At 34.0% G+C, this 44,378-nt stretch carries 33 protein-coding genes and 1 pseudogene; 6 read left to right on the top strand and 28 right to left on the bottom strand.

All coding sequences use genetic code 11. The annotated features are described in order from the left end of the window. Positions 1-339: 339 nt before the first annotated feature. Together FD31_RS14590 and FD31_RS10260 are read right to left on the bottom strand one after the other, a co-directional pair. Positions 340-2,272 (bottom strand): annotated as a pseudogene (locus tag FD31_RS14590) (BspA family leucine-rich repeat surface protein); the annotation flags it as partial. A 334-nt stretch (positions 2,273-2,606) separates the two neighbouring features. Beyond that, positions 2,607-3,335 carry an SDR family oxidoreductase gene (locus tag FD31_RS10260; RefSeq protein ID WP_057892689.1) on the bottom strand — a complete coding sequence of 243 codons (729 nt, stop codon included), beginning with the start codon at positions 3,333-3,335 and terminating at the stop codon, positions 2,607-2,609. A gap of 157 nt (positions 3,336-3,492) precedes the next feature. Here FD31_RS10260 and FD31_RS10265 point away from each other — a divergent pair, with 157 nt between their 5' ends. Beyond that, a complete protein-coding gene (locus FD31_RS10265) occupies positions 3,493-3,801 on the top strand; it encodes a winged helix-turn-helix transcriptional regulator (RefSeq protein WP_057892718.1) in 309 nt (102 codons plus the stop codon). A 26-nt stretch (positions 3,802-3,827) separates the two neighbouring features. On the opposite strand, the gene FD31_RS10270 is transcribed toward FD31_RS10265, so the two are convergent. From FD31_RS10270 to FD31_RS10280, 3 genes are all read right to left on the bottom strand, one after another. Next, the gene (locus FD31_RS10270; protein WP_186811249.1) at positions 3,828-4,025 is read right to left on the bottom strand and encodes a type II toxin-antitoxin system CcdA family antitoxin; all 198 of its coding nucleotides are present in this window, start codon (positions 4,023-4,025) and stop codon (positions 3,828-3,830) included. Between the two features lie 74 nt (positions 4,026-4,099). After that, positions 4,100-4,297 carry a type II toxin-antitoxin system HicA family toxin gene (locus FD31_RS10275; RefSeq protein WP_057892690.1) on the bottom strand — a complete coding sequence of 66 codons (198 nt, stop codon included), beginning with the start codon at positions 4,295-4,297 and terminating at the stop codon, positions 4,100-4,102. A gap of 331 nt (positions 4,298-4,628) precedes the next feature. Further along, positions 4,629-6,572, bottom strand: coding sequence for a hypothetical protein (locus tag FD31_RS10280; RefSeq protein ID WP_057892691.1), 1,944 nt, complete (start codon positions 6,570-6,572; stop codon positions 4,629-4,631). Between the two features lie 235 nt (positions 6,573-6,807). On the opposite strand from FD31_RS10280, the gene FD31_RS10285 reads away from it, so the two are divergent. The 3 genes from FD31_RS10285 to FD31_RS10295 are packed head-to-tail and all read left to right on the top strand — an operon-like array spanning position 6,808 to position 10,289. Continuing rightward, a complete protein-coding gene (locus FD31_RS10285; RefSeq protein WP_057892692.1) occupies positions 6,808-7,230 on the top strand; it encodes a MerR family transcriptional regulator in 423 nt (140 codons plus the stop codon). 10 nt (positions 7,231-7,240) lie between these two features. Beyond that, positions 7,241-8,908, top strand: a complete 1,668-nt coding sequence (locus FD31_RS10290; protein WP_057892693.1) for a CocE/NonD family hydrolase — start codon at positions 7,241-7,243, stop codon at positions 8,906-8,908. Next, positions 8,901-10,289 carry an MFS transporter gene (locus tag FD31_RS10295; RefSeq protein ID WP_057892694.1) on the top strand — a complete coding sequence of 463 codons (1,389 nt, stop codon included), beginning with the start codon at positions 8,901-8,903 and terminating at the stop codon, positions 10,287-10,289. Before FD31_RS10290 ends, FD31_RS10295 begins: the two co-directional genes overlap by 8 nt. A 264-nt stretch (positions 10,290-10,553) precedes the next feature. On the opposite strand, the gene FD31_RS10300 is transcribed toward FD31_RS10295, so the two are convergent. The 4 genes from FD31_RS10300 to FD31_RS10315 form a co-directional block, all read right to left on the bottom strand. Continuing rightward, positions 10,554-11,969, bottom strand: a complete 1,416-nt coding sequence (locus tag FD31_RS10300; protein WP_057892695.1) for an oligosaccharide flippase family protein — start codon at positions 11,967-11,969, stop codon at positions 10,554-10,556. Between the two features lie 17 nt (positions 11,970-11,986). Continuing rightward, positions 11,987-13,105: a glycosyltransferase gene (locus tag FD31_RS10305; protein WP_057892696.1), complete on the bottom strand. Its 1,119-nt coding sequence runs from the start codon at positions 13,103-13,105 to the stop codon at positions 11,987-11,989. Further along, a complete protein-coding gene (locus FD31_RS10310) occupies positions 13,098-14,012 on the bottom strand; it encodes a hypothetical protein (RefSeq protein ID WP_147007329.1) in 915 nt (304 codons plus the stop codon). Before FD31_RS10310 ends, FD31_RS10305 begins: the two co-directional genes overlap by 8 nt. A gap of 124 nt (positions 14,013-14,136) precedes the next feature. Then, positions 14,137-15,189, bottom strand: coding sequence for a glycosyltransferase (locus FD31_RS10315; RefSeq protein WP_057892698.1), 1,053 nt, complete (start codon positions 15,187-15,189; stop codon positions 14,137-14,139). A gap of 760 nt (positions 15,190-15,949) precedes the next feature. On the opposite strand from FD31_RS10315, the gene FD31_RS10320 reads away from it, so the two are divergent. Beyond that, positions 15,950-19,396, top strand: coding sequence for a beta strand repeat-containing protein (locus FD31_RS10320; protein ID WP_057892699.1), 3,447 nt, complete (start codon positions 15,950-15,952; stop codon positions 19,394-19,396). Positions 19,397-19,516: 120 nt separating this feature from the next. Here the strand turns inward: FD31_RS10320 and FD31_RS10325 are convergent, their stop codons facing one another. The 18 genes from FD31_RS10325 to FD31_RS10410 all read right to left on the bottom strand — a co-directional run bounded on the left by FD31_RS10325 (position 19,517) and on the right by FD31_RS10410 (position 42,232). Beyond that, on the bottom strand, positions 19,517-19,774 hold the full coding sequence (locus tag FD31_RS10325) for a type II toxin-antitoxin system HicB family antitoxin (protein WP_057892700.1): 258 nt from the start codon (positions 19,772-19,774) through the stop codon (positions 19,517-19,519). Between the two features lie 151 nt (positions 19,775-19,925). Next, positions 19,926-20,732 (bottom strand): beta-1,6-N-acetylglucosaminyltransferase, encoded by an 807-nt coding sequence (locus FD31_RS10330; protein ID WP_057892701.1) that lies wholly within the window; start codon positions 20,730-20,732, stop codon positions 19,926-19,928. Positions 20,733-20,797: 65 nt separating this feature from the next. Then, a complete protein-coding gene (locus tag FD31_RS10335) occupies positions 20,798-21,805 on the bottom strand; it encodes an LCP family glycopolymer transferase (protein ID WP_057892702.1) in 1,008 nt (335 codons plus the stop codon). Positions 21,806-21,942: 137 nt separating this feature from the next. Then, positions 21,943-23,055 carry a Rossmann-fold NAD(P)-binding domain-containing protein gene (locus tag FD31_RS10340; protein ID WP_147007328.1) on the bottom strand — a complete coding sequence of 371 codons (1,113 nt, stop codon included), beginning with the start codon at positions 23,053-23,055 and terminating at the stop codon, positions 21,943-21,945. Between the two features lie 13 nt (positions 23,056-23,068). Next, positions 23,069-24,811: a thiamine pyrophosphate-binding protein gene (locus FD31_RS10345; RefSeq protein WP_057892704.1), complete on the bottom strand. Its 1,743-nt coding sequence runs from the start codon at positions 24,809-24,811 to the stop codon at positions 23,069-23,071. 18 nt (positions 24,812-24,829) lie between these two features. Further along, on the bottom strand, positions 24,830-26,326 hold the full coding sequence (locus tag FD31_RS10350; RefSeq protein ID WP_083483646.1) for a lipopolysaccharide biosynthesis protein: 1,497 nt from the start codon (positions 26,324-26,326) through the stop codon (positions 24,830-24,832). A gap of 39 nt (positions 26,327-26,365) precedes the next feature. Beyond that, positions 26,366-27,475, bottom strand: a complete 1,110-nt coding sequence (locus FD31_RS10355) for a polysaccharide pyruvyl transferase family protein (protein WP_057892706.1) — start codon at positions 27,473-27,475, stop codon at positions 26,366-26,368. Between the two features lie 19 nt (positions 27,476-27,494). Then, a complete protein-coding gene (locus FD31_RS10360; protein WP_057892707.1) occupies positions 27,495-28,565 on the bottom strand; it encodes an EpsG family protein in 1,071 nt (356 codons plus the stop codon). 43 nt (positions 28,566-28,608) lie between these two features. Further along, complete coding sequence (locus FD31_RS10365; RefSeq protein WP_057892708.1) at positions 28,609-29,568, bottom strand: glycosyltransferase family 2 protein; 960 nt, start codon at positions 29,566-29,568, stop codon at positions 28,609-28,611. A 40-nt stretch (positions 29,569-29,608) separates the two neighbouring features. Further along, complete coding sequence (locus FD31_RS10370) at positions 29,609-30,700, bottom strand: glycosyltransferase (protein WP_057892709.1); 1,092 nt, start codon at positions 30,698-30,700, stop codon at positions 29,609-29,611. Between the two features lie 9 nt (positions 30,701-30,709). Beyond that, entirely contained in the window at positions 30,710-31,381 is a 672-nt protein-coding gene (locus tag FD31_RS10375; RefSeq protein WP_083483651.1) for a sugar transferase, read from the bottom strand. 108 nt (positions 31,382-31,489) lie between these two features. Further along, complete coding sequence (locus tag FD31_RS10380) at positions 31,490-32,272, bottom strand: tyrosine-protein phosphatase (protein ID WP_057892710.1); 783 nt, start codon at positions 32,270-32,272, stop codon at positions 31,490-31,492. Next, positions 32,269-33,036, bottom strand: a complete 768-nt coding sequence (locus FD31_RS10385; RefSeq protein WP_057892711.1) for a CpsD/CapB family tyrosine-protein kinase — start codon at positions 33,034-33,036, stop codon at positions 32,269-32,271. Before FD31_RS10385 ends, FD31_RS10380 begins: the two co-directional genes overlap by 4 nt. Before the next feature lie 3 nt (positions 33,037-33,039). Continuing rightward, positions 33,040-33,822: a YveK family protein gene (locus FD31_RS10390; protein WP_057892712.1), complete on the bottom strand. Its 783-nt coding sequence runs from the start codon at positions 33,820-33,822 to the stop codon at positions 33,040-33,042. Positions 33,823-34,174: 352 nt separating this feature from the next. Beyond that, positions 34,175-35,977, bottom strand: a complete 1,803-nt coding sequence (locus FD31_RS10395) for an N-6 DNA methylase (RefSeq protein ID WP_057892713.1) — start codon at positions 35,975-35,977, stop codon at positions 34,175-34,177. Positions 35,978-36,253: 276 nt separating this feature from the next. Further along, entirely contained in the window at positions 36,254-37,612 is a 1,359-nt protein-coding gene (locus FD31_RS10400; RefSeq protein WP_057892714.1) for an ATP-binding protein, read from the bottom strand. Between the two features lie 183 nt (positions 37,613-37,795). Further along, entirely contained in the window at positions 37,796-40,195 is a 2,400-nt protein-coding gene (gene ppsA / locus FD31_RS10405) for a phosphoenolpyruvate synthase (protein ID WP_057892715.1), read from the bottom strand. 414 nt (positions 40,196-40,609) lie between these two features. Continuing rightward, complete coding sequence (locus FD31_RS10410; protein WP_057892716.1) at positions 40,610-42,232, bottom strand: SWIM zinc finger family protein; 1,623 nt, start codon at positions 42,230-42,232, stop codon at positions 40,610-40,612. 129 nt (positions 42,233-42,361) lie between these two features. Here FD31_RS10410 and FD31_RS10415 point away from each other — a divergent pair, with 129 nt between their 5' ends. Then, positions 42,362-42,616 carry an AbrB/MazE/SpoVT family DNA-binding domain-containing protein gene (locus FD31_RS10415; RefSeq protein WP_057892717.1) on the top strand — a complete coding sequence of 85 codons (255 nt, stop codon included), beginning with the start codon at positions 42,362-42,364 and terminating at the stop codon, positions 42,614-42,616. 153 nt (positions 42,617-42,769) lie between these two features. Here the strand turns inward: FD31_RS10415 and FD31_RS10420 are convergent, their stop codons facing one another. Then, positions 42,770-44,248, bottom strand: coding sequence for an RNA-binding domain-containing protein (locus FD31_RS10420; RefSeq protein WP_162258551.1), 1,479 nt, complete (start codon positions 44,246-44,248; stop codon positions 42,770-42,772). Positions 44,249-44,378 lie beyond the last annotated feature (130 nt).

A 44,378-nucleotide genomic window follows, 5' to 3' on the forward strand; every position in this document is an offset into this window, starting at 1 on the left:
TGGTTGACCCGTGATACTTGGTTTTTCCGGGGTTTCTGATGAATCTGGGATATTTGGTTCTACTGACGGGCCTGAGACATTTGGTTGTTCTGGTGTTTCTGCTTGGCCTGTAACATTTGGCCTTTTTGATGTTCCTGGCTGACCCGTGATACCTGGTTGTTCTGAAGTTTCTGATGAACCAGGGATATTTGGTTTTTCTGATGTTTCTGCTTGGCCTGTAACATTTGGCCCTTCTGATGTTCCTAGTTGACCCGTGATATTTGGTTGTTTTGGTGTTTCTGATTGATCTGGGATATTTGGTTGTTCTGGGATTTCTGGTTGACCCGTGATACTTGGTTNCTTCTGATGTTCCTAGTTGACCCGTGATATTTGGTTGTTTTGGTGTTTCTGATTGATCTGGGATATTTGGTTGTTCTGGGATTTCTGGTTGACCCGTGATACTTGGTTCTTCTGGTATCACTGGCTTGTCTATTTCAGAATTCTTCTTAACAAAATGAATCACTTCATTTACTTTTGCAGTAGTCTGATTCAATTCAGTTGTAACAACTGACGGGGCTGACGTCTCTTTCTTATAATTTACGCCATTAAAAGTCCACTCATCAGGAACACCTACTTCGGTTTGCTGCCCCACTGTACCCTCAACATTAATAATAATATTTCCTTGATCTGTTGGAATTGTTACTAAATTATTATTTAGTTCACCCACGTTAATCTTATTTGATGCAGTATATTCTAATATATCAAGACTAGAATATTTTCCATTGTACAGTTCCCCTAAACTATTAACTTTCTTCTCACCAACATAATTGGGAATACCCGAAAATATATACGCTCCTTCAGTTGGGTTCCCATTTTCATCCTTTTTATTTGTCCATAAAGCACCTCGTTTAGATGTTAAAGCTGTATTCTTTCCAAACTTGAGCCACCCTATTAAAGTAATGCTTTTCAAATTAGTTCCGTCAAACATTCCTTCACCTTTGTATGAATCACCAGTGTCAGCATTACTAAATTGCCAATTAACGATATCCAGCTCGTTAAGGTTATCATCATTTTTAAACATTGCTCTCAAATCAGTTGCACTCCTAGCTTTCCATGATTGAGTGGCTGATATTTCCTTATCCTTTTTAGAATTTGAAACAGGTAAACTTAATTTTTGTAATGACGTATTATTAGCAAATGCGTAACTTCCATCAACAATTCGGATAAAATGGCTTAGATGAAATGTTATTTGCTTAAGTTTAGTATCGTTTTCAAACATATGGCTTATATTATGGGCGGATTGCATTGTATGTGCTGATAAATCTAAATTTTTTAGACTTTTATCATTCTTAAACATACCTTCAGCATTAGTAATATTCTCAGTCTTCAGATTACTAATATTATCAATCTGAGTTAGATTAGTCATATTTGCAAATAAATATGACGAATTCTCGGGAACTTCAATTGGCACAGCAACATTAATTTTTGTAATTGTTTGAGTATGCCCTCCCCAACGTTCGTGATAAACTTCGGTTCCTTTATCTATAGAACCGGTAAGTTTCAGAGTTTTACCATCATCAACTACTACCCATCCATTTCCAGAATTAGCTTTCTTAACAATCCCTTTATCACTTGAGGAGGAATTAATAACCACAGCATCCCCCGTTTCATGCTCTGATCCACTGATATTTTTATCATCTGAATCAACAGTTCCAGGGGTCACTTTATCTTTTCCTACTTTAGTTTCCAAATTACTTTCAGTTCTTAATTGAGGATTTTGTATTTCTGACTTAGATTGGCTTGACGTCGATCCAGTTTTAACATTTGAAATTTTTGTATCACTAATAGATTGAACATCCTTTGAAGTAGTCAATACCGTGCCATTCTCTTCATTTACTGGTTTAGTAACACCATTTTCTTTACTAATAGTATTATCTGATTCGGATTTTGTGTTTTTTGCTGGTATATTTTCACTACTATTTTGGGGAGTAGCATCGGTTGAACTAGTTTCGACCCTCCCATTATCCGTCGTTAAACTTGAGGTTGGAGAAATACTTGCATTGTTTGATGAAGCAGTTACATTGTGTGGTTCGGCAGCGCTAGAAACAGTGGTAGATGTTGCTGAGGTCGTAGTTGAAATTGTGTCAGCCTTAATGACATATTCAGGAACGGCCAGCATTAATAAACCTCCAGCAAAAGAAATTCCTGTGGCAACGACCCAGTTCTTTTTGGATTTAACCAACCTTTTTCTCACAACAGTATTTGGGTTATGTTTCGATTGTCGAAATCTCATATGTATTCTCCCTCTCAAGATATCCTTTTAATATTTACAAATTATAGTATTTGAGGGATTTTATATGTTCCATATGTTGTAAATTTCATTTATCGTTTTTGACATTTATTATAAAATAATTATATATTAAATCGATTTTTATCAAAAAAGTGAACTAATATTTAACTTTTAAAAAAATATTTTGACATTAAAGATTGTTATATAAATGATTCATTTAATATAATTAATAAATCTATATTTAAAAGCAATTTATAGTAAAAAAGAAGACTATAATTAGTCTTCTTTTCATTGTTTAATTTTGTTATCCGATTTTATAAATTAAACAGTTATTAATCTATGAATCTTGACGGGTAGCAGCAATATCAACTTCACGGATATTAACTTCTTGTGGCATGTCATACATGAACTTCACTGTTTCAGCAACGTGTTTTGGATCAAGCACAACGCCACCCATACTTTCTTCCCATGCAGCGTAATCTTTCAAAGCTGACTTGCTTGTAACATGTGTCAAAAGTTCCGTTTCAGCCGCACCAGGGGCAACCATCATGATACGAACATTCTTAGCAGAATTTTCTTCACGGATTGTTTCTGACAAACCATGAACACCAAATTTTGAAGCAACATAAGCAGCATGGTTAACAAAAGTTTTACGACCGGCGATTGATGACATGTTCAAAATTGTACCATGTTCACGTTCACGCATATCATTCAAAACAATTTGTGTACCATTCAAGACACCCATGACATTTGTATCAAGCATTGTTTGCCATTCTTGTGGATTTTGATTTTGGACATTACCAAGTAACATCACACCGGCATTGTTAACTAACAAATCAGTTTTGCCATACTTAGCTTCAGCTTTACGGATAGCTTTTTCAAATTGATCATAGTCAGTCACATCGACAGAATCAATCATCACGTTATCCATACCCTTGGCAACTTCAGTCAATTTTTCAGTCCGACGGCCCAATAGCAATAGCGGAAAACCGTCAGCATTAAAGATTTTGGCAATTTCAGCACCAAAACCTGAACTTGCACCTGTAATTACAACTAATTTTTTCATATTATATATTCCTCGTACTTATAAAGATTTTTTCAACGTTTTACAGTATAATGGCATATATTATTGACAACAAGTACGCACCTTCAGGTTACTACTGCCTGTGGAAAACTAAGGAGCAAGGATTTTGGCTAAATATTTAAATGAATTTGATGCAACGATGCACATGATTCAAGGCAAATGGAAAATCATGATTATGTATGAACTAGCAGAAACTGGTGAACGTCGCTTTGGAGAATTGCAACGACATATCAAAGATGTCTCTCACAAAACTTTAACGAATCAATTGCGTGAATTAGAAGATGATGGTTTAGTTACTCGTCATGACTTTCAAACCGCTGAACCACACGTAGAATATCAGTTAACCGACAATGGTAAATCATTAATTCCGATATTGGATGCCATTTGTACTTGGGGTGATACTCATATTAATCATGATTTGATTGAACGGTCACTTTGCGACGAATAAGGCTGAACTTAATTGTGTAGTCTTTTTTATATGTCCAATTTATTTTTCAATGCCTCAGTTAAAACAGCTGAGAAATTAATATTTTGTTGTTTACCTAGAACTACCAAATACTCAGGAACAGTCACATTTTTGCGGACAGTTTTGGGATTATTACGACGATATTCTTCCATATCAATGTAAACAACTGTTTTAAGATCATCAGCATGTACTTTAATATCTTCCAAATCTGTTGGACTAGGGTATTCTATGAGTAAAAAAATAAGACCACAATATTTGCAGTCTTAATCGAAAAATAAGTTTAGTTTATTTTTATGCCAGCTTGTTTTAATATCTTACTTTCAATCCCATGTTCAAGTTCCTTATCGTGGTGAATGGGGACTGGAAGCGTCACATTGGTTTCCGGATTATACATTTTAAGATGTGATCCGTTTTGTGACTTTTTGACAAAACCATTTTGGCGCAATATCTTAACAATCTTTTGCGGTTTCATTGCCATTTTTCCTTCCCCCTCTCGTATATTCTATTGTACCTGTTCTTGATTCAAAGGGGAATTTTGCAGTTTAAATCTATAAACGCAAAATCACAACCTGGCATCATATTTTAATTAAGCTGTACTCAACATGTATCGGCACTGTATTAAATTCCGTTAGTTAAACAGTATTGAAACGAACCTTATTACCTTAAACTAGTTTCCAAATGATTTTCGAGCGCCATTTACCCTAAAGAATTTCTAAAACAAGCTTCACATTTCCCCATACCTTTTATTCAATAAACTGAGTGAAGCTATTGCACAAAAATAATAATTAAAATTATTTTCTAACTTGTTACTAAACCGACTGCACAACTGACCACTCTAACTTAGTCGAATAATTACCCGGAACGATCGGACCCTCATCAATATGCAACAATGGGCCTTCCTTAGGAATCCAGGAAATTGATTTAAGCGATTCGCCGTTGTTAGTTTCTTCAACTAAAGTACCTTTATCATCCAAAATCATATAATTACCATCAGTTTGATAGTATCTTATTTCCGAATTTAAAGTAGTACTACTCGATTTAAGTGGCTCTTTTTGGATTATATATAACTTAGCTGCCTTCTTTTCAACTCGATTATCTGAAACATCCAACGCATTGTCAGTCATTTTTATCCTGCTTAATAATTGTCCCCTTCCATTCGTATTAATCGTTGGATACTGCCAGTCGTGCGCTTTTAAGGTTAGCAATTTATTTGCAAAGTTCAGAGTCATAGTTGTTTGTCCATTCATCTGAAGAATGTAATTATTCTTACTGTCGAGTCCTAGAAATTCGACTGTCGAAGTATGGGACAGTACGTTATCAGACGTACCAACTGTTCCATTAATCATTAATAAATGGCTTTTAACCTTCGAAAAATCCAGTTTATTAATAATTAAAATAGCTCCTTGGTCATTATCAGGATCAGAGATTTCACTAACATTAACAGTACTCTGACCATCAAGTTGAACATCATTTGCAGTTATTTCTACAGTTTTAGGTATTTTTAAACCAACAACACCGCTAACCACTGCTGAATCAGCATTCTCATCACTAATATTTAGCTGATAAGTCAATTTATTATCCTTAGAGACACCGTTTAAAACCGTATTAGTTTCATTATGATCATCGTGGCTGTGATTAAAAACCATATTCGTTATCTTAACATCTGGAGTTGTATTTCTTATCACTGTCAACGTCGCTTGATTAGTTTTAATTTCGGAAGTAGTACCGTTACCATTATCAATTGTCATAACCGCATAGTATTTAGAGCCATTATCAACATACGCTGCTTGGGAAATAGTATAGGACATATTACTGCCAGAGTTATCAATCACCTTTTCTCCCCCGTCAGTAGAAACCTTATACCAAACGACCGATGTTGGTTTTTGATCAAAATGTCCCTGTATTTTAAATTCTGCAGTCTTGCCAGAATCCACTTTCACATCATCCAAACCACCGCCAATCTTAATTCTGACGTCACCACTAATTGCCGTACCATTACTGTTGACCATTGTTCCTGTTATTATAACTTTTCCTGCTTTACCACTATTATTTGCGGACACTACCCCCGTATGACTATTAACCGTTGCCAAACTAGTATCACTACTTTTCCAGATAATATTACCCGTAGCGTTAACCGGATCAGGAATTCCTTTAACAAAAGTTGTATTGACTGTACTTTGATTGCTATATAAATAGTCACTGGCAGCCGATACAGTCAGTGTTTTTGCATCAATTGCCTTAGGAAAAGTTGTAACAAAGGCAACTTTGGAATAAACCGTCGTTCCTCCAATAAGGGGAGAAATTAAATTAGGCCACTTCGTTTTTTGCTGATAATAAACTGTCCCCTCAGAAGATGGCGTAACAGTTAAATTAATATCATCAACTTTCATATCGGTCCAATTCAAACCATCAGTTGATTGATACCACGTGTAATGCGGCTTTCCAGTTACCAGTGTTTCGAGAACGGATCTGCCTGAATCTGTATAAAGTGTTTTGGAATTATTCACAAATGTATATTGATTATCCGGTTGCAAGTTGTAACCTGACGTCAGCCAAAAAAATAGCAAAATAATCGGATCGGACGTTGGCTTAAATTTGGGAATTACCTTTTCCTTTAGCATCGTTTGTTTAGGGACTACCTGGGAAATAACTGTCGTTGAAAATCTATTTTCAATTCCAGGCCAATTAAAAAATAAGGTCATAATAATCAAGGTTAGATTAATCAAAAACAAAATTATTATTTTTCGTTTCAAGTTTTTCTCCTTTAACGTAAGGCTACTTGATTTTGAAATGAAATAATTTAATAACGCTATGCGTTACATACGAAGAAAATATAACACCAACCTACAAATCCTAGCTACAAAAAATAACAAGTAATTGATAAAAAAATATAGTACTCATTTTAATGCTTGTAACCGCTTAATCATTGTCAACGAGATTGACAATGATTTTTTTAGGTATAAACTTTTCTAAATGGAGGACTAAATTATGACAAATATCAATCCTTTTTCAATTCTTAAAAATGTCGCACTCGGAAGTACCCAAGTTGCCCACGCTGCCGGTGTTACAAGCCGTCAATTGCGTTATTGGGAAACTCAAGGCTATATCAAATCTTTGCCTGAGATGGTTAGCAATACGCGTCAATACAATCTTGCAACAGTTATTAAAGTCATGGCCATTAAACAAGGTTTAGATAGTGGTTTAAGCTTATCCGGCGCAGTTGAAGCAGCAAAAAATATTAGAGATCAAAGTAATTATATTGGTCGATTCATTAGCGAAACTTACCAAGGTTATCAGCAAAACAACGACGGCACAGTCACACTCGACTTTGGCTCTGTTAAAGATCATCCCGAAGAAAAAGTCACTGGCGTTATCGGAAACAAGGACAGTTATTTCAAAATTACGAAATGAGGTTATCAACATGGACTTTGAGGATTATGTAGCAACAATTTTAAATAGTATCAATGATAGTGGCATCGAGATTAAGTATCCCGAACCAATTTTTGAAGAAAAAATGTTAGCAACACGTGATGGTGTTAAATTAGCAACCGACATCTTTCTACCAGCTCAAAACGGCAGTTTTCCTACGATTGTTCAACGGGGATGTTATGCAGCACAAGATCCACTGAACAAATTGATTGGTAAAGAATTTGCCAAACGTGGTTTTGCCTACGTCTTTCAATTTTGTCGTGGTATCGGGCGTTCAGAAGGCGAATGGGTACCTAAAGTCCATGAACGTCTTGATGGCAAGGATTTAGTTGATTGGCTCCAAGATCAAACTTGGGTTGAAAGCATGGGATATTATGGTAGTTCATATTTGGCCATGACCGGTTGGGCTATTGCAGATATTGTTCCCGATAAAATGAAAACGATGTTTCTCAGCAACTATGGTGTTCATGATTATTTGGCTAATTATCATGACGGAATTTTGAAGCCTGACATCACTACCTCCTGGGCTATGGATAATGCAGGTTGGAAAGTTGACGCCGACTACTTAACTTCTGCCAAGTATCGACCTGCCTTAACTGCCGATGTCGATCTCTGGGGTGGCAAACTCCCCTGGTATCGTGATGTTTTGCAAAGTACCACTGAAGATTCACATTATTGGTCGAGTGAAAGCCGTCAAACTTTCAAAAAAGTTGCCGCTAAAATTAAGATTCCCATGTTCATTTCTGAAGGTTGGTACGATCACCATTTGGAAAATGCCTTGATGACATATGCGGAATTAAGCGACGATGTTAAATCCCATTCGATTCTCCAAATTGGTGGCTGGAATCACTTTGGACAAGCAGCTGTTTTTGACCGTCCTACTCCCAACATGTTAAAAAATGAATTTCGCACTCTGTTATCATGGTTAACCGATATATTAATTGACCAAAAACTTCCCACTGGTAAAATTCAAAGTTATGAAATTGGAGCCGACAAATGGCATGAAGAAAAAGTCTTGCCAGTAACTTCGTCCCCCAATTTAACTTTCTATCTCAATCATGAATCTGGTCAACCTGGCACTTTAATTTCCGATAAAGACAAAATTGGCAACGATAATCTAGCTTACACTTTTGATCCCGACAATCCGGTTCCATCCATTGGTGGTGAAGTATTGCTGAAGACCGCAGATCAAATCGGTAGTCGTCTTCAACCAAAACCTAATTATCGTAATGATGTTGTTAGTTTTATCAGTGAACCATTAAATGAATCGAAACATCTTTGGGGCAATATCGGTTTTAACATCAATGTTGCCACCGATGTCGACGACACAGCTTTTGTTATTAAAATCTCTGAAATCTTAGCTGATGGCAGAACTTTCAACATTCGCACAACTATCTCCACTTTAAGCGCTAAGAATCCCAACTATCAAGCTGGCGAAACGATGAGACTCCAACTTCAAACGCTGCCAATTGATTGGCAATTAAACAGTGGTAGTCGTATTCGTGTTGATATTACTTCATCAGATTTCCCCCAATACCAAATTCACAGTAATTTTAAAGGCAATCAATCGGAACAGGCAACTGTCCGTGTGGCTCACCAACAAATTATCATTGACCCTAACAATTCCAGTACCGTGACATTACCGATCACCAATGAATAATTCCACCACTAAACCAATGCCTGCACTAACAAGTGTCGCTATTCTAGCATTCATTGGTACCTTAATTGAAACTTCCATGAACGTTACGTTTCCCACTTTGAGCCAAACATTTCATGTTAATTTGGGAACCGTGCAATGGATTACTTCAGGATATTTAATGATTATGGCATTAACCATGATGTGCTCAGCTTTCTTACAACGACGCTACTCCTTGATCAACCTCTTCGACTACGCAACGGCTGCGTTTGTCATTGGAGCCCTCTTATCGTTATGCGCGCAAAAATCGTTTTTCCTACTATTAATAGGACGTCTGATTCAAGCCGGTTGTGCTGGGATTGCTATTCCTTCGATGATTAATCTAACTTTAACCATCATCCCAATCCAACAGGTTGGATTCTACATGAGTACCGCAGGAATGATCGTTAATTTGGCACCAGCACTTGGTCCAACTTTCGGTGGTTTAATGGTTTCAATTGCCAGTTGGAAATTTATTTTTCTGGTCACCTTGCCCATCGTTATTCTCACATGGTTACTTGGACGTAAAACCTTGCTGCCTTTCTCACACAAAGGTCGTAAATTAAAATTTCCAAGCCATCAATTCACTTTATTAGCTATCGCCTTTCTCGTCTTTAATTGGTCATTCAGTCAATTCAATGGCGGGTGGATAATTTTTTTAATTCTAATTGGATTAATTATTGTTAGTTGTTTACTGCTGTGGTTTTACAATAAAATTCGAAATCATACGGAAACCGATCTCTTGAACTTGTCACTTTTTAAACAGAAAAATGTCCGCCGAGCTTTTTTCATCTATGCTTCTATCCAGCTGGTTAATCTTGGAGTTAACTTGGTTATTCCTAATCTTGTCCAAATGGCACAACATTTATCAGCTTTTAAAAGCGGACTGATCCTGCTGCCAGGAAGTTTATTAGTGGCACTTATCAATCCACTTTTTGGAAAACTTTACGACCGTTATGGCGGTGCAAAACCAATTGGTGGCGGACTATTTCTCATGTTGCTTGGCATGATTGGCCTGTTGATAGTTAATCAACTGGGAATCTTTGGTGAATTGATTATCGTCTATATAATTTTCAGCATTGGACGAACGATGGCCTTTAGTAATATTTTAACGGACACACTCAAGCACACTGCCACAACCGCCCAAGCTGATATCAACGCTTTGTTCAGTACGGGGCAACAATTAGCCGGATCAGTCGGTTCCACATTGGGGGCTGTTTTAATGACAATCCCTGTGAACTTACTTGCTAATAATTTCCAACCAGTGCTTGGTCAAGCGGTTTTCCTAACACTTTTAATCATCATTCTGATTGCAATTATCGTTAACCATTTACTTTTCCATCCATTTAAAAATACTTCTGAATGACGAAAATCATCTATCAATATCAAAAAACATCTATGAAAAAGTCGGTTAGTTTTGACTTTTCATAGATGTTTTTTACTATATATAACACGTTGTGCTAGTTGATTTGTATTTGCTAATTTCAATTTTGTTTATGACTGCAAATAGTCTTAAGGTCTCGGTACCATAACATTTTTGAAAAAAAGCAATGAATAAACTATCCGGAAGAAACGAGAAATTAGGTCCCCATAGCGACATAAATTTCTTATTTCTGAAGGCGGCCTATCCTCATTTACGTATCATTTTTTTTGCACGGTCAATAATCTTAGCTTTAAACAATATAAGCAAAATTAAATAAATCAAAATCCCCAGCAATATTTCCAAGACAATACTAATCCAGGAATTATTCAATTTTCTATCTAACGCAAAGACCAACACAAACATAATTAATCCTGCAGCGAAGTATTTATAACTATCCTCAAATAGATATCTAAAACTTATCTGATATCGTACAGCCCATAATTGATAACCAAAAACCAATAACTCAGAAAGTACCGTTGCAACAGCAGCTCCTTCAGCGTTCCAAAAAATGATAAAAGGTATATCAACCAAACAATTAAATAACGTACCTAAAATAACCGATTGGATAAAATATTTTGTTTGATCGGTTGGTAGTAAATATTGCGTACCTAGGACGTTGTTCCAAGCAATCATTAATATAACGAACGATTCAAGCATCATAATTGGTACCACATCAATAAATTTATTCGTAAAAAATAGTGGGACAAATTTATTGGCTACGGCAATCAATCCAAACATCATTGGCACTGACAACGCTGATACAAATGAAAAGCTTTCATATAAATATCTTTTTGTATCGTCATGTTTTCCTTTGGCAAAAGCATTGGCCACATGCGGCATCATTACCGTTCCCGTCGCTGTAACAATGGCTAAAATCATCTTAATAATTTTGTCTGACTGGTCAAAGTATCCCGATACACGCACATTAATCATGAGACCCAGCAAGGTCTTATTTAACAGAACGTAAACTTGCGTTGAAACTTGCGGGACAAATAATAATATTGCTGGCCAAAAGTATTTTCTGATATGTAAATTTTTCCAGTCTGGATAACCAATATATCTCTTTAGACTTGGTAATAAAGTTAAATTACCCAAAACAAGTGAAAAAGAAACGATTAGAATATAGATCATCAAGTCTGATGGTTTTCTCACAAATATGAAAATGAATATTAGCGTAGTTACCTTAACAATAATATTTCTTAAGACAGTAATCGCAAAATTTTCCAACCCCATAAAAAACCAGGCAACATCAAGCAATGCCGCTAAGATTGAAATTGATTGCGCTAAATAAAATATTTTATATTCACCTGAAAATAGTAGAAAAACTCCAAAAAGAAAAAAGATAATCAAAAAACTAATCAGTCTAAAAATAGTTACTTCATAAAATACCTGCGTTAATTCTGACTTTTTATCTCGAGCAAAAGCTACTTGTCTGCTGCCATATAGGTTGGTACCAAGCCCACCTAGCAAAATAAATAGTTGAATAATTGAATTGGTATACGAATTTATCCCGATTCCTGTTGGCCCCAGAACCCTTGAGAGATAGGGAATGGTTACAAAAGGAACCAATAAAATAAATATTTGATAAGTCGCATTATACAAATAATTTTTAATTACTTTCATACTTATCCCCCTCTATTTCAAAAAAGCCGATTATAAGAATCTAGTATCTCCTTTTCGATTTTTTTCCAACTGAATTTAGTCTCATAAAGCATTTGATTATTCTTTTTGAATTTATTAAGACTATTTTTATCCAAAGTATCCAGTAATTTTTCAAATGCACTTATCGAGTAATCTACTGTAAAACCAACTTCATATTCTCTCACTAGGGTATCTACTCCAGTTCCATTCGCCACAATGATTGGTTTTCCTAAAAATAAAGCTTCATAAAACTTATTAGGTGCAGAATATTTATGATTTTCAACTTTAGGATCATACATAGCTATCATAAGATCACTAATATTGGAAATTGCTAAACCATCGTCATATGATACCTTCCCATAAAACTTCATATTTTTAGAATTAGCTTTAATTTTATCCACCAATTCTTCTGACCCATACCCTGCAATATGGAAAAAAATATCATCCCTTTTTTTAGCAATCAAAATCAATTCATCAATGAATCTATCTGGAACAATTGCACCTACAAAGGAAATATTCAATTTACCCGGTACATAATTGGACAAATATTTGTTCAAATCTCTATCGGGGACATAACTAGGCGTGTTATAAACAATCTCCAGTTTTTGGGGATGAGCACCCTTGATTTGTTGCTTTCGATAATCAATCGGGATAATTGTAAAATCACTTTTATTAATAACCATGTTTTCCAATTTTCTGACAATCCACTTTAAACTGCTAGGCACAGGAAATGAATCGACATAGTAATCGTAAATATCATAGACTAATTTTTTATGAAAAATTTTGGTAAAGATCAATGAAGTTAAGCCTGTATCAAAATTCACTGCATGAACAACATCGATTTTTTTATTGTTCTTAATTAATTGAGAAAATAATTTTATATTAAATTTGATAATTGGAAATAAATTTTTTAAGCCGCTACCAAATGAACTTTTGATACCTATTTCCTGGATTTCGATTCTATCCAGCATATTATACGTATAGCTAGCTTTTCTATCCCTATCCCAGCCAATACCATAGACGTTATAGTTTCCCTTCAATAGTGTCAGCATCTGTTTTTCAGCTCTTGGATCCGGATTAAAAGGGTTACTGGCAACGAAAAAAATATTTTTATTCATAAATGAGCCTGTCCTTTTTATCCTCCCGACCGACCGTATTCTCATTTAACATGAGCAGAAGAATTGGAATTAAAATAATTTGGTGCCGTAACATTGACCCGACATCAGGTTCAAAAAACGCTTGAATGGTTATCATTGCTAACACAAAGTACAATTTATAATCCTTATGTCCCTCACTATTTTTAATATATTTAAAGCACAGAATCGCAATGACCCAAATCCAAACATAATAAATAATTTCATTAACGGAATGGATTCCATCAATTGGTATAAAAACATTAATTAATCCATATAAGAAATTCAAAAAATCTGTAACAATAGAATTATTTATCAATGGATTATTAATGATGGTATTTGTATACAGATCCTCGATTCTAAAACTATTAACTGTATATCTTGCATCCGAAAGAAAATTACCAGTCAGCAGATTATAGACTACTTCCATGCCAATAACCGTTCCGAAATATAACAGCGATTTGAATAGTTTGTTTAACTTTGAAGAATTAAAGATATAGAAAAAGACGATTGAACAGACATATATCAACAACCAGTATGTTCTAAAGTAGGTTCCGTACAAGATGACGAAAATTGCAAAAGTCTTATTCAAAAATTTAAGTGGTGAAATTAACAAAACAACATCCAGCATGATGAAAATAACTAATTCCTTAGAACACTGTGCTGAATAAGCTCCGTAAAATAATGTAAACAATACTAAAAGTGATAAATTTCTGATTTTTAAAAAAGCAATTTTAAACTTTAAAATCAGTACTATCATCAGAATTGCAAAAAACACCCAAGCAAAGAAAGCTTCTGTATCATACGGAGTATTGGCATTAAACTTGAACATCAAAAAGAACTTAGCGGTACTGACATAATTCTTATCGCTATTGATACTAATATTATTCATATAATTTCTAATCGTCGCATTATCATTAAAAAAGTAGCTCGGAAATAGGTTCCGACAAAACATGAAATATATTAAAGAAAACGCCAGAAAAAGGACAACGAAGGCAACATCAAATAAGTTTTTTTTAGTCATTGTTATGTCTTTCGTAAGTTTCAATATATTCACCAAGCATCCTTTCTCTAGAGAATTCCTTTTGAATCTTTTTATGAGCAGCTAATCCTAAACCGACATCTCTTGATTCAAAATCTTCTAGAAATTGTTTTGTAGTATCAAAGCAATAGCCATCTACCTTATCAATAATCGTGTCTTTATTTCCGGCAACATTCGTCACAAAACAAATTTTCTTGAAATACATGGCCTCTAGTAAGGAAATAGGCAATCCTTCCCATTTCGAGGTTAAGATAAAGTATTTGTATTTCTGAGTTTTTTGAAGCAATTCTTCTCGTGGTAACCAACCGGTGACTTTTATATTGTTAGCTGTCAGCAATGACCGCTGATTACCATCACCAAACCAAATGAATTTCATGTTCGGCATTAATTCAGCAATCTCGTTAAAAAGCAACGGATTTTTTTGTTCGTCAATTCTGCCGACGGTAAACACTACATCCTGGGTATTACTATCATCGGAAAAGAACGTATCCAATTTATGAGTGTTAATCGAATTATTTATATATTTTGAATGCTTAGTTACCTTCAAACTAGACAAATATTCACTTTTACTACAGGCAATAGTCTCAATGTTTCTAAAACCCAATATTTTTTCGGCATCATAATAAATTAAATGTTTTATTTTGCTATCGGCTTCATTCAAAAAAGCATAACCATGCGGGGTATAGAAAACTTTTTGATGCTTTTTATAGTGGATCAGTCTACCCAAAACACCAGCCTTCGAGGAGTGCAAATGAATGATATCTGGATCAATTTTTCTCAATAGACCACGTATTTCTAACGTTGCCCTAATATCTTTAACTGGATTTATATTTCTAGTAAAATTATTTATTTTTATTAATTTAACATTTGATGGAAAGTAGTCATTAATGTTCTTAGGTGTCTGTTGTCTTTCACCATATAAAATTGTTATGTCGTAATCATCTGCTAAACCAGACACCAAATCCGAAAGATAGGACAGCACACCACTGCCAAACGATTCAACAATGTGAACAATTTTTTTCTTCATTTTATATTCCCTTTTAACAGGTCTTGTTAGAAATATAAAAGCAAACCAATCGTCTGAAACTCGGTAGTACGATGATTGATACAACTCAAATCCAAGTGACCCGTTTAACCTAATATCAATACGATCACGTAACTTGAATGACTTCCTAGTAATACATGTGTTTAATACTATTTTCCCTGATGAAAACAGTTTTTTTATTTCGCCTTTTTAGCGTTAATTAAGCTCTATAATATATCCCTAATAATTCTATCGCCCGCGTTCTTAAACGTACTAGCATAATGCTTTGAACACATGCCAGGCATGCTTGATTACATATTGTAAGTAGGTTTAACTTTGCCGTTATCTTGGGGATATTGTGAATAAATATTTTAAAAACAGAAGTTTTTCTATGGTAAGACAATTTGTCACCATATTTGAATCGGCACAATTTATCGCAAAAAAAATACCCCACCAAAATGTATTTGGTAAGGTAACCGGCATTATAAATATACTTTGCGTGTTGTGTTAGCTGATTTATATTCATTAATTTAAATACCATGATATTTAAATCTGCTAATCCTACTGGCTCAGCATTTCCAGCCTGTTTTCAAAATAAAATCATTATGTCAAAAAATCAATAAAAACATTCATATGAAGAAAAAATATTTTGTTAATTTAGTGAATTCACTCAAAAAAATTAGTGCTATTATCAAGTCATTATATGACGTGTGATTGTTTCCACATAATAAATCATACGTCTGAGGGATGGGAAGTAAGATTTATGAGGAAAGAAAATAAGAGCGTAAATTACCCAAAGAATAATCAAAAGCCCTTCAAAACAGAAAAATTATGGTTAGCTGTTCCTCTGGCGACTGCCTCAATCATTACAGGATTAGCCGTCACTACACCAGTTAACGCTGCAACAACTAATTCAACTTCAGATGTGCAACCAACTACCGCTGAACAAGATATAACTGGTGATCCAAAAGATAACAATACAACCGCTGCAACACCTGACACTGCTGTAACGGAAGCTTCTGGAAATACCAATTCAACAACTGGCAACGATTCAACCACGCAACCTACTGCTATAAATAAGACTGTAGCCACTAATACACAAGCAGTCGTCAATCAACCAGTGAACAATGCTTTACAAACGAATAACAATACCTTAGATAAAGGAGGCTCCAGTAAACAAGATAATTCTGCTGCACAATCCACTACTGGTGTAAATACTGATAGTACCAATTACCAAGCTCCTTCAATTCAGGCAGTTGCTGAATCTACAAGTGCTACAACACCTGTAACTACGACTACCCCTACTACTAAATCTGCTGACGAGATACCCAATCTATCCAACTTTTACGTAGACGTCCATGGTGATTATGTTCCATATAACTCAATAGCATCCGTCAACGTCCTACCTTATAGTTCTGAACTATGGAAAAACTTCGTTGGTCAAAAGCTTTTCAGCTTTTACATAGTTCTACCATCTTCTGTTGACTCCACTTTGGCCTGGATGCAAACAGGTGCCACTAACTATGCCAAGGCCCTTAATGACCAAGGATACGTCAGTATCAAAAGCTTGACAGTTTCCCAACTAACAACAACTTCTACAGGTAGACAAGTCTTTTATTTCCAACCAGATAGTGATGCCAAAGTTAATGCTTCAGATTCACAAACTGGTTTCTCCAGTCAGCTAAAAATGTCCGTTCTTATCCATACAACTGCTGATACTAATGTTAAAACAGTAACTATTAATGCCAAGGATGATAATAACGTAGACACATATGGAACTAAGCAATTACCAACTAATGATATTTTATTCGCCGGCATTGGTGATACGGCAGTTTATCCCCACGGACCATTGTATGAAGCTATGCCTTCAACCACCTTTGGAGATAATTGGCCTGATGCTAACATTGTTGGTATTGCGTCCAACAACGGAGCTAAACAACTAAAATTTATCTCTGTATCCGTCACCGATAAATACTATGTACGATCAACCACTGCCGGTTCAACGACTTTAGCAGGTGTTCTATATAAAGCAACTGATGCGATGGATCCCGGAACAACTTATGATCCAACAACTTATGAACAAGCCTTTTCAAAAACTTTAAACGCAAATAAAAACTCTTGGTGGCTCCCCTCATTCCGTTATGTTGGAACAATTCCAGATATCACAAAACTTAGTCATGACGCAACAACACAAACGTTTCCAAGCAGCGTTACAGCCGAACCAAGGTCCTTGGATTTAACTAGTACCACTGCTACAGGTAACACTTATGCTTTTCTAGTTGCTAAGATTGCCACCAAGTTAGATACCAAAAATTCAACTATTGATGCAGGTACTGCTTGGACTCCTGACGATAATATTACTTTCACAATGCCTAGTGCCGGTGAATCTGCAACAATTAGTTATGAAAAAATCAGTGATATGACACCAGAATCGACCGTTAAAAATGCTGATGGTTCAACTACAAATACCTATACAGATAGCGACGGTACTATGACGGTCACTTCAAATGTTGATGCCAACACTCCTGGAACTTACTCAGTTAAATATTCTTACACGGATAATCAAGGCAACAAAACAGACTCGCCAGTTAATACAGTCACCGTTGATTCAGTAATAGACGATAGTGTTTTGACTCCTGCAAAATTCGAAAGTTCTGTAGCTGCTGATGGTAGTACTTGGACGTATGATAAAGGTATTTCTGAAATAAAGGACAAATCTGGTACAACCATCACACCCGCTGATGCTTTATCTGATACTACTAATCCACTAACAGTCACTATCACCGATGCTGCTGGAAATATTTTGAAAAACTCTGACGGAACTAATGCCACTTCGATTGATACTTCGAAACCAGGTACATACACAATCAATTATACTTATGGAAAGTTAACGGCATCGACGACACTTAACGTTACTGCCGCACCAACAGTTTCTTCAACTGGCGACACTGTTATTTTAGGACCAACCATGCCAACGTGGAATCCAATTACCGGCATCACTTTAACCGATACTAACGATCCATCGATTTCAGCAGCAACTGCTCTTCAAAACGGAGATTTAACTTATAAAGTAACCGATTCAACTAATAACGCTGTTGCTGAAAATACGATTGATGATAACACTCCGGCTGGTAAATATACTGTTAATTACTACTATAAGGGCGTTGCTTTACCTAATGTTTCAAGTGTTAATGTTGAAAATTCTGCAGCCGCAATAAAAACAGAGCCACTAACTGCAGACTCAAGTTGGACCCCTGCCGATAATGTAACCACGTTAACTGATGATAATAACACCCCTATCAATATTCCTACTGCATTTAAAAATGGTTCATTAACTGCCACAACTCCTGGCACTGATGGCAAACCAGTTAATGCAGATACAATTGATTTATCAAAGGCTGGCACTTACACAATCACTTATACATATACCGATGCTGTTGGTAATGTACATGTTTCTAAATCTACTTTAACCATCAAACCAACAACATCAGGAAGCGGATCAAGCACTGGTTCCGGAAATGAATCTGGTACTAACGCGGGCACTGGAACAAATAATGCTGGTAGTTTTACCAATACTGGTTCTGGTAATAACAATGGCTCGGGTACAGCAGGTTCAAATGTTGACGGCAATTCTGGAACTGATGATAATGCTGACTCAAACAATAACTCAAGTACCGACAATAATTCTGATGCTAATAGCAATACAGATAACAACGGCAATTCAACTACTGGCAACAACACTGACCCTAATAACAGCACAGAGGGTAACGGCAATTCAGACGCTAACAGCAACACTAACCCTAATAACAGTACCGATAACCACAGTAATTCAAACACTGGAAACAATACTACTGACCCTAAGAGTAACCTTGTAACAGAGCCTGATAATACTGCAAATAACAATCATACTGCAGGATCAGAAAGTACAACTGCTGAACCAGAAAACAATTCAACTACAATTTCCAAAGTTAACAATGATGATAATTTAATTGCCGGAGCCAGAACTAATTCAGCTAATATTTCTAACATTAATTTGGTTTCCAACACCACTAATGAAAATGAAAATAGTAATCCACAAACTAATACAAATAACAGTGGAAAACTTCCTCAAACTAGTGAGCAATCAACTACTTGGATTACTCAAATAGGTTTGTTCTTACTCACGATTGCTGGTGTCTTTGGATTCAGACGTAAAAAAGATAATGACTAACTAAAAATAACTAATCCCTTTAATGGAATTAGTTATTTTTTATGATTCTACATGTATTTGTCACAAGTATTGATATCTTTACACCATGTAATTTTCAATAAGTTGTACAAATGAAATTAGTCATTTCTGATCCAAATCAACTGTAATATAAACTATTTGCTCATTATCCTTTAAATTCCAATCCCTAGTATCCGCAACTTCAGGATATTCAGATTCATCTTCAAGCATAGTTTCAATAGCATCCCTTGCATGCAATTGAACATCCGCCAAAGAATCACCTTGTGTAACCATACCAGAAATATTTGGGGAAGTAGCAACAAAATAATGACCATCATCATTAAACTCAGAAACAATCACTGGATATATTAAATCTTTCATATTTATTGGCTCCTTTGAATTAATATCAATTCCAGACTATATTATCTATATTCTTAAATAAACTCACAATATATCTAACACCATTTAACCTGATATTTAAATCCAAAACAAAAAATACATTGATAAATTATCAATACAATAAATAATATAACTACTTAAATATTTGAAGAGGAACTCTCACGTCAGTAACCTTTCTTGCAAAGGCATATTTTGTATTAATAAGATTTTTAAGTTCCCTTACATTACTCAAATTAAATGTATAAGGCTGTCCCCTATTCCAGTCAATATATCTGGCGGAATAGGTTTTATTCTCATTTTTATTAAATCTACTTAAAATTGTTTGTACATAAATTTCATCCGCCAAAAAACTATGTAGAAACATATCATAATTTGGATATTCAAGAATCTCCTTTAGTAGATTACTTCTAAGGCTTATCCAATTAGTCCCCTTACGTACCTCATTACCCTGTTTAAGTCTATTAATTCCAAGTAATTTGTTGAATAATTTGGCTGTCGACACAAATATAACATGACATATTTTATTTCTAATATTAACATTTCTAAATGGATAGTAATACTTTACCCTAGTACGCATTAATTCAGTTACAGGATTTTGAAAAGATATATATGCGTCATCCTTAAAAAAGTTTTTAAAATAATCTCTTGTCATTAGTGGAATATCAGAAGACGAAATAAGATGAACATAATCGTAATTAAATTTACTATTATATACGCTTTCAAATAGCCTATGTTCAGCAATAACTTGTGTATCTGTCCCCCAGTATACTTTTGATCTATTAATAAAAAACAATTTTGAATGTACTGAATTTAACTTAGGAAGTTTATATTTTTTATCCCAATGTATATAAAAATCTATATCGGTATCATCTAAAATATTAATTGTTTCTTGAAGTATTTTGGAATCACCATATCCAATTACCATGATTGCATGTCTCATATAATATTTCCTTTTAAAATTACAAAAATAGCGCTTCGTATATTACGAAGACGCTATTTTATATCTTAGTATTTAGCTGTAGTAGTTGTAGCTGTAGTACTTGGAACATATTGAATGTTACCAGTATTAGCTTTACCTAATCCTAAACTGTTACGTAGAACATTAGTTTCACGTTGCAATTCACTCTTAGATACAACTTCCATGCTTTCACCATTGATTGTTGTTTCTGTACCATCTAAGTGATCTTGGTTAACATTCTTAGTTGCAGCACGGTAATCAGTACCGATAGTCTTCAAATTATCAAATGTTAGATCAGTTAGAACTTGGTTAGTCAATGAGTTGATGAAATCTTGGTTCAACAATGTTGAAATTGAACCTGATTGAACAACAATACCTGTAACGACTTGGCGTTGACGAATTTGACGACTGTAGTCACCAAATTTACCACTCATACCAGCGTATGCCAATGCTTGGGAACCGTTCATGTGAGTCTTAACACCCTTTGTAAAGCTGTAACCTTGATAGTTGAATGTCCACTTAGGTGTAACATCAATACCACCAACTTCGTTAACAACCTTGTTCAAGCCACTAACGTTTAGTAGTACATAGAAATCAACTGGTACATTTAGTAAGTCTTGAACAGTTTTAACACTAGCTCCGGCTTGACCTAATGCATAAGCTTGGTTAAGAGCAACAGGTGATGAACTCTTTTCCCCAGAAACACTCTTTAAAGCCGTTTCCCCAGAAACACTATCAACAGTTGTTTTGTTTGTTTCAGGGTTGATAGTAACAACCATCATACTGTTAGTATGACCTGAATAATCTCTACTCAATTTATCTGAACCTGAGTTAGTACCCATGATTAAGATTGAGATAGGCTTCTTAGCCTTTAATTTTGCGGCTACATCAGTATTGTTAACACCAGCTGATTGGAATGAACTATCAACTGATCCCTTAACACTGCGGTATTTTGACATACCTAAAGCAGCGCCACCAAAAACGAATAAAAGAACAAAGGCAATTAAGAATGTTCTTAACTTGCGACTTTTGTGGCTCTTATGTCTATTTTGCATATGTTTTCCCCCTAATATGATTCAAAAATCATATTCCTCATTTAAAATACAACTTTTGATGATGAAATAAATTCATATCTCCATTATACGATTTTATTACGGTTTTTATACCGTGCATGAAGAAATTAATATATTTTTTATCCGCCTCCTTTGATATTCCGCATCTGACCATACATAAATTCTAAATATGGCGTATATCTTACAATAAGATATTTGATTTTTCCATATAAAGAATGAATATCTCTAATGTTTTCACGTTCACCTGAAACCTTGTCCATATAAGCTCTCATAACCCATGAACCATTTAAAGAAAATTCTTTTTTATTCAAACATTCTTTAATGGAGTCCCGTAATCCCTTATCCAAAGAAACGTACGAATTATTATTATTAGTCATTTTTTCAATTTTAGAATTATCAAATGTTCTATTAAATAGTCGATCATATTTTAATTGATAATATGATTTCATTATCGTAGCTATAAATTCAGAATTATCACTATAAATGATTTTAGGCTTTTTACCAGTTAGTTTAATAATTTCTTTTGAATACATATCTATAATCTGTTGCCAAGTGGCAAACTGATTAGAAGTTATATTAATGGTCTCTCCTAAAAATTTATTATTCCCCACTACCATGGAAATTCTAGAAGAAACATCTTTTCCAAAGGTTAGCGTTGTCTTACAATTCAATAAACTTCTAGGAACTACAATCGTTTTGTTTTGAAGCACTCTGGTAAGCCACAGATCCTTTTCATATATTCCTAATTGTAATCTGTTACTTTCATAAGTAATATATGGCCGTATTATGGTCCAATTCTTTTTGCCTGAATCAAATAATAAATTTTCCTCACGCGCTTTTGTTAAAGAATAGTCATCTGTAGACAAGTACTCCTTATCCTTTGAAATATCTAATAACCTTGGTGAACTCTCAGTTATCCGACCGTCACAATTTGCATATACCCTGCTAGAACTAAGAAAAATATACTGGTTCGTTGAATTTAAAAATAAATTAACTCTTTCTTGAAACTCCGATACTTGATAAATCATGAAATCAATAATTACATCATATTTATTTTTCAAAATTTCTTTGAGAAAGTTAATTTCATGAGCATTTCCTTTTATATAATGAATATTGTCTTCATCTTCATGATGATATCTGGATGTTACATAGACATTCATTTTAGAAAGACTCAATATACTAGTTAAAGGCCTCCCCATTGCGCCAGTGCCACCTAATATAAGTATTTTCAATATTTTTTCCAATCTATTTATTTAAAATATGTTTCACTAAACGTATTCCTTTATCTCCAAGAACTTTTTTCCCGAGATGCTCAAAACGTCCTAAATGAGTATGTTTTATATTTCTCATTAACCAAAGTGCACGACTCTCGTCCTCACTATTTGTAAAGACCTCAAATACCAGCGGTTTTGATGTTTGATTACCCGTTGTAAATAAATCTATTTTGTTCATAAATTCATCTTTAGAATCGGCACTTATATATTGAAAGCCTAGATTTTCAACGAAATCTTTAACCAATTCCCTAGACTTATTTCCAAAATGTCCTGATGCAGCAATATAATCATTAACACTTTTACCAAACATGGAACCTTCATTATTATAATTTTTAAATTCCATACCACCTCCATTATTAATCAATAATATTCTGATATTATTTCCAATGAATCTATTACCATTAACATTTAAATCATAGAAAAAAGCTAAATCGCCAAATACACCAAAAAACAGTTTACTTGGATCAGCTATTGAAGCACCCACAAGAGATGAAACTCCTCCATCAATTCCAAACCCTCCAGTGTTAGAATAACCTAATACACTTTTAGGAACTTCAAAAAAATTCCAACTTCTAAGTGAATTCAAAATCCCTAAATGAAGAACTGATTTTTCTGGTAATTTAGACGACATTTTTTCAGCAATCCAAATATTTGAAAATGGTAGTTTTGGAATATTATTATAAAGCTCTTCATTTTCCAATTTCCAGGCTCTCAAATAAGAGTCATCATTTTGATTATTTTTTACATTCTTTGAATATAATTCAAAAAAATTCAGTTCAGACATCTGGAATATATTTTTTAATTTTCCAAATGTATCTTTCAATTCTCCATCGTCACTAACTCTCCAAACCGCCTTAGGATTCATAGTAGAATATGCACCTGAAACTTCGCCGATATGAATCATTACATCCATTGTTCTTAAGGAGGACCTATACATATCTTGATTACATACTAAACTTATTGGAACAGCAAATTGACCTTTATAATTACTTGTCTGATCACAAAAAACTACCGCATTATACCCCTTACAAAATAAATCGACAGCATCACTTAATTGTTTACTCCATTTGACATGCGCTCCAACGTAAATGCCAACATGGTCACTCTTCAGTTCAGGTAAAGTATCGTTTTGAGTAAAACGTTCAATGTTACGTGTCTTAGGAAGATTCTTAACTGAGAAATTCTTACTATACATCGTTGTTAAATTAACATGAACTGGTCCAATACCATTATGGCGTATTTCCAGAAGTGCTTTATTAATCAATATATTACAAGCCTTATAGTCTTCGTCATCACGTATCATTGGAATTTGAACGGTCATTTTTACAGCATCAATTGGAACTATACTACGATCAATAACTTGAGGGATGTTTTGACCAACTCTACCAGTAGGTTGTGTAGAAGTTATTGCCAATATTGGCAATTTTCTATAAAAAGCTTCTGTAAGGCCTGGTAAATAATTTCTCGAGGCCGTTGCTCCAGTACAAGTCAAAGCCACCGTTTCTCCGCTTTCTGCAGCCATACCACAGGCAATATACGCTGCAGAACGTTCATCAACAGATGATATAATTTCAAAAAAAGGATCACTCTGTATACTTGCTAAAAACGAAATATTTGTAGTCCCTGGACTTGCCACAACCTTTCTAATACCTTTTTTTTTCATAAGATAAATCAACATCTGAACATTACGTTCATCAGTATAATGAAAATTCATGTATACTTCTCCCATTTTTTATTTTCTAATTATATTTAATAATATATCTTTTTCATACCTATTCGCTATGAACCTAATAAAAATAAGCGTATAGATGACTGTATATATAACTCCAAAAACAATAAATTTAAAAATATTATCCACTTTAATAAAATTTTGTGTCACTAATAGTAAAAGAGTTGCCACTACAAACGGAACAATAATTTTTATGGTTTCAATCCAATATTTTTTCATATTAAGATTTATTTTTTTATAATAATACCAATTCATAAAGAGAACATTTGCTAATACTACACTAATAACATACCCAAGTGAGGCACCTAAAAGCCCCCAATAAATAGAACCCCAATACGTTATCACCATATTAACAATTGAAAAAGCCAAATAAACTATTGATCTGAACATATGCTTATTCATTGCACGTTGAATTTCAATACCTAGATTTTGAGATAACGGAATAATAGATGGTAGAACCATAAATATAACAAGATAATATGCCATATAATTCTCCCTACCAGCCCACTTAAGAATAAAAAATTTTCCAATAACTATAAATCCACCTAATACAAAAAATAGCAAGGACATCTGTATTCTGCCAACTCTAATCATAATATTCGTCAATGCTGACTTACTTTCTCCCTTACTAACTAAAACATTTACTTTAGGAACAAAAATACTAGACATTGAAGTTGATAACATAAAGAACATACTTTTTATTTGAATAGCAATTGAGAAAGTAGCGACCATCTTTGCACCTTGTGTAATTCCAAGTAAAAAGTTGGGGGCATTATTATTAATAAGATCAACAATCTGGTTTAAAAAAATAAAAAAAGAGAACAATAAGAGGTCTTTTAACAATCTAAACTGAATATGTTTAAAATCAAACCTCATGCCCAATTTATTTATACAGTAACGAATATTCAATGCAAGAAACAACATTGTCACTAATACCTGTGTTATTTCTATTGATAGAACACCAACTCCCATAAATATCAAGGGTACACAGATGATTGGAACCAAAAAAGTTTGAAGCAATTGTCTACTTTGTTGGAAAACAAATTTTTCATTCACAGTTATATTGGAGTCAAACACAGAAGAAATAAATGTCAATGCTATATCAAAAACCATAATTAGCATCAAAGACTTTATTAAATTAAGTTCCCTATTATCCAACTTGGCTCCAAATACTACGTTACTATTTACAACCAGTAAAGATCCTAATATTAGAGCAATAACACTGATAAAACTAAATATAATCATGTATAATCCGTTCAATTTCCGTATACTACTTGTATCATCTTTAACTAAATAAATAGTGTAAAATCTAACATATGCACTTGAAAATCCCATGGATAACAAGCTTAAACTCATCATTACCGAATTAGTCATCTGAAATAGTCCGTAATCTGACTGTCCAACATACTTAAGTAAAAACGGCGTATACAAGAAATAAACCAAATTCTTTGCAATAATATTTACATACGATAATATTGCACCTGATTTTCTTTGATTCAAAATATAAATTTCCTTTTTATGTTTTTATGAGAAATAAATCTATAGGGAAATTGAATCATCCAATGATTTTTTTAAGTAATTTAAAGAACTTAACCTTTTCATTTTTAATAATTCATTTACCGCGTCATAATCTATTTGATAATCATTTGATTTCCCATGCCAACAGTCCGTTAAATTAAAAACATTCAGTAACGTACTTATCCGTGAGTTCATCGGTTGACCAAATTCTTTTCTGGAAAAAACTTCAAACTTCTTATTAAAAATAATAGAAAAAACAGTCCCATGAAAAGAATCCGTGAATACCTCATCTGCCTGAAAAATCAAATTAATGAAATCTATGGGATCTGTTTCCCATAGATTTCTATTTTCACGATTACCTAATTCTTTTATAATAAGATTTCTTTTTTTAGCAAAATCTATTATGTAATCTCTATCAACATTTGACAACTCACCTAAAAAGTAAATTAAAAGATACTTTTCATGATAAATCGGTCTATTATTCAATAACTTTAACCACTCTTCTTTTTCTATTAATAGTGTAGGATCTAAAACCAACATGGCACTTTTACCAATGAGGTCATGAACTATTTTCTGCCCTTCTTGTTCTCTAACAGAAATATGGTTTATATTCTGCAACCCCCCTTTATAGAGTGACATATAACTACGGGGTATGCTGTCGATTCCAAAAGATGCAGCATAACTAATCTTGGGTTTCTTAGAATATTCAATAAAGTCATACTTCGAAAAACGATTACTAAAGTTATAATTCCAAACCTGATCGCTACCTATCACGTAACAATCAAAATTATCATCAAATGAAAAATCAACAGTATTTTCATTCAATATAAACTTGCTTTCCTTTATATAATCACGTGTAAACTTTAAAAATTTACTTTTTCTGATATCATCACTTTTCGTACTTATTTTTGGTATTTTCCTTTTCTTAAGGGTGTTAACAATTTGAGTTAGAAATGTGCCATTTTCAACACTATTTCTAACTTTTTGTAACTTACTAATTGGATTATCCGTATAATTTCTTATGGTTGTAACTTCATTTCCCATGTCCTCCAATACCACCTGCAATGCATAGTTTTGTAGTCTATTGCCATAATTGGAATAATCATTAACAGTGTTAATTCCTATTTTCATTTTTATTTTCCTCTAAATATTATCTAATAAATACATACGGAACAATTTCTCCAAAATTATTAAATAACTTATATATTAGTAGTATAATTCCGATGAATATAGTGGTCGATGATAAAGCAAACCTGATTACTTTATATTCAATAAATTTTTTTGATATTTCCTCTATTAAAATAGGTAATGCAACAATTGAATATACAGCAAAATATTCTGCCATTCTTACTAATAATTGAGAATGTCCACCCATCACATAAAGAATTCCTCCAATTTGTGTCATAAACAATACAAAACCCCATTTATCATTATCAAGAATATTGGTTGTTGTGGAACCAACCACAATTATACATATCAAAAACAGGCCTAATAAAATACTTCCTCCACCAGCTTCATACTTACTATTACTTAAATAATTACTATATATAGAATAATGAGAAAAAAATTGTGAAAAAACGCTAAACATTTTTCCAAATAATGTTGTACAAAAAACAGTTACAAGACTTGTAAGCAATAACCCTTTTCCACTCTTAGGTACTTTCCATATAAAAAATCCAATCAAAGCTATCAAAGCCGTACTATGTATTCCAATCCCCATTAACATGATTACTATTGAAAATAAAATTCTTTTGTTATGCAATAATGCCATTGACAACATGGTCAACGCTACAGCCAACATTTGCCTTTGCATATTGAAACTTTCAAAGTAATAATAAAAAGTTAAATAAATTGAGAAACTCATAAAAAAATATTTGCTATCGTTCCCAAACAAAACGATAGACTTATAAATTGAATATACAGTTAAAAAAGAAAGAAAAAATATAAAGTAATGATAATTACTATTAAAAATATTCCACATAACATTACTGAATAATGAATATAAAACCGAATTATTACTGTTCGGATCCGATACCTGATTCAAATAATAATTAACATACTGAAAGGTATCGGTACCAACAGTATACGAACGTAATCCCATAATTATGGAAAAGTGCAACACGGATACCCAATAATAGACGTTTTTATTAAATATTTTTATTGTTGAGAAAAAAGCACTGTATAAAAAAAATATTAAAATATTACATAAATAAAAAGCCATGGTTCCCTCCGACAATAACCTTATTCGTTTTCACTAAAACCACTTATCTTTTCGATACAAAATTATACACAGCTCTAAATACTCGTTTTCCAAATAGGCTTACATAAACTCCTGCATAAACTTTAAAATTGTCTAGTTTTTTGAATAAGATAGTTTTCCTACATTGCATCATTTTATTCCATAATTTATCTGCATCATTTTTATTATCACTATTTTCAATTTGAACCCAAACATTTGCATAAGCGGCAAAGAGCCTTCCTAATAATTGATACTTTAAACTGGGGTACTTATTCAAAACAATAACTTTCACTTTTTCACAAATTTCAATTATATCCATTTTTTTTGAATTAAATGGACTATTCATAGTACTATTACGTCTTTGATAATAAAAATAATCTATGCAAGCAACATTGGAGACACTTTGTGCAATACCTAATACTTTAATACAAACCAAAAAATCTTCATAAATCATACCATCAGGAAACTTTATATCATTAAACAATTGTCTAGAAAACATTTTCCCCCAAACTTCGCAATCGGGATTCTGACTCAACACTCTACTCAAGCCTTGTTTTCCAGTAAGATTTTCAACTTTTTGTTTCCAATCATATTCTTTACTAAGAACATTACTATCATTATCTATAGATATGGAACCTACCATTGAAATATCTTGGCCTTGTGATACTCCCTTCACTAAATGAAACAAATAATCTGAAGTAACAAAATCATCACTATCAACAAAGGTTATATAATCTCCTCTAGAATTTTCAATCCCTTTATTTCTAGCAGTACTTCTCCCTAAATTTTTCTGAGTTATTACATTTATCCTATTATCAAAGAGTGACCAGTGCCTTATCTTACCCAAACTATTATCAGTTGAACCATCATCTATAATAATCAACTCAAAATTTTTATAACTTTGATGTATTAAGGAGTTGATACACCTATCAATATACTTTTCTGAGTTATAGCACGGTACAATAACACTGATTAACTTATCCACTTATACTAATCTCCATTTAATCTTTTAAATATATAAATTTTCACACTACCTTTTTATATACGGATTCAATCCCTTTAACCATTTCTTTTACATTATATTTTTTTTCAAATAACTTACGACTAATTATGGATTCATCATTTTTGTTTTCAATAACAAACTCAAAGAGAGAACATAGGTTATTCTTATTTAATATTTCCTTGTTAGTTATTAACCTTCCATTGTTGCTGACCAATTCCCTATGCCCGACTATATCAGTTAAAATAAGAGGCAATCCGACCGATAACGCTTCAATAACCGAAAATGGTTGCCCTTCATACCTTGAAGTAGACAAGAAAATATCCGAAGAATTCAAATACTTAAACGGATTACTAGAGTAACCCACAAACTTAATTTTATCTTCTAAATTAATATTTTTCACTTGCTTAATACATTGATCAAATAATGGTCCATCTCCTACCCAAGTGAAGTTAACATTAGGAATAATTTCACAAATTGTTTTAGCAATTTTAATAAATAATTCAGGATTCTTTTGATAGTCGCATCTTGCAACATTAACAAACCTTAATTCCTTAACATTATCCATTTTTACTTCATATTCACTATCAGGGACACCATTGTTAACTACGGTCGATTCCTTTTTTGAAACAATACCGCTATCAAATGCATAGTTTTCTTCTTCTTCAGAAACATGTATATTCATAGAAAAGAAATTACTCATAAATTTTTCTACAGTAATAAGCAAAAAATCTTTAACCCATCCTCGACTTATCTCAGAGTAATATGCATGAGGTGTATACACTATTGGAATTTTCGAAAAATATAATATCTTATACATAATAACTACTATTCCAGCTATAGTGCTATGTGCATGAATTAAACTAATATTTTTATCCACTACAATATTATGTATAGTTTTAAATGATTTAATGAATTTAAAAATATTATTAGGGAAATATGACATATTGTCATCTACAATAAATGAACCAGAAATATTTCCCCCACGTTTTGAACTTACTAAAGTTGTCAATTCAAACTTCGAATTATCTATATATTCATTCAAGTAATCAACCTGTCGCTTAACTCCGCCATTGTATGATTCGCAGACCTCTAAAACTTGAAATTTATTACTCATAGAATTAATTTAGTACGCTCCTTTCCCTCTAAAAATATTAAAAACATTCATAAATATAATTTTTATATCCAAAAAGAAACTACAGTCATCAACATATGTCATTTCAATACTAGCTCTTTCTGGATAACCTATATTACTTCTACCAGATGCTTGCCATAATCCCATTGCTCCAGGTTTTATTGACAATAACTTATTAACATCAGAATATTCCGACAACTCTGGTTCAATAACTGGACGAGGTCCAACTATACTCATATCCCCAAACAAAATATTTATAAACTGTGGAATTTCATCTATTGACGACTTTCTTAAAAATTGTCCCAGTTTAGTAATCCTTGGATCATTATCTGGTTCTAATTTGTAATTATTTGCAACATACTCTTTATACATCTTTTCATTTTTATAAAGCTTTTGCTCAGCCCCAACAACCATTGATCGAAATTTATACATACCAAATTTTTTACCATGATAACCAACACGAATTTGTCTATAAAAAACAGGTCCACGATTTGAAATACTAAAAGTATCCAGAATCCAAACTAACAAAAAAATAGGACTAAGGAAAACAAGCGCACACAATGAGATTAATATGTCCGCACTACGTTTACTTATCCTATATATATAATGATTAGAAAACGATCCCGTTTCATTTGATACTATGTGTGATCTTTTACCTTCCATTTCCATATTTGTAGCTTCCCCCTCAGAAAACATGTACTTTTATAAAATACCCATTAAAAAAAGCGTCGATTTAAACACTTAAAAAGTGACTCCGCTTCCACAAAATAACTAAAATAATCCAAAGAACCTTTTCTTTTTAACATCTGAAATTCGACTGATTTCATCAACTTCAACATCAATTCCATTCAGAATATTCTTTGCGTTTTGATTAAATTTCTCAGCCCTTTCAGAACCTTCTTGTTCTGTTAACTTAGCAAATGCCTCTCGCATCATGAATCGACGTCCCTCAAAATTATGCGCATCTGATGCAAAGACAAATCCTAAGTTGGCCTTAATGATTTTCTCTGTTAATTCTTGAACTTTTTTACCAAACACACCTAAGTAACTGCTACTTGTTAATTGAGTTAAACACCCCATTTCCACAAAGTCATACAACTTATCGGGATCTTTTTGAAATCCCAAATTACGTTCCGGATGAGCTAACACCGGTGTAATCCCTCGTGACGTTAACTCAAAAATCATATTCTCAGTGTACTCAGGTACTTCATTGTGCGGTAATTCTAATAACAAATAACGATTACCTGCATCCATAAATAGCACATCGTCACCCCAAACGGCGTCCATCAAGTCCCCAGTCAAATGAACTTCCTGACTAGGAAATACTTTCAGCGGTATCTCTTTATCAACTAAACTTTGTTGAAACGCTGCCGTTTTTTCGATAACTGCTAGCCTATGATTAACGTAATGGCTATCCATATGGTGCGGTGTTAATAAAATATGACTAATACCTTGATCCACAGCTGCTTGTGCCATCTTCAATGCCATTGTTTCATCTTTAGCACCATCGTCGACTCCTGGCAAAATATGGCAATGTAAGTCAATTAGTTTCATTTCTTCTTATCATCCGTTCCATAATAACCGCCGTAGTAACCGCCATAATAACTACCACCATAGTAGCCACCAGATTTTTGTTCAGTTACACGGTTCATAATTGCTCCCAAAATGTTGGCATTAACAGTTTCTAGTGCTTCTTTAGCATGCATAACACCAGCCTTATCAGCGATACCTTGTGGGACAACCAAAATTGTTCCGTCAACTCGAGCTGCTAAAACTTGTGCATCAGTCACGGTATTAACAGGCGGTGCATCGAGAACTAACAAATCAAACTTATCAGTCAAACGAACTAACAAATCCTTTGCTCGTAAGCTTCCCAACAATTCAGCTGGATTAGGTGGTACTGGACCACTAGTAATCACGTATAAACCATTAACAACTGTTGGTTGAACAATTTCTTCAAGTGTTGCGTTACCCAATAAATAGTTTGATAATCCCCGACGATTGCTGACACCAAACGTTTTGTGAACAGTTGGACGTCGTAAGTCCGCATCAATCAAAATAACTTTTGAACCTTGATCGGCCCACGTTACTGCTACGTTATTACTAATCGTTGACTTACCTTCAGATGGATCAGATGAAGTGAACAACAATGATTTCAATTTCTTATCAACTGAAGAAAATTGGATATTCGTCCGAACTGTCTTGAATTGTTCTGAAATCATCCCTTTAGGATCGGTGTAAGTAACAAGTCCAATACCGTACTTCAAGCTGGTATTATCAATCTTATGTTTTCTACGACTAAATAAATTAAAAGCCATCGCCTACACTCTCCTTTGACTAGGTTGTGGTGCCACCCCAGGGTTTGTTGATCCATAAATCTCTTGTTTGTTATAAATGCGTTTCTTAACTTCATCTTGATCAATTTCGTTAACGATACCTAGACTGTTCAGTCCCAATGTATCAGTTAAGAAGTCTTCTGAAGTTACCGTTGTATCGGTAATTTCACGAATGAAGGCAAAACCAATTCCAAGTAATAATCCGACGACAATTCCTGCTAACAAGTTCAACGTCTTTCTTGGACTAACAGGACTCTTTTCAATCGAAGCTGGTGAAACAATCGAGACATTATTAATGCTCATGATTTTCCCAACTTTTTTCTTGAAAGTCTTGGCAGTTAAATTAGCCACGGCTGCTGAAGTATATGGATCGGTTGTCTTAACTGTGACAGAAAAGACTTGTGAGTTTTGTTGACTACTGACCGAAATATCCTTCTTCAAAGCACCCATTGAACCAGGATAACCAGGATAATTGCTAACTTGACGGTCAACTGTCTTCAAAACTGTGGGACTCGTAATAATATCTTTATAAGTGTTGATCATCTGCACGTCCGCTTGTGTTTGTTGCAACTGTGCAGCCTGCATATCAGCGGAAAGCTTCCTATTAACTAATAACTGTGTCGTTGACTCATACTTAGGTGCCATGACGAAAAATGTCACGAACGCTACGGCTAAAGTAACGACAAATGTAGTCCCCAAAATCATTTTTATATGTTTACGGAGTATGGCAATAATCTGCATCATACTTATCGTTTGTTCTGACCCCAATGAAATCCTCCGATATAACTAAACTAATATAATTAAAAACTAATGTGAATTAATTAAATCTTATCACAATATACTTACAGAATATGTGATGTTATTAAAATGTAAATAAAAAAATTCTACTGTCAGACGCATTTATAAAATATGGCTGTGAAATATGTCACTAGACGGCATTTTCGCCGAATAATGGTCATAACTCGAACAAAATTTTATAAATTATGATTACATTTTATTTTTCCAAAAATAAGTTCAATATTCGTGGCCGGTAATATTTTATTTATATCAGAAAATTACATGTATTATATTACATGGCCTATTGAATTAAAACAACCTATCTTTTCCTGAACACAGTCGTCTACAACAACTCAACTGCTCCAGTAATATTCATTTCATCATATAATTTCTTCTTAATAGCCCGTTTTTCCAGTTCTAATTTTTGCATGGCAGCTTCGACTTTTTGATTTTGTTCAATAAAGTCATCTGCCATTTTTATTTGCTCATCAAGACTAATAACAGGTACTGGTAATTGTTCCAAGTCACGGATTGGTATTTGTGTGATCGTGCTACCTACTGATGAATTGCCCAACAAAATTTGAACTAAAGGACTGCCCAAATACAAACGCAACCACATTGGATCATATTTCTTCGTCTTTAATCGTAAACGAACCAAATTAGAATTGATTGCCACATTATAAACTGCTTCATCGATAAGTTTAATTTTATTTATGTTGCCACGGATTGCCATAATGATGTCGTTTCTTCTTATTAAATAGCGATTAATATCCGCATTGCCGCTCAAGTTGAAATACGTCAACGAATGATAATTAATCTTTGGCTTAATATCAGAAATTTTGATAATTTGGTACATCCCATCAGTCGACTCTTCCCGACCAGTCAAATTAAAGCCACGGGTAATATCAACCACTTCATTCAATGGAACCTTGGCCATCTTCTTCAAGTTATCACTGTGGAATTGAACATCATTACCATCAACTTTATAAAGTGTGGAATGAACATAACGTCCAACCAATAAGGTCGATTTTTGAATATGGTCAGTTGAAACAATCTTAGAGATTCCTTCGATATCCTTTTTATCGTGATACCATTTCGTGATTTGAGCAATTTCGTCATCATTAAATTCAACAGTCCGCGTATTTTGTGACTGCAATTGTTCTTTATCAACGTTAATAAATTGAATTTTGCCACGCATTTTCTCAGGTTTATTCAATGATAAAACTAACGCTGAAACCGGGGCTGAGCTTGTCCCAATAGATCCGGCTGGCAATGAGACAACTGTTTCAATTACATCATAATCAATCATCTTATTACGAATAATGCTGTCCATTCCACCATGGAATAACGCTCCATCTTGAACAATAATGACAGCTTTACTGCCTGGCTTTTCATTCAACGAACTGAGCGCATTACTAACAAATGCCCAATCCCCTGATCTTCGTGAAGGCACACCAAATGGAAAACGATTGTATTTATCATCGAAAAGATTCTCCGTATATTCCATCTTTTGACCAATTGGAGGAACCGTAATAACCTTGTCAAACCTCTCAAGCTTGCCATCTTTGACATATCTCGGTTCGTCCAAAACCTCGCCAGTATAAATTTTCGTATGAACGGCGCCCAGACCAAGTGCAGCAATGTAACCCATCGCAACAAAGCGTTCATCGATAAATTCAGCTGTGATATCTTGTTCAGGATTGTTCATAATCAATTTGAAAATCAGCTCACTGAAACCAAATGTTGGGTCCAAAACTTTGTCACAGCTTTTGACATCAGCTAAAGAAACTAACAATTTTTCAAAGCTGAACTTCGAATTCAACAAGTTAGTCCGGAACTGATTTCGCACCCGACTGCCAATGCCCATCAAATGTAAGATAGGAATGTTAATCATCTCGTTGAATAACTCGTTACGTTGCTCAGTAGTTAACCGTTCGTCGGCAGTAACGGCACTTTCAAATAAAGCATTAAATTCGTTTCGATAATCTGGCACATCAACGGCATCAAGTTCTGACTTGAGACTCTTGCCCTTTAAGATCCAATTACGGTCAATTTTTGAAGTCAATCGTAAATATACGAATGAAAAAATCAACGATTGAGTATCCTCAGTTGATAGCATTGATTTAATAGTCTTTGGCACTTCCATATATTTACAATCTCCTCGTATGGTCATAGTTTGACGTTAGTATAGTTACTACTAATCTACTTGCAGTTAATAATATATACCTATGTAGACAGTGTGTACATGTTGAATTTGGCGATTTGTTATAATATTTTGCTGTCATGGGAAAATGAAAAACCACTTAAAGTGCTGGATCTAACCAACAGTTTTAAGTGGTTCTCATTTTTCATAAATTATCTCCCGGTTATCTCCCGGTTATCTCCCGGTTATCTCCCGGTTATCTCCCGGTTTCATATTATATTAACTTGATAAGTTATTAATAAGAACATAACGAGTTGCTGGACCAGAACCTATCTTCTTCAAGATTTTAGAATCTACCATATCCTTCAAGTTTTTATTAGCTTGACTGTCCTTTGTATCAAGCAATAATTCAACAACTGGTCTTGTGATATAAGGATGCGTACCCAAATAAGCTATTACTTGACGCCAATTATCTGGAATTCCCAAACTATCTTCTCCTAACCCAGATATATCCGGTTTAATAACCTCCACCTCACTTGTCTTTTCTTTATAATTCAAATTAGGAAAAGCAACTTTAACAAAATCCTCTTGTGCATCGAAATTAGGATGCACCTCTTCTTCTTCATAACTACTAAGGATTCGGCGAATCCCGGTTCCATAATCCTCAATATATTTAAGCTTATGTAACGTCTTAACTATTTGTGGATTTCTGGGAAAAGTTTGTCCATTCAAAACCGACTTCAACATCATTCCACCCGGTAAAGGTCCTGGAGACATGATGGTTAACCTATCATCGAATATCTCGATTTGAATTGGTGATCTACTAAAATACGACCGATGAACAATTGCGTTTACAAAAGCCTCTCTTATCGCCACCTTAGGATAACTACGTTTTTCATCCCTTTGTCCCTTTCCTGTTATTTCAGCCGAAAGAGCATTGTTCAAATTAACATACGTCAAAACTTCATCTATTTGCTTTGGTAAACTCCCAACAAATTCACGTCTATCCTTAAATCTATCAACTGTTTTCCCATCAAAAATAGCCACTTTAACTGAAAAGGTATTTTGATCACTAAACAAAAAAGCAGCATTAGTATATTTATTATCTTTGGAAAAAAATCCCAGTGCCTTAGGTTTGTAGTCTAATTTTTGTTTCTTAAAAATATCTTTGATAGTATCAAAATTCAACTCTTGAACAGGTGATTCCGAAATATCGAATGTATCCAATTTTTGACTAAAAATCATTTTAGTTAATTTTTCAGAAGATGCCTTCACTGATTCTGAACCATTTCTAACATAAGCTCTGCCATCTAAGAAATACGGCTTTGAAGGTCCTGGATTAACTTCAATACAAAAAATATCATTCTCCAACTTAGCTTTAACTAAACCAATTGGACTTGGATAATAAATTCCACTGGATAGCCAATGACTCAATTGTTCCTCAACTTTATGTCTCTCCATATTAAAGAAAAGTCGATTAAGCCGTCGATTGTCATCTATGCCAAAATAAATATAAGCAGTTTGTCCTCCATTTAACAGAGCTGCAATTTCTCGTTTACACTTTTCATTAAATTCTGCCTTATATTCAATAACTTCACTTTCGGATGGAAATTGTTCCTGATCTTTTAAAGATAGCACGTTAGTTTCCTCCTGATTTGTATAGTTGTTTTCAGGGGGATAATACAATGTTTTGTTAAATTACAGCAACCGATTTTGTCAACTTTCTTACAAATAATAATCTCTCCTAGAGGCGGAACTTAACGACAATTTTTAGCAAAAAAAATAAGACCACACAATCTGTGCAGTCTTATCTTCATCTAATTACCATTCATAATCTGTAGGATCTTGCAAACCACGTCCAGTAGCTTTATCCAACATAATTCTTTGTTCAAAGTGAGCTACATTACGCTTTGTTTCCTTAACCATATCTGGGTTAACAGATACATAGTCAATACCGCTTTGAATCAAGAAGTTAGTAAATTCTGGATACTCTGAAGGTGCTTGTCCACAAATTGAAACAGTTCTGCCATCTTTGTGTGCAGCCTTGATCAAATGACGGATAGCACGTTTAACAGCTAAATTACGCTCGTCAAACAATGGCGCAACTGTATCATTGTTACGATCACAGCCAAGAATCAACATGGCCAAATCGTTTGATCCAATGGAATATCCATCGACATACTCGTTGAATTTATCTGCCAAAATAATGTTTGAAGGAATTTCAGCCATCATGTAAATCTTGAAGTCAGCGCCTCTAATTAAGCCTTGGCTCTTAATAATATCAGTAACTTTTTGAGCTTCGTCAAGTGTACGAACAAATGGAATCATGATGTTCAAATTCTTCAATCCATAAACATTACGTACTTTCTTAACGGCTGCCAATTCAAGTTTAAAGGCTTCAATATACTTAGGATCGTAGTAACGTGAAGCACCACGCCAGCCTAACAAATCAGATGGTTCATGTGGTTCAAACTCATCCCCACCTTTAAGGTTACGATATTCACTCGATTTGAAATCAGAAAGACGTAGTACAACTGGTCTCGGAGCCATAGCACGAGCAACTTTGGAAATACCGTCAGAAAGCATATCGACAACTTTGTCTGGACGGCCTTCTTTAATCAAATATAGTGGGTGTTCGTGAATATATGATGTCCAAATGAATTCTTCACGCATCAAACCGATTCCGTCTGCAGGAAGTGATGAATATTTATCAGCTAATTCGGGATCACCTAAATTCATCATGACACCTGTTGCAGTTGGAGCAAATGTTTCAGCAGCAACTACTTGTCCGGCAGCTTGATTAGTTGTAGTTGGTTTCTTCAATAGACTAGCAACTTTGCCTTGGTAAACGACACCGTTTTTAGCATCAACAGTAACGACATCGCCATCGTGCAAAGCTTCAGTTGCGGCAATTGATTGACTCTTTGTCCCGACGATACATGGAATTTGCATTTCACGAGATACGATAGCAGCGTGACAAGTCATACCACCATTATTAGTTATAATAGCAGCGGCTTTCTTCATAGCTGGAACCCAATCTGGAGATGTCATCAAGGTTACCAAAACTTCACCTTGCTTGAATTGGTCAATGTTCTTAGGATCATCAATAACATGAACTACACCACTTGCTAATCCGGGACTTGCAGGTAATCCACGAACAACAACTTTAGCATCTGATTCCTCAACCACGTTATCATCTCCACTATCAGTATCTTTGTTCTTATTCTTTTGTGACCAGAATGTCTCTGGACGAGCTTGAACAATCCATAAACGATTAGTATTTACGTCCAAAGCATATTCCATGTCCATATAACAGCCATAGTGTTCTTCAATCTTCTTAGCATATCCAGCTAATTCAAGCACTTGATCATCTGTTATGACTTGTTTATCTTGTAATTCTTCAGGAACTGGTTCTTCTTTAGTACCACCGCCAGCAATTCTTGAAAGTTGAACGGTTTGTTTAACAACAGTCTTATCAATAATCTTTTGAGTCTTCTTATCAATTACAAAGTGGTTTGGTGTTACTTTACCTAAAACAATATATTCACCTAAGCCACGGATAGCATCAATGACAATCTTTGAATCATCACCATTAGAAACGTCAACAGAGAACATGATTCCTGATGCCTTTGAGAAGACCATCATTTGAACAGCAGCTGATAAAGCAACTTTATCATATGGGAATTGTTGCTTGTTACGATAATAGGTTGCACGAGCAGTGAACAATGAAGCGTAGCATTTCTTAACACTTAAAACTACGTCATCCCCACCTTTAACATTTAGATATGATTCTTGTTGACCGGCAAATGAAGCATCCGGAAGATCTTCAGCTGTAGCAGATGAACGAATGGCTACGAATGGATCCTTTTGACCCATCTTATCAGCCAAATCTGCATAAGCTTTTCTAATATCTGCTGCCAAGTCGTCAGGGAACTTAGCACCAACAATCAGATCACGAATTTGCTGGCACGTTGCACCAAGCTCATCTGAATCTTCGTAATCCTTAATGCTATTCAGCAATGCGGTTACCTTGTCATTCAAGCCAGTCTCATCCATAAAGTAACGATATGCTTTGGCAGTCGTGGCAAATCCATAAGGTACAGGCAAATCCATCGACGAAGTCATTTCGCCTAATGATGAAGATTTACCTCCAACTAAATTAACATCTTCCCGATGCAATTCATTGAACCATAAAACGTTTGCTGTATCGCGATTAATCATGAAATTACCTCCTCTTGTGGAAACAAAAACTGATTGTGAAATCTTTATCTAAATACAACTTTATTGTATTCCTGCCATGTATAAAGTGCAATAAAGATTTGATTTTTATTTACGATATTTTTAATCAATAAAATGAAATAATTTGGGCAAAAAAATAGTGACTAAGATTTCTATTTTGTAGAAAATTTCTTAGTCACTATTTTTATATGATTGGCGCTATATCAGCACTTATAACTAATTTGATTAGCTGATAGTTTTATAGAATATATTCTTAATTAACAAGTTGTATCATTCAATTATCGACTACTTTTTTTGTCTAAAAAATACGTTTTATACAAGATGTCTCATTTTGATGTTTGCTTTTGTTTAGATTGTTCATTTTTTATCAAAATCATATTAATTGCCGAAAATGTCTTAATAAATTCTTTGATTAAAACCTCTTAGTTCATCTAACATTGCTGGACGTTTCTCGTACTTCGATTGCCAGTCTGAAATTATTTTGACTGCCAAATCATAACCTCCGTTCAAAGTAGCCATGTGATTTAAAATTCTTACAATATTTCGGTAATGACCTCTGCTACCTGATCTAGAAGCTAAATGTTGAACTTCAGCTTCATATTTTTGGAGTACTTCTTTAGGGTATTTTTCCTTTAAGATACCTTCATATCGTTCCATCTCATATAGTCCATTTGACTTCAAAACAGCTGCTAATAATTGGTTCCATAGTTTTTCTTCAACATATAGACGGTTCATATTAGTCTTTTGTTTTGTTAGGACGGCAAACAATTTACCACATTGCGGTTTCCATTCAGCAACTGTAAATTGTTGCTTATACTCACGATAAACACCAATGTCTGCTGGTGAATATTCGGTTAAAATAAGCCACATCTCATTCAGATAGTTATCCGTTTGCCCGGCTACTTGATAAACATCTTTTAACTTGTTACTAAATGTAGCAACAATACCAGGCCATTTTTTAAAATGTTCTTTACCATCAATTAAAGATTTAATGGCCTCTTGATAATTCTTTTGTTGAATACAGGTGTTGATGTACAACATTCGCACGTCAGAATAATTATCATTCTCCAGGCAAAACTGATTAATTTCTGTGATTGGTAAATTTAACTTCTTCATAATTTGCACGTGATAAACGGCCCACTTAGAAATTTCATAACTAGATGAACTGGTTTTACTGTCATAGAACTTCTTCTCTGACCAAACTAACTTCTTTTTCAAAAATACCTTTTCGTTAAATTCAGACAATAACAAACCGTCAAAAATATCTTCAAAGATAGGCAATTTATCATACTGATTGAGAAACCACGTGAACATTCTTTTTTCCAAATCTGGACTAGCTTCTTCAAGAAGATGGAACCACATATCATCACAACATTCTGCCAAGCGCATCAACCCACCGCTGGAATCGTCTATATCTAGGCTATTCAATTTGACAGCGACATATCCCAGTACGTCAAACGCCAAGTCAAATTCTTGGTGATTAGCAAGATTTAGTGCATTGTCCACGATAAAATCAGACATATCCCTTTCAAAATAATCAGCTGCACGATAATCAATAAATCCATCACGATCAGCATTTTGGGCAATCAGACCGTTAATTTGTTTCTTGTAACGAGTAAGATCATCGTCAAATTGAGGAGTAATCAAGGACTGAAATAAATCTCTCAAATGAGCATCATTATTTAAAACCGCAGATAGAAAGTCACGCACTTGTTTGTTGGAAGCTTTTTCGACTAACACATCAGCTGCACTACCCTGGGCTTCACTGGAATTATCAGTAAAAACTAAGACTGCTACCATATGCTTACAATATTTACCATCCTGAGCATATGGACAATCACAACTGGCATCAGCAATCTCACCATTCCTAAGCTTTATTTTGACATCATAAACTTCTGATCCGAAAACTTTGGCAGTTATTTTGGTCTTGGTTTGTTTAAAATCTTCAACTAAGCCTTGATCAAAGTAATCATATCCACGTTCCAATATTTGTGGTTGAAATAGATTTTCCCAGTCCATTGGTTTGTGCTCCTTTGGTTGTTTAACGTTACTATAGCAAAAAAATAAGACTTCTTGTATAGAAGTCTTAAATTGAATACGCAAAATCATCTTGTTAAACTAATTAAGAAAAAATCGGGAGATGACAATATGCAAAATTCCACTAGGATTAAAGCTAAACTATCTTCAAAAAATCAATTAACAATACCTAAGGTTATTCGTGACTCACTTGGATTATCAAATCAAGATGAGGTGATCTTCCAAATAGATAATGGTACAGTCGCTTTAAAAAAGGGAAATGATTTTTGGAACGAAGTTAAACAACAGGATAAAGTATATGGCGACCTCAGTACTGGTCAACTTGACTGGAATTCTGATATGGGTGAAGAAGTTATTTTCGATTAGCTATTTTCTCAGCAGAAAATGATAGTACTACAAATATATTTCAAATTTTTTTAAACATCATCATAAAGGTGGCAAAATGTATGAATTTAATAACAACAATTTTTGATTTTTAAAAATACATGACGTCATGGAACAAAACTTGGACATCAGGTACTATTCATTTCTAAAGCTTTTAAAATACTTTTGTTTCGGACTTCTTGGCTTATCAGGAATGGTACGACTAATTAATCCATTATCTAATAATATATTTAGAACACTTTTTCTATAACTATTTAGATTTCCTTTATTTTTGTAATCTGATAACTCATATATTTCTCTAGTAGACATTGGTTCAATTAAAATCTTTAATACTTGTGATTGTTCTTCCGTCAATCCATATTGGGAAATATCTAAGTCTTTAACTTTTGAATTAACAGACAAATTACTTAATCCCTTATTGGTAATTGGCAAAGTTACAATAAAATGATCTTCATTATCAATAATTGGTTCACCACCAAGTAATACTGGTGCAAAATCAAATATTTTACCAACTCCAGAACCTATCTCATCAATAAGTCCAATCATATGGAATATTCTTGCGATATTCGGGTTCTTAGGATAAGGTCTTATTTCTCCTCTTTTTAACTTACCTGGATGAACTGGTTTATTGGCATTTTCAATAACAATGTTTTTGTTTTCCACATCTATTCGTGAGACAAAGGGATTTGAATACTCACGATGAACCAACATATTCACAACTATTTCTCTAAATAGAACATCTCTTATTTCAACTCTTTTATCTTTCTGCATATAAAAAGGATTACTAATATGCTTAGATATAAACCTCATGATTTCTGAGTAACTATCAATCAAATTTGTCGAAATACGTAAACGATCGTCATATCTTTCAGTGTCATTAATTCTTATAAGAACGTCGATAGCAAAATACGGAATAATTCCACGGATAACTTCGTCTTTTCCAAAAGTTAACACGCCAGCTAAAGTAAATCCCACTTCTCCAGTAAGATAATCTTTACGATACATAGATAAACTTTTTAAAACTTCCAAATCTGTTTTATCCGTGAGATTAGATTCTCCATCCCCATTAACACTCACTTTTCTAATACGCTCAATTAATTCATGCTTAAAATCTTCTATTTGAATATATGGATAAATTTTATTCTCAGTATATTCAGATTGCTTACGAGTATACATCTGTTGAACAAGATTAGTATTGTCAGTAATGTCAATATCCGAATCATTGTTACGATCAAAGATAATATGTCCATTCATTCGATGTACCTGTGAACTATTAGGCACAAAAACATGTAAAATATTTTTACCATCAATTTCATATGTATCAATATCTAAATACAGTGGAGGAGATATCTTTTGTCCGGACTGAATTACCGTAACAAAATTCTTCTTCATATCTTTTATTCTTTCAGATGAAATACCCAATAACGTTCCATCATCTTGAACTCCGAAGTAAATATTTCCACCATAACGATTAGAAAATGCACAGACCGTCTCATAAACGTCCTTGGGGATTTCACCCAATCCATCCCGTCCCTGAGAGGCTTTAAATTCAATACTATTGGTTTCCTTGCCCACTTCAATTTCATTTCTAATATTATCAGGAATTTCTTTCAATATGCTTCTCCTTATTGTCTATATAAAAAGATAACTTCACTTATTTATAATCCTTGTTTACTAAGTTTATACCTTTTTCTAGTTATCCAAGTTATTCTTTAGCCGGAAACTTATCCCATCTTATCCAAGC

Source organism: Companilactobacillus nantensis DSM 16982 (assembly GCF_001435815.1).
GTDB lineage: Bacteria > Bacillota > Bacilli > Lactobacillales > Lactobacillaceae > Companilactobacillus > Companilactobacillus nantensis.

Coding starts and splice junctions, on each gene's coding strand:
- FD31_RS10295 (WP_057892694.1), top strand. CDS start 8,901: ATGAATAATTCCACCACTAAACCAATGCCTGCACTAACAAGTGTCGCT.
- FD31_RS10385 (WP_057892711.1), bottom strand. CDS start 33,036: ATGGCTTTTAATTTATTTAGTCGTAGAAAACATAAGATTGATAATACC.
- FD31_RS10275 (WP_057892690.1), bottom strand. CDS start 4,297: ATGGCAATGAAACCGCAAAAGATTGTTAAGATATTGCGCCAAAATGGT.
- FD31_RS10380 (WP_057892710.1), bottom strand. CDS start 32,272: ATGAAACTAATTGACTTACATTGCCATATTTTGCCAGGAGTCGACGAT.
- ppsA (WP_057892715.1), bottom strand. CDS start 40,195: ATGATTAATCGCGATACAGCAAACGTTTTATGGTTCAATGAATTGCAT.
- FD31_RS10370 (WP_057892709.1), bottom strand. CDS start 30,700: ATGAGTAATAAATTTCAAGTTTTAGAGGTCTGCGAATCATACAATGGC.
- FD31_RS10310 (WP_147007329.1), bottom strand. CDS start 14,012: ATGAATAATATTAGTATCAATAGCGATAAGAATTATGTCAGTACCGCT.
- FD31_RS10320 (WP_057892699.1), top strand. CDS start 15,950: ATGAGGAAAGAAAATAAGAGCGTAAATTACCCAAAGAATAATCAAAAG.
- FD31_RS10395 (WP_057892713.1), bottom strand. CDS start 35,977: ATGGAAGTGCCAAAGACTATTAAATCAATGCTATCAACTGAGGATACT.
- FD31_RS10345 (WP_057892704.1), bottom strand. CDS start 24,811: ATGAATTTTCATTATACTGATGAACGTAATGTTCAGATGTTGATTTAT.
- FD31_RS10325 (WP_057892700.1), bottom strand. CDS start 19,774: ATGAAAGATTTAATATATCCAGTGATTGTTTCTGAGTTTAATGATGAT.
- FD31_RS10330 (WP_057892701.1), bottom strand. CDS start 20,732: ATGAGACATGCAATCATGGTAATTGGATATGGTGATTCCAAAATACTT.
- FD31_RS10260 (WP_057892689.1), bottom strand. CDS start 3,335: ATGAAAAAATTAGTTGTAATTACAGGTGCAAGTTCAGGTTTTGGTGCT.
- FD31_RS10355 (WP_057892706.1), bottom strand. CDS start 27,475: ATGAAAATAGGAATTAACACTGTTAATGATTATTCCAATTATGGCAAT.
- FD31_RS10360 (WP_057892707.1), bottom strand. CDS start 28,565: ATGGCTTTTTATTTATGTAATATTTTAATATTTTTTTTATACAGTGCT.
- FD31_RS10290 (WP_057892693.1), top strand. CDS start 7,241: ATGGACTTTGAGGATTATGTAGCAACAATTTTAAATAGTATCAATGAT.
- FD31_RS10410 (WP_057892716.1), bottom strand. CDS start 42,232: ATGGACTGGGAAAATCTATTTCAACCACAAATATTGGAACGTGGATAT.
- FD31_RS10335 (WP_057892702.1), bottom strand. CDS start 21,805: ATGCAAAATAGACATAAGAGCCACAAAAGTCGCAAGTTAAGAACATTC.
- FD31_RS10415 (WP_057892717.1), top strand. CDS start 42,362: ATGCAAAATTCCACTAGGATTAAAGCTAAACTATCTTCAAAAAATCAA.
- FD31_RS10265 (WP_057892718.1), top strand. CDS start 3,493: ATGCACATGATTCAAGGCAAATGGAAAATCATGATTATGTATGAACTA.
- FD31_RS10315 (WP_057892698.1), bottom strand. CDS start 15,189: ATGAAGAAAAAAATTGTTCACATTGTTGAATCGTTTGGCAGTGGTGTG.
- FD31_RS10285 (WP_057892692.1), top strand. CDS start 6,808: ATGACAAATATCAATCCTTTTTCAATTCTTAAAAATGTCGCACTCGGA.
- FD31_RS10300 (WP_057892695.1), bottom strand. CDS start 11,969: ATGAAAGTAATTAAAAATTATTTGTATAATGCGACTTATCAAATATTT.
- FD31_RS10375 (WP_083483651.1), bottom strand. CDS start 31,381: ATGGAAGGTAAAAGATCACACATAGTATCAAATGAAACGGGATCGTTT.
- FD31_RS10305 (WP_057892696.1), bottom strand. CDS start 13,105: ATGAATAAAAATATTTTTTTCGTTGCCAGTAACCCTTTTAATCCGGAT.